42 protein-coding genes, 1 tRNA gene and 1 pseudogene (1 of these 44 running past the window's edge) are annotated in these 52,917 nt (G+C 37.8%); 18 read left to right on the top strand and 26 right to left on the bottom strand.

Annotated features, from left to right (window positions below; all coding sequences use genetic code 11):
* Positions 1-233 precede the first annotated feature (233 nt).
* Positions 234-794, top strand: a complete 561-nt coding sequence (gene mrpI, locus M997_RS05825) for a phase variation DNA invertase MrpI (RefSeq protein WP_064719169.1) — start codon at positions 234-236, stop codon at positions 792-794.
* A 435-nt stretch (positions 795-1,229) separates the two neighbouring features.
* Here the strand turns inward: mrpI and M997_RS05820 are convergent, their stop codons facing one another.
* Together M997_RS05820 and M997_RS05815 are read right to left on the bottom strand one after the other, a co-directional pair.
* A complete protein-coding gene (locus M997_RS05820; RefSeq protein ID WP_064719168.1) occupies positions 1,230-2,453 on the bottom strand; it encodes an RtcB family protein in 1,224 nt (407 codons plus the stop codon).
* Positions 2,450-3,589: a slipin family protein gene (locus M997_RS05815; RefSeq protein ID WP_109406125.1), complete on the bottom strand. Its 1,140-nt coding sequence runs from the start codon at positions 3,587-3,589 to the stop codon at positions 2,450-2,452. The genes M997_RS05820 and M997_RS05815 overlap by 4 nt, the downstream gene beginning before the upstream one ends.
* 562 nt (positions 3,590-4,151) lie before the next feature.
* Here M997_RS05815 and rtcR point away from each other — a divergent pair.
* Both rtcR and rnz read left to right on the top strand, forming a co-directional pair.
* On the top strand, positions 4,152-5,744 hold the full coding sequence (gene rtcR, locus M997_RS05810; RefSeq protein ID WP_064719166.1) for an RNA repair transcriptional activator RtcR: 1,593 nt from the start codon (positions 4,152-4,154) through the stop codon (positions 5,742-5,744).
* A 9-nt stretch (positions 5,745-5,753) separates the two neighbouring features.
* Positions 5,754-6,671 (top strand): ribonuclease Z, encoded by a 918-nt coding sequence (gene rnz / locus M997_RS05805; RefSeq protein WP_064719165.1) that lies wholly within the window; start codon positions 5,754-5,756, stop codon positions 6,669-6,671.
* 98 nt (positions 6,672-6,769) lie between these two features.
* Here the strand turns inward: rnz and M997_RS05800 are convergent, their stop codons facing one another.
* Positions 6,770-7,450, bottom strand: a complete 681-nt coding sequence (locus M997_RS05800) for a DUF421 domain-containing protein (RefSeq protein ID WP_064719164.1) — start codon at positions 7,448-7,450, stop codon at positions 6,770-6,772.
* 273 nt (positions 7,451-7,723) lie between these two features.
* Between M997_RS05800 and M997_RS05795 the strand changes: the two genes are divergently transcribed.
* Together M997_RS05795 and betT are read left to right on the top strand one after the other, a co-directional pair.
* Complete coding sequence (locus M997_RS05795; protein ID WP_064719163.1) at positions 7,724-8,359, top strand: hypothetical protein; 636 nt, start codon at positions 7,724-7,726, stop codon at positions 8,357-8,359.
* Positions 8,360-8,730: 371 nt separating this feature from the next.
* On the top strand, positions 8,731-10,734 hold the full coding sequence (betT, locus tag M997_RS05790; protein ID WP_064719162.1) for a choline BCCT transporter BetT: 2,004 nt from the start codon (positions 8,731-8,733) through the stop codon (positions 10,732-10,734).
* Between the two features lie 72 nt (positions 10,735-10,806).
* Here the strand turns inward: betT and hpaR are convergent, their stop codons facing one another.
* Positions 10,807-11,244 (bottom strand): homoprotocatechuate degradation operon regulator HpaR, encoded by a 438-nt coding sequence (gene hpaR, locus M997_RS05785; RefSeq protein WP_064719161.1) that lies wholly within the window; start codon positions 11,242-11,244, stop codon positions 10,807-10,809.
* Between the two features lie 581 nt (positions 11,245-11,825).
* Here hpaR and hpaC point away from each other — a divergent pair.
* From hpaC to M997_RS05770, 3 genes are all read left to right on the top strand, one after another.
* Positions 11,826-12,344, top strand: a complete 519-nt coding sequence (gene hpaC / locus M997_RS05780; RefSeq protein WP_064719160.1) for a 4-hydroxyphenylacetate 3-monooxygenase, reductase component — start codon at positions 11,826-11,828, stop codon at positions 12,342-12,344.
* 605 nt (positions 12,345-12,949) lie between these two features.
* A complete protein-coding gene (gene dtpB, locus M997_RS05775; protein WP_064719159.1) occupies positions 12,950-14,428 on the top strand; it encodes a dipeptide/tripeptide permease DtpB in 1,479 nt (492 codons plus the stop codon).
* 279 nt (positions 14,429-14,707) lie between these two features.
* Positions 14,708-14,920 (top strand): TM2 domain-containing protein, encoded by a 213-nt coding sequence (locus tag M997_RS05770; protein ID WP_064719158.1) that lies wholly within the window; start codon positions 14,708-14,710, stop codon positions 14,918-14,920.
* 77 nt (positions 14,921-14,997) lie between these two features.
* Here the strand turns inward: M997_RS05770 and fbaA are convergent, their stop codons facing one another.
* From fbaA to dnaQ, 10 genes are all read right to left on the bottom strand, one after another.
* Complete coding sequence (gene fbaA / locus M997_RS05765) at positions 14,998-16,077, bottom strand: class II fructose-bisphosphate aldolase (protein WP_064719157.1); 1,080 nt, start codon at positions 16,075-16,077, stop codon at positions 14,998-15,000.
* A 66-nt stretch (positions 16,078-16,143) separates the two neighbouring features.
* A complete protein-coding gene (gene pgk / locus M997_RS05760) occupies positions 16,144-17,307 on the bottom strand; it encodes a phosphoglycerate kinase (protein ID WP_064719156.1) in 1,164 nt (387 codons plus the stop codon).
* A gap of 117 nt (positions 17,308-17,424) precedes the next feature.
* Entirely contained in the window at positions 17,425-18,444 is a 1,020-nt protein-coding gene (gene epd / locus M997_RS05755; RefSeq protein WP_064719155.1) for an erythrose-4-phosphate dehydrogenase, read from the bottom strand.
* Between the two features lie 258 nt (positions 18,445-18,702).
* Positions 18,703-20,697 carry a transketolase gene (gene tkt, locus M997_RS05750; protein ID WP_064719154.1) on the bottom strand — a complete coding sequence of 665 codons (1,995 nt, stop codon included), beginning with the start codon at positions 20,695-20,697 and terminating at the stop codon, positions 18,703-18,705.
* Positions 20,698-21,266: 569 nt separating this feature from the next.
* The gene (locus M997_RS05745; protein ID WP_156510808.1) at positions 21,267-21,719 is read right to left on the bottom strand and encodes a hypothetical protein; all 453 of its coding nucleotides are present in this window, start codon (positions 21,717-21,719) and stop codon (positions 21,267-21,269) included.
* 166 nt (positions 21,720-21,885) lie between these two features.
* Positions 21,886-22,434: a hypothetical protein gene (locus tag M997_RS05740; RefSeq protein ID WP_064719152.1), complete on the bottom strand. Its 549-nt coding sequence runs from the start codon at positions 22,432-22,434 to the stop codon at positions 21,886-21,888.
* Between the two features lie 23 nt (positions 22,435-22,457).
* On the bottom strand, positions 22,458-22,787 hold the full coding sequence (locus tag M997_RS05735; RefSeq protein ID WP_064719151.1) for a hypothetical protein: 330 nt from the start codon (positions 22,785-22,787) through the stop codon (positions 22,458-22,460).
* Positions 22,788-22,790: 3 nt separating this feature from the next.
* Positions 22,791-23,177, bottom strand: a complete 387-nt coding sequence (locus M997_RS05730; protein WP_064719150.1) for an immunity 22 family protein — start codon at positions 23,175-23,177, stop codon at positions 22,791-22,793.
* A 176-nt stretch (positions 23,178-23,353) separates the two neighbouring features.
* Positions 23,354-23,430, bottom strand: a tRNA-Asp gene (locus M997_RS05725).
* A gap of 123 nt (positions 23,431-23,553) precedes the next feature.
* Positions 23,554-24,306: a DNA polymerase III subunit epsilon gene (gene dnaQ / locus M997_RS05720; protein WP_064719149.1), complete on the bottom strand. Its 753-nt coding sequence runs from the start codon at positions 24,304-24,306 to the stop codon at positions 23,554-23,556.
* 64 nt (positions 24,307-24,370) lie between these two features.
* Between dnaQ and rnhA the strand changes: the two genes are divergently transcribed.
* Positions 24,371-24,856 (top strand): ribonuclease HI, encoded by a 486-nt coding sequence (gene rnhA, locus M997_RS05715; protein WP_064719148.1) that lies wholly within the window; start codon positions 24,371-24,373, stop codon positions 24,854-24,856.
* A 17-nt stretch (positions 24,857-24,873) separates the two neighbouring features.
* Here the strand turns inward: rnhA and M997_RS05710 are convergent, their stop codons facing one another.
* Positions 24,874-25,587, bottom strand: coding sequence for a class I SAM-dependent methyltransferase (locus tag M997_RS05710; RefSeq protein ID WP_064719147.1), 714 nt, complete (start codon positions 25,585-25,587; stop codon positions 24,874-24,876).
* Between the two features lie 37 nt (positions 25,588-25,624).
* Here M997_RS05710 and gloB point away from each other — a divergent pair, with 37 nt between their 5' ends.
* Complete coding sequence (gene gloB, locus M997_RS05705) at positions 25,625-26,380, top strand: hydroxyacylglutathione hydrolase (protein ID WP_064719146.1); 756 nt, start codon at positions 25,625-25,627, stop codon at positions 26,378-26,380.
* 75 nt (positions 26,381-26,455) lie between these two features.
* Entirely contained in the window at positions 26,456-27,787 is a 1,332-nt protein-coding gene (gene mltD, locus M997_RS05700) for a murein transglycosylase D (RefSeq protein ID WP_064719145.1), read from the top strand.
* 236 nt (positions 27,788-28,023) lie between these two features.
* Here mltD and M997_RS05695 read toward each other — a convergent pair whose 3' ends face one another.
* From M997_RS05695 to mazG, 4 genes are all read right to left on the bottom strand, one after another.
* On the bottom strand, positions 28,024-29,406 hold the full coding sequence (locus M997_RS05695) for an SLC13 family permease (protein ID WP_064719144.1): 1,383 nt from the start codon (positions 29,404-29,406) through the stop codon (positions 28,024-28,026).
* A gap of 331 nt (positions 29,407-29,737) precedes the next feature.
* Complete coding sequence (gene eno, locus M997_RS05690) at positions 29,738-31,039, bottom strand: phosphopyruvate hydratase (RefSeq protein WP_064719143.1); 1,302 nt, start codon at positions 31,037-31,039, stop codon at positions 29,738-29,740.
* Between the two features lie 62 nt (positions 31,040-31,101).
* Positions 31,102-32,739, bottom strand: a complete 1,638-nt coding sequence (gene pyrG, locus M997_RS05685; protein WP_064719142.1) for a glutamine hydrolyzing CTP synthase — start codon at positions 32,737-32,739, stop codon at positions 31,102-31,104.
* A 510-nt stretch (positions 32,740-33,249) separates the two neighbouring features.
* On the bottom strand, positions 33,250-34,047 hold the full coding sequence (gene mazG / locus M997_RS05680; RefSeq protein WP_064719141.1) for a nucleoside triphosphate pyrophosphohydrolase: 798 nt from the start codon (positions 34,045-34,047) through the stop codon (positions 33,250-33,252).
* 244 nt (positions 34,048-34,291) lie between these two features.
* Here mazG and M997_RS05675 point away from each other — a divergent pair, with 244 nt between their 5' ends.
* On the top strand, positions 34,292-35,566 hold the full coding sequence (locus tag M997_RS05675; RefSeq protein ID WP_064719140.1) for a colicin-like pore-forming protein: 1,275 nt from the start codon (positions 34,292-34,294) through the stop codon (positions 35,564-35,566).
* A gap of 23 nt (positions 35,567-35,589) precedes the next feature.
* On the opposite strand, the gene M997_RS05670 is transcribed toward M997_RS05675, so the two are convergent.
* From M997_RS05670 to dgt, 4 genes are all read right to left on the bottom strand, one after another.
* Positions 35,590-35,928: a colicin E1 family microcin immunity protein gene (locus tag M997_RS05670; protein WP_082918392.1), complete on the bottom strand. Its 339-nt coding sequence runs from the start codon at positions 35,926-35,928 to the stop codon at positions 35,590-35,592.
* 149 nt (positions 35,929-36,077) lie between these two features.
* Positions 36,078-38,315 carry a GTP diphosphokinase gene (gene relA, locus M997_RS05665; RefSeq protein WP_064719139.1) on the bottom strand — a complete coding sequence of 746 codons (2,238 nt, stop codon included), beginning with the start codon at positions 38,313-38,315 and terminating at the stop codon, positions 36,078-36,080.
* A 55-nt stretch (positions 38,316-38,370) separates the two neighbouring features.
* Positions 38,371-39,696 carry a 23S rRNA (uracil(1939)-C(5))-methyltransferase RlmD gene (gene rlmD / locus M997_RS05660; protein ID WP_064719174.1) on the bottom strand — a complete coding sequence of 442 codons (1,326 nt, stop codon included), beginning with the start codon at positions 39,694-39,696 and terminating at the stop codon, positions 38,371-38,373.
* Between the two features lie 401 nt (positions 39,697-40,097).
* Positions 40,098-41,606, bottom strand: coding sequence for a dGTPase (gene dgt, locus M997_RS05655; RefSeq protein ID WP_064719138.1), 1,509 nt, complete (start codon positions 41,604-41,606; stop codon positions 40,098-40,100).
* 116 nt (positions 41,607-41,722) lie between these two features.
* Between dgt and mtnN the strand changes: the two genes are divergently transcribed.
* Together mtnN and btuF are read left to right on the top strand one after the other, a co-directional pair.
* The gene (gene mtnN, locus M997_RS05650) at positions 41,723-42,418 is read left to right on the top strand and encodes a 5'-methylthioadenosine/S-adenosylhomocysteine nucleosidase (RefSeq protein WP_064719137.1); all 696 of its coding nucleotides are present in this window, start codon (positions 41,723-41,725) and stop codon (positions 42,416-42,418) included.
* 112 nt (positions 42,419-42,530) lie between these two features.
* A complete protein-coding gene (btuF, locus tag M997_RS05645; RefSeq protein WP_064719136.1) occupies positions 42,531-43,358 on the top strand; it encodes a vitamin B12 ABC transporter substrate-binding protein BtuF in 828 nt (275 codons plus the stop codon).
* A gap of 235 nt (positions 43,359-43,593) precedes the next feature.
* Here the strand turns inward: btuF and erpA are convergent, their stop codons facing one another.
* Positions 43,594-43,938, bottom strand: a complete 345-nt coding sequence (gene erpA, locus M997_RS05640; protein WP_064719135.1) for an iron-sulfur cluster insertion protein ErpA — start codon at positions 43,936-43,938, stop codon at positions 43,594-43,596.
* Between the two features lie 272 nt (positions 43,939-44,210).
* Here erpA and hemL point away from each other — a divergent pair, with 272 nt between their 5' ends.
* On the top strand, positions 44,211-45,497 hold the full coding sequence (hemL, locus tag M997_RS05635) for a glutamate-1-semialdehyde 2,1-aminomutase (protein ID WP_064719134.1): 1,287 nt from the start codon (positions 44,211-44,213) through the stop codon (positions 45,495-45,497).
* A 157-nt stretch (positions 45,498-45,654) separates the two neighbouring features.
* Here the strand turns inward: hemL and mrcB are convergent.
* Positions 45,655-47,973 (bottom strand): annotated as a pseudogene (mrcB, locus tag M997_RS05630) (bifunctional glycosyl transferase/transpeptidase); the annotation flags it as partial.
* Positions 47,974-48,089: 116 nt separating this feature from the next.
* Complete coding sequence (hrpB, locus tag M997_RS05625; RefSeq protein WP_082918391.1) at positions 48,090-50,519, bottom strand: ATP-dependent helicase HrpB; 2,430 nt, start codon at positions 50,517-50,519, stop codon at positions 48,090-48,092.
* 85 nt (positions 50,520-50,604) lie between these two features.
* On the opposite strand from hrpB, the gene sfsA reads away from it, so the two are divergent.
* The 3 genes from sfsA to gluQRS all read left to right on the top strand — a co-directional run.
* Complete coding sequence (sfsA, locus tag M997_RS05620; protein WP_064719131.1) at positions 50,605-51,315, top strand: DNA/RNA nuclease SfsA; 711 nt, start codon at positions 50,605-50,607, stop codon at positions 51,313-51,315.
* 207 nt (positions 51,316-51,522) lie between these two features.
* On the top strand, positions 51,523-51,978 hold the full coding sequence (gene dksA / locus M997_RS05615; protein WP_023580786.1) for an RNA polymerase-binding protein DksA: 456 nt from the start codon (positions 51,523-51,525) through the stop codon (positions 51,976-51,978).
* Between the two features lie 57 nt (positions 51,979-52,035).
* A protein-coding gene (gene gluQRS, locus M997_RS05610; protein ID WP_064719130.1) for a tRNA glutamyl-Q(34) synthetase GluQRS crosses the window boundary here: on the top strand, positions 52,036-52,917 show its 5' portion. It continues 33 nt past the right edge of the window; 882 of the gene's 915 nt are visible here — the first part of the coding sequence; the start codon lies at positions 52,036-52,038; its stop codon lies off the right edge, out of view.

The following is a 52,917-nucleotide window of genomic DNA, read 5'->3' as shown; positions in this document are numbered from 1 at the left end:
CTGTTTATTTCTCTAAATACGAGTAATCTTTCCTAGATACCTGCGCTTCATAGGCCTATTCGGCCATTCCCGTTTTCTAAAAACAAATAAACTTTCAATAAACTTGTTTAAAATTAACAAGTAAAATGGCAAGTATAAAAAAAACACAACTCTTTATTGATGCATATTACTTGTTATAGTGATGCATCAAATGACTTTTAATCACTGTTATCTCATTGAAAAGGTTACGAAAAATGAAGCAACGCAAATTTCTTACTCGTTTTGAGATCAATTCAATTTTGAAGCAAGCCAAAGAAGGTAGGTATCCAGAAAGAGATTACTGCATGTTTTTAATGTGTTTTTTACACGGATTTAGGGTCAGTGAGTTATGCCGTTTAACATTAAGTGATATTGATTTAGAAAGCCGAATTATCTACGTCAGACGCTTAAAAGGTGGGCTATCAACAACACAGCCGATAATTGAAGAAGAGTATGAAGCGTTAGTTAACTGGTTGAAAAAAAGGGAAACATGGAGAGAATCAGATTCAGAATGGGTTTTTTTATCTCAAAAAACAGGACCTATTTCTCGTCAGCAAGTCTATGGTTTACTTAGACGTTTAGGTAAAGAAGCTAATGTATCCATTATTCCACACCCCCACATGCTACGCCACGCCTGCGGCTATGCACTCGCTGATTTAGGTAGAGATACCCGTCTAATTCAAGACTATTTAGGTCATCGTAATATTTCACATACTGTTATCTATACTGCAAGTAATTCAAAACGATTCTTTAATATCTGGGAAACAAGAACTTAACAAAAAGGATTTAATTAGTACATTATTAAATAATTAATATAGGAAATATAATAGCCTGTTATTTTACAATAAGAATAAAGGTAATTTTGCAATAATTAAGTAAATTAGGAATTGTTTTATAAAAAAATAAATAATGAGTATTTTAGATATTAATAATTTATTAATGGTACTTTCGAAATAAAGATATTAATTAATTAAATGCTCTTTTTTCGATTATCTTTATTAAATAGACTTAAGTTGATATTAAAAGATTATTCATTAAAAATATTTAATATTGGGTGTTTAATTTTCAATCAATCTAAAAGGGTGCTATCGACAATAATTTACTAATCATTTCACTTTTATCATTTGTTTCTGGTGCACACGCTATCATATGACACTATCCCCTACATTATAGTTCGGGGATAGTTATGAATCACCTCTGTTATCAATCAGTTATCCTTTAACACAGACGACCTGACGCAATGTATGAACAATTTCGACTAATGACGATTGCGCTTTCATTACTGCATCGATATCTTTATATGCCATCGGGATTTCATCAATAACATCCTCGTCTTTACGACATTCCACATGCGCAGTTGCTCTAATTTGGTCTTCAATACTGAACGCTTTTTTAGCCGCTGTTCGGCTCATCACGCGTCCTGCACCGTGGCTACAAGAACAAAAGCTTTCCGCATTTCCTTTTCCTCGAACAATGAAGCTTTTCGCCCCCATAGAACCAGGAATGATCCCCATTTCCCCTTTTTGTGCCGATACAGCACCTTTTCGGGTAACAAGAACTTCTTCGCCAAAGTGCTTTTCTTTTTGTACATAGTTATGGTGACAATTTACTGCCTGTTGTTGTGTCGAAAATGGTTTACTGATTTGCGATGATAATGCCGCTAACACACGTTCCATCATGATCTCACGGTTATGGCGAGCAAAATCTTGAGCCCATTCAACAGCTTCAATGTAATCGTCATAAAACAACGTTCCCTCCTTTAAGTAAGCAAGGTTTCTATCTGGTAGGTTAGCAAGGTGCTCTCTCATGTCTTCTTGCGCCATTTGAATAAACAGTGTTCCTATCGCATTACCGACACCACGAGATCCGCTATGTAGCATCACCCAAACGTTATCAACTTCATCAAGACATAACTCAATAAAATGATTTCCGGTTCCTAATGTGCCAAGGTGATGATAGTTATTCGTTTTCAATAAACGAGGATATTTATCCGTCAATACCTTAAAACGCCCTTCTAATTGCTGCCAGTGCAGGTCAACAATTTCTGGCGGCTGATACCAAGCACCACGGTCATTTCCTGAACGAGAGCTTGTTCTTCCATGAGGTACCGCTTTTTCTATTGCCGTTCTTATCGCAAATAAGTTATCGGGTAAATCATTAGCATGTAACGATGTGCGTACTGCAATCATTCCACAACCAATATCAACCCCAACAGCTGCGGGAATTATCGCCCCTTTTGTTGGTATCACACTGCCTATTGTTGAGCCTTTTCCTAAGTGAACATCTGGCATAACAGCCATATGTTTAAAGATAAAAGGCATTTTAGCCGTATTAATCAATTGGTTTAGTGCATCTTTTTCAACAGGAACACCGTTGGTCCACATCTTAATGTCAGCTGTATCTACTGATTGTACTAATTGGTAATCCTGTTTCATTCTTGTGCTCCTTTGATTTGCACCAATCCATTTAATACTTGGTCTAAACCACCATAAACAGAAATTCTATCAATTCTTTCGGCGATACGTTCTACGGTTTCTAACTCTTTTAGACGCAATGCCACGGGGTTATTTTCCATCACTTTTGCCGTATTTAATAATGAGCGCGTCGCAGATGTCTCTTCTCTTCGACGGATAACGTTAGCTTGTGCTGATTTTTCAGCTTCGACAACCTGCGCTAAAATTGTTTTCATCTCACCGGGTAAAACAATGTCTTTTACTCCTAAAGAGGCAACTTCAATGCCGTATCCGGCGGTAACTTGATCAACCTTTTCGCTCACTAAACTATCAATGAGTGATTTATTTTCTAATAACTCATCAAGCGTTCGTGTTCCAACTGCTTCACGTAAAGCGAACTGCAACTCTTTATATAAGAACTCAATAGGTGAACTTAATTGCTGATAAGCAAGTAATACGTCGCTATAACGCCAGTTCGCTGATAAGTTGATACGCAAGGTCACTTTATCTTTGGTTAAAATTTCTTGCCCACTTACATCCAAAGTTTGCAGTCGCATATCAACCACTTCGACTTCAACTTTGTGTTGATAGCGCCAATACCCTTTTAATCCCGGAGCTAACAAAGTTTGAGTTTCGCCATCAATGCGAATAATACCGGCATGCCATGCAGGAACATCAACATTCAACACCCCATCGCTTCCTTTTATTACCTGATTACGTAATTTTGGTTGTTGTAATTTTTTTAACAAGGTCGCTGGCACTTCTAACGCTGTGGCTGACAATATTTCGAGCGAACGCTCAGCATAACGCCAATATAAACGGCGAGTTCCTGGTGCTAAAATCTCTTTAAGAATGCCATTCTCATATAAAAGACCTATCTGTTCATCAGATAACACAATGTCAAAACCATATTCTTCAACCCACTGAGGATAATATTGGCGTAAAAATTCTGCTTTTTCGCTTTCTAATGCACCGCCATTTAAGGCAAAGACTTCAGCACTTAGCTGACGCTTTAAATCAATAAATTTATGCTCGCCTGCTGTCAGCACTTTTATGTATTCATCTTTTTTCTTTAAAAGTGCTAATTGACCCTGCTTGACTGTTATTGTTGTTTTTATCATTTTCTCTTTTCTCTTCTTTTATGTTCGTTTTAATTGCGTACTGATATTGTGTGCTTACTTTTCCGCGAGCCTTCATTGCGAAACTGAAGGGAAAAGAAGAAAGGAACGATGATCTGTTTGTCTCTTCTTCTGCCAACAATCCAGCTCAGATGCTGGCGGATAAGTAAGGTGGCTAATACATCCGCCACAACAATTTATTATTTACATTTGGAGGTGTAATTGGTTTCAGTGTCAGGAATCGAACCCGAGAACAACCGACTTCACTGATCAGAGTCTTATTTTTAAAGGAACACATTTAGATAACACCTTTCGCTGTTCTTTATGTGCCTACCAGATCCAGAATCTGTTTTCAGACGATAAGAATATTGCCAATATCGTGCCAACTTTTTAAATTCAGTAAAAAATAATTTTAATTACTTGATTTATAAATTAAAAATAAAAAAAGAAAAATAAGTTACATTTCTAAGTTAGATAAAAAAATCATAGGATATTATCTTTTTATCTAGTAGATTATAAATATAGATAAATACGGATAAATAAAATAAGCTTGGATAACGCAATGAAACGAAAAGTAGTGATTGGCATTTTGGGAACAACATTAGATAGAAGAGGAAAAAGCCACAAAAGATGGAATTTATGGCGACCAACCGTATCTATTTGCCAGCAAGAGGCATTTCCAGTTAGTAAACTTGTGATGATCCACCAACCAAATGATTCAACACTCGCCTCACGCATAACTGAAGATATTAGTGTTGTCTCACCTCAAACGCAGGTTTTACCTTATGAAATTGATATTTGTGATCCTTGGGATTTAGAAGAAGTCTACAGCCACTTTCTTGACTTTGCTGTTAACTACCCTTTTGATACTGAAAATGAAGAATATTATGTCCATATCACAACCGGTACTCATATTGCTCAGATCTGTTGGTTTTTGCTAGCAGAGGCTCATTATTTACCAGCAAAATTATTGCAAACCTCACCATCAACAAAAATTAAAGATGAAAGTGATGAGCAAAAAAGCCAATCCGCAATAGGCAGCTACGCTGTTATCGATCTTGATTTAAACCAATATGCTAAGTTAACTAGCCGTTTTGAGCACTATCATATAGAGACGTTATCTTTTCTAAAGTCAGGTATTGCAACACGCAGTGAACGTTTTAATACACTAATAGAGCAAATTGAACGAGTTGCTTTGCGCTCTTTTGCACCTATTTTGCTCACAGGTCCTACTGGTGCAGGGAAATCTTTTCTCGCACAACGAATTTACCAACTACGCCAATCTCGCCATTTTGTAAAAGGGCGTTTTATTGCCGTTAACTGTGCAACTTTGCGTGGTGATAATGCGATGTCCACTCTATTTGGCCATGTAAAAGGTGCATTTACGGGGGCATTACAATCCCGCCAAGGATTATTAAGAGAAGCTGATCAAGGTATTTTATTTCTTGATGAAATTGCAGAGCTTGGTTTAGACGAACAGGCAATGCTGCTTAAAGCAATAGAAGAAAAATCATTTTATCCCTATGGATCAGATATTGAAGTACAAAGCGATTTTCAACTTATTGCAGGCACACACCGCAATATGGATAAGCAAATCGAACAAGGGCTTTTTCGTGAAGATCTTTATGCACGAATAAACATGTGGTCATTTCAATTACCTAGTCTCGCAGAACGAAAAGAAGATATTGAGCCTAATATCGAATATGAACTGCAAAATTTTGCTCAGCTTTATCAAAAATCGGTTCGTTTTAATCGAGATGCAAAATTACACTATATTCAATTTGCCACTTCAGAGCAGGCGATATGGCGTGGAAATTTTAGAGAACTCAGTGCCAGTATAACCAGAATGGCAACCTTAGCCGAAAATGGCCGAATCACACAGACATTAGTTGATGAAGAGATCTATCGCTTAAAACAGAATTGGGGAATCACTTCTTCTACTTTATTTGAAAAATCAGATCTTGATCTTTTTGATCTAAGCCAGCTTAATACAGTCATTAATATTTGCCAGCGATCTTCGACACTTTCTGAAGCGGGCCGAAAACTTTTTGCAGTATCAAGACAAAATAAAAAACAACCCAACGATGCAGATCGTTTACGTAAGTATCTTGCTAAATTTGATTTAAGTTGGGAACAAATTCAAAACGGAGAATAATATCTTAATATGGAGCTAACTTTTCTTGGCACCAATGCTGGCGTTCCGTCAAAAGAACGTAACGTCACCAGTATGGTGCTTGATTTGCAAAACAAACAAAAAAGTATGTGGATGTTTGATTGTGGTGAAGCAACTCAACATCAAATTTTGCATACCCGTGTTAAATTACCGCGTTTAAATAAAATTTTTATTACTCATTTACATGGTGATCATATTTTTGGTTTACCAGGGTTACTTTGCAGTCGCTCAATGGGAGGAACTGAAACTCTGTTAACGGTTTATGGTCCAACAGGAATTAAAGCATTTATAGAAACATCGCTCACTTTAAGTCACTCTTATCTCACCTACCCAATCAATATTATTGAAATAGATCAAGCGGGTTTTCTTTTTGAAGAAGAAGGAATGAGAGTGAGTTGTGAAGCACTTTCTCATCCCGTACCTTGTTTCGGTTTTCGTTTAGAAGAAAAAAACAGTTTAGGCAAATTAGATGCAGAAAAACTGAAAGCTGAAAATATTCCGACTGGCCCTTGGCTACAGGATTTAAAGCAAGGGAAAATAATTACATTGCCTGATGGTAGAATAGTGGATGGTAAAAATTACATTGGCCCTGAAATTAAAGGTCGTTGTATTGCAATATTTGGTGATACTCAGCCAACACCCTCGGCATTAACGTTGGCAAAAAATACCGATGTAATGGTTCATGAAACAACGTTCAAACATGAAATGGCAGAGCAAGCGAATAGTCGTGGCCATTCAACAACAGTACAAGCAGCGGAGTTAGCAAAAACAGCAAATACCAAGAGGCTGATTATAACGCATATAAGTAGCCGCTATTTACCTGAAGACACGCCAGAACTTCTTACGGAATGCCAATCGGTATTTGATAATACCGAGCTCGCTTCTGATTTTGCTGTTTTTAAATTGTAATTAATTTTTTCTTCTATATAAGCAATAAGCAATCTAATGCCGTTTATATAGAAGAAGCTCAAGTAAACCGAATTAAAAGATACAATTCAACAAAGAGGTTATTCTGTTTTTTGTTGTAACCTTTTGGTTCGCTTTATCTTTCCGTCTTGTAAAATAAAATTTACTTTTCCATCCCAAAACTCAGCCAAAAAAACATCTTCTGGTTTTTCAATATGTTGCCTTGCCATCTCTTCTTTTAACCATGTTTCATCTTTATCTATTTGCTCTAATTCGGAAGTTCGGATCCCACCATCTTTCATTACTATTAAAGATGGCATTTGAGCACCATCACACACTACCGTTATTTGTCCATCGGGTTCAATTTGTGCATAGTTAACTTCCTGAAAAGAATGAATTCCCTGAGCATGAAGCCGCGAAGTAATATTAAGAATATCAATTTTATTCTTTTTCTCATTAATATTTTCCATAATAAACTCTCCCTTTTTAATAATCGGAATAGGATTACCTATTGCCACAGCTCGGAAGAAACTAAAGGTTTTACTAATATAATTGAGAAAAGAGATAAAACAGACACCAATAAGAAAAACAGTAATGTATTGATATAACGGAATTGCATCAGTATAAATAACACCGCCCATAATCCCACCCAAGACAAAATTACCAATAAAATCAATAGGTGTTAGCTGTGAAAGCTGTGTTTTTCCTGATAAATTCATATGGGCTAAAATAATAGTAAACCCGATAATAAACTTAATAATAACTAAAAAGTAATACTCCATGAGATGCTCACTTTTAAGAAAATTCTATTTATGATTATAAAACAAAAAAATATTTACTGATAAAAAATCCTAAAAAATCATTACCTTCTTTATTCAATTTGACTATGAATAAACACTAAATATACTTAGCCTTGTTGATTTTAAGAGTATAGCTATACTTATTATTATCATTTTACGATAGCCTCTTAATATTAACTCAATGGTTTCTCGTATTTTACTTGTATCAAACGAGATATCACCTAATTGTTTTGGATACATATTCTGGAGAGAAAAATGAACAAAAAATTACTGGCTTCTTTAATTCTAGCAGGTCTTGTTACCATTACAGCAGGTTGTGATGATTCATCTAAAAAGGTTGATGAGGGTATTGATAAAGCAAAAGAAACAGCCACCCAAGTTAGCGAAACTGCGCAAGATAAAGCTAGTGAGCTGACTGAGCAAGCAAAAGACAAGGCTGCTGACTTAAAACAAGATGCCTCAGCTAAAGCAGATGAATTAACAGAACAGGCTCAAGAGCTGAAAGATAAAGCTCAACAAAAAGCAGAAGAATTAAAAACTCAGGCTGATGAAAAAACAGATGCATTAAAAGAAAGTATCTCCCAAAAAACCGATGAGCTAAAAGATTCAGCATCAGCAAAAGCTGATGAAATTAAACAAAGCTTATCTGCTGAAAGCAATAAGTTATCTGAAAAAGCGGCTGACTTAAAACAAGATGCAAGCACTACAGCTGAAAATTTATCTCAAGATGCAGATAAAAAAGCAGACCAACTAAAAGAAGATGCAGCAAAAACAAGTGATGAGTTAAAACAACAAGCTCAAGATACTGAAAAGAAAGCATTAGATAAAGCTGACCAACTTACCGATCAAGCGAAACAAAAGATTGATGATCTAAAAGCTGAAAATAAATAATCTTAATTTCAGAAATTTTGATGTTACAAAAGCCAGTTACTAGTAACTGGCTTTTTTTGTGCAAAAAAACAGCTAGGGTTGATCGATTAAGCAAAAAATGTAACCATGTTCTCCTTTTTTCAACAGGAGAAACCTATTAAAGTGTAAAAACACTTATCATCATAAATAAGTAATAAGTTGATTTAATTGAATTATTCTTCATCTTGCGGAAAAAATAATTTATTTCCGTTCTTTTATAAAACTTCGATCTTATCTGATGTTTTATTCAAATTTTCTTATGAACTTTTCTTTTTCTGATGTTCTATGTAAAAAATCAGAAAAGAGGTAACGAAAAGTCTCTTTCTAAGAAAAATAACAAAAATAGGTTAGTTATGAGTCAACAAAACGATGTAATACCGACAAAAGTTAGGATGAAAATTAATCCTCCCGTTTTTTATACATCAGCAATATTAATTCTACTCATTGTTGGATTTTCAGCACTTTTTCCCGATCTAGCTAATGATAAGCTAGGTCATCTTCAGGAAAATCTCTTCACTAACGCAAGTTGGTTTTACATTCTTGCCGTTGCATTGATTTTGCTGAGTGTGACTTATTTGGGGCTTTCTCGTTTTGGCGAAATAAAACTGGGTCCAGATCATGCTCGTCCCCATTTTAGTTATTTTGCTTGGTTTGCTATGCTATTTTCAGCGGGTATGGGAATTGGCTTAATGTTTTTTGGTGTTGCAGAACCTGTAATGCACTACCTTATGCCGCCAACAGGCGAAGCCCAAACGATAGAAGCAGCGAAAGAAGCAATGCGCTTAACCTTCTTCCATTGGGGGTTACATGCTTGGGCCATTTACGCCATTGTTGCACTCATTCTTGCTTTCTTTAGTTACCGTCATGGTTTGCCATTAACATTACGCTCTGCACTTTACCCAATTATTGGTGATCGTATCTATGGTCCAATTGGCCATGCAGTCGATATTTTTGCTGTTATGGGAACCGTATTTGGGGTAGCTACATCTCTTGGTTTTGGTGTTTTACAGGTTAATGCTGGCTTAAATCATCTTTTTGATATTCCTATTAGCCCAACCGTTCAAGTCATATTAATCGTGGTGATCACAGGCCTTGCAACTATCTCCGTAGTATCTGGATTAGAAAAAGGTATTCGTTTTTTATCTGAATTAAACCTTGGTTTAGCTGTTTTACTTCTTTTATTAGTGATTATTTTAGGGCCGACTGTATTAATTTTAAAATCATTTGTAGAAAATACAGGTGGTTACCTTTCTGAAATTGTCAGTAAAACATTTAATTTGTATGCCTATGAACCAAAATCAAGTGACTGGCTAGGGGGTTGGACACTGCTTTATTGGGGATGGTGGCTTTCATGGTCTCCTTTTGTTGGTATGTTTATCGCTCGTATTTCTCGTGGCCGCACTATTCGTGAATTTGTTATCGGCGTTCTATTTGTACCCGCAGGCTTTACCTTACTTTGGATGACTGTTTTTGGAAATACCGCCATTCATTTAATTAAAGATAAAGGTGCTGAGGCGCTTGCTAACGTTGTTCAGCAAGATGTGTCATTAGCGTTGTTTGAGTTCTTAAATTATTTTCCATTCTCATCAGTATTGTCATTTTTTGCCATGTTGATGGTGATTGTATTTTTTGTCACATCCGCCGATTCTGGAGCAATGGTTGTTGATACCTTAGCATCAGGAGGCGATAGCGAAACGCCCGTATGGCAACGCATTTTCTGGGCCGCTTTAATGGGAATTTCAGCAATTACACTATTGTTAGCCGGTGGATTAACTGCATTACAAACCGTGACTATCGCTAGCGCATTACCTTTTTCTGTGGTTTTGCTAGCATCTATTTATGGATTGATAAAAGCATTGCGTGTTGATGTACATAAACGTGATAGCCAACAACTTGCAACTATTGCGCCACCAGCCAGTCGTAACCCTATTCCGTGGCAGCGCCGTTTAAGAAATATTGCTTATTTTCCAAAACGTTCTCATGTAAAACGTTTTATGGATGAAGTGGTTTATCCTTCAATGGAAATGGTCTCTGCTGAATTAAGTAAGCAAGGTATTCAATGTCATATTGAAAATAACGATGAAAGTCGCATTGGGTTTGAAGTCGATTTAGGTGATGATATGAACTTCTTCTATGAAGTACGCTTACGATTTTACACCCAACCTGCATTTGCTTTAACCGGTTTAACCGATGAAGAAAAAGATGAAGAGCATAAATATTATCGTGCTGAAATTCATTTAAAAGAAGGTGGACAAGATTATGATGTGATGGGCTGGACAAAAGAACAGATTATTCATGATATTCTTGATCAGTATGAAAAGCATATTCACTTTTTGCATGTGTTAGGTAAACAATAAACCCACATAAAATAGAAAAAAGAAAAGAGGCTATGATAAAACATCGCCTCTTTTTATTTGGTTAAGATAAAACTATTTTTCTGATATATCGGTGTTTTCTGCATTAAGTGCAATAAGTTCTTTTAATAGCCCAGATAAGCTCTGTAGCTTTTCAGTAGAGAATTTTTGCTCTAATAATTGATAACCTTCATCAATTTTAGGCTGAATTTTGTCATATAAATTTTGCCCATTGACAGAAAGAGACACAAACAGCTTACGTTGGTCACTGACCGGTTTTAGTCGACAAATAAGCTCATCTCTTTCCATTCTAATCAAAATCCCCGTGAGACTAGGACGCAAAATACAGGCTTTTTGCGCTAATTCATGAAAATCGATAGAACGCTTATCAGCAAGTACTCGAATAATCCGCCATTGCTGTTCTGTTAAATTATGCTCTTTAAGAACAGGTCGAAAAAATCCCATCGCAGATTCCCGAGCTTGTAATAGCGCGATAGTTAATGATTCATGCATAATCAAGAAGCTCTTTATAAGTGTTATAGGTGAAATGATGAAAAATCACTTAATATAGACAGTGAGAATGTACCGCTATTTATGATTTACAGAATGAACTATATTCTAAGGATAGACTATTTGTTACAATTATTCATATTAACAAATAAATAAACTTGACTCAATTTTTGCAATTTTTCATTTATCTCGCAATTGATTGCTCTTCTATCTCTTAACATAAAAATAGTGAAATCAGTGAGCTCCTCACAGCAGCAGCTTGGCAATTAGTGTGATACATCTTATTAGACATAAGATTTAGCTATTCCCCGCTCAATAAATTATGAATAATCAGCTTTAGCGATAAGGTTGTCTCACCTTTTTTTGAGAAAAAGTTAACAGGTTGTAACAAAGAAAGATTGCTATCTTGGTTCATGCGCGGTAGCGTTACGGCTTTAAACTAACGCAACAAAGAAACCGCCGTAAACACTGCAACTTTGTTTAGCGTTCGTAGTTAGAGAATCGTCCTTTGGTCTGTTCTCTAATTAGTGATTATTTTTAGTGAAGACGCCGACAGACGAGAAGTCTGGCAGTAGGAGTAAAAAATGTCTGATGTGAAACAGGCTAACCCACTTTTTCGAGATGCTATGGCAAACTTAGGTGCCGCCGTTAATATCGTTGCCACAAATGGCGATGCAGGATGCTGTGGTTTAACAGCCACTGCGGTATGTTCAGTAACGGATAATCCACCGACGGTTATGATTTGCATCAACAGTAAAAGCCAAATGAACACCGTATTTCAAGAAAATGGCAAATTAAGCATCAATATTTTAAATCACGAGCAAGAAGAGATGGCTTGTCATTTTGCCGGAATGACCGGACTAACAATGGCAGATCGTTTTACTCAACCAGGATGGCAACATGGGCAATTACAACAGCCTGTATTAGAAAATGCACTTGCCTGTCTTGAAGGTGATATTTATGATGTGCGACAAGTTGGCACTCATTTTGTTTATATGGCAGAAATAAAAAATATCTCGGTTCGCGAAGATGGGCATGGCCTTATCTATTTCAAGCGTCGCTTTCATTCGGTCAAAAATGAACTAGTTCCGATAGCTGTTTAGTTTTATTTTACTCTTTTCTTGAGACAAAAAAACGCACCTTAATAAGGGCGTTTTTTTTGTTATTTAATCATAATTCATTTCAGAACAAACAAATATTTATTTAAAATAAGTGAATAATTATATTTTCAGTATTTTGGATACAATGTCTTGGTATTTATTAATTAGTTATTAACATCTGTTTGTTATAAGAGAATATACTTTTATTATAACGAAATATTTCTTTCTATAATCAATGAGTCATATTAAAAAAAGTTTTTATTCTATTTTTTATTGTTTATTCTTATCTTGTTTCATTCGATGAAAATATAGTCAATAAATTATCTCAATGGCGATGATTTATACTAAATATCAACTAAATTACCTTTATTGAAAATAAATTAATGAATATTTTTTTCAATCTGGTATTAATCTTACCCACAGTGTGATCAACCTTTGAGAAGTCATTCTATCAATATATTAGTCTACTCGACTTGCTGATTACCTTCTTAAATTTGCAAACATCACTCTCTAGACGGTAGATAATGTTACTAGTGTGTAACATTCGCCGTAAATTCGAGTAAATAACATCGTTGTGAAGATAAATAATAATTAGGGGCATTACAGATATGGATAAACCCGCTCAAGTCGGTTTATTACAACAACCTAAACCATTCTTTATGATTTTCTTTGTAGAATTATGGGAACGTTTTGGTTACTACGGCGTACAAGGTATTCTCGCTGTTTATTTCGTTAATAAACTTGGGTTCTCACAAGAACAAGCCTTTATTACTTTTGGTGCCTTCTCTGCACTAGTTTATGGGTTAATTTCAATTGGTGGGTATGTTGGTGACCACTTATTAGGAACAAAACGTACTATTGTTTTAGGTGCAATAGTTCTTGCTATCGGTTATTTCATGACCGGTATGTCAATTATGTATCCTAACCTTATTTTCTATGCGTTAGGAACTATCGCTGTAGGTAACGGTTTATTTAAAGCGAACCCAGCAAGCTTACTGGCGAAATGCTATCAACCAAAAGATCCACGCCTTGACGGTGCATTTACCTTATTCTATATGTCAATTAACGTGGGTTCTCTGATCTCATTATCTATTGCGCCAGTACTTGCAGAGCGTTATGGATATGCACTGACCTATAATATCTGTGGTATTGGCTTAATCATTGCTCTATTGGTTTATATTTTCTGCCGCAAAATGGTAAGAAATATTGGCTCAGAGCCAGACCATTTACCCCTTAATTTCAACAAACTACTCTTAGTTATTATTGGTAGTGTAGCAATGGTATTTGTTTGTGCATGGTTAATGCATAACGTGATGATTGCTAATATTGTTTTAGTCAGCCTGTCTATTATTGTTGTCTTTATTTATTTCCGTGAAGCATTTAAACAAAAAGACAGAGTTGCTCGTAATAAAATGTATGTTGCATTTGTTCTGATGCTTGAAGCGGTTATTTTCTATATTCTTTATGCTCAAATGCCAACATCATTAAACTTCTTTGCTATTCATAACGTTCATCACACGTTATTAGGCTTTGATATTAACCCGGTTAGCTTCCAAGCACTCAATCCATTCTGGATTATTGTTGCCAGCCCTATTTTAGCTATCGCATATAGCCGCTTAGGCGCGAAAGGTAAAGACTTCTCAATGCCAGCGAAGTTTACCGCAGGTATGCTTCTATGTTCATTAGGGTTCCTTACAGCAGCAGCATCAGGTATGTGGTTTGCTGATGCTAATGGTTTAACTTCACCTTGGTTTATTGTTCTGGTTTATTTATTCCAAAGCTTAGGTGAGTTGATGATCAGCGCCTTAGGTTTAGCTATGGTTGCAGCGTTTGTACCACAATACATGATGGGCTTTATTCTTGGTATGTGGTTCTTAACTCAAGCAACAGCTTATTTGCTGGGGGGGTATGTAGCAACATTCACCGCAGCACCAGAAGGTATTACTGATCCATTGCAAACATTGCCTATTTATACAGATGTATTTGGTAAGATAGGTATAGCAACCTTAATTGTAGGTCTAATTATGTGGGTAACCGTCCCTTTATTAAACCGTATGATGAAAGAAGATATCAAAGTTACTGGTTAATGTTTTAATACTAAAATCAGTTAGCATAATAAAGCGTCTTCTAAGGCGCTTTTATTTTATCTATTGATTGGCAGCTTTGCCTTAGCGCAATATGATTTGTTACCAGCTATCCATATAGATACGTATTTATCTCAAATTGATTTTTATAATGTTCTTTTTCTTTTATCTTCTTTTATTCTGTTTTATAAGTACTATCCTTAATGCAAATATTTAAATTTTTATGGTTAATATAATAATAACCATCTACTTTAAACAATATTTCAGATAGGAGAAATTCTGATGAATGATAAGAATAAGCTATCCGCAGCATTATTAGCTATTTTTCTCGGTGGATTAGGGATACATAAATTCTATCTTCGCAAAGTAGGAATGGGCGTTTTATATCTCTTATTTTGTTGGACGGGTATTCCTGCAATTATTGGTTTTATTGAAGGTATTTATTATCTCTGTATTTCAGATCAAACCTTTAATGACAAATATAATCGTTATTAAATAGCGTTAAAATAAATTGAATGCATAAAAAAACCCGCTATTTGCGGGTTTTTATTTCATCATAAAGAATGGGTCAATTACAGTACATCAACTGAGTTCAGTTCTTTAAATGCTTGTTCTAAACGAACAACCATTGAAGTTTGAGCCTGACGTAACCAGTTACGTGGATCGTAGTATTTCTTGTTAGGTTTATCAGCACCTTCTGGGTTACCTAGCTGGGCTTGCAGATAGCCTTCGTTCTTTTTATAGAACTGTAAGATACCATCCCAAGTTGCCCACTGAGTATCAGTATCGATATTCATTTTAACAACACCGTAGCCTACCGCTTCTTTGATTTCTTCTGCTGAAGAACCAGAACCACCGTGGAATACGAAGTCTAAGCTGTTGTGTGGCAGGTTAAATTTCTCTGAAACGTAGTCTTGTGAATTACGCAGAATTTTTGGTGTTAATTGCACGTTACCTGGTTTATAAACACCGTGAACGTTACCAAATGATGCCGCGATAGTGAATCGTGGGCTAACTGCATTCAGTTTTTCGTATGCGTAAGCAACGTCTTCTGGTTGAGTATATAGCGCAGAGCTATCCATACCTGTGTTATCAACGCCGTCTTCTTCACCACCAGTACAGCCTAACTCGATTTCTAACGTCATATCGATTTTAGCCATACGCGCTAAATATTTAGCACAGATTTCGATGTTTTCTTCTAATGATTCTTCTGATAAGTCAATCATATGAGAGGAGAACAGTGGTTTTCCTGTTTTTGCGTAGTGTTTTTCACCTGCATCTAACAGACCATCAATCCATGGTAATAATTTTTTCGCACAATGGTCAGTATGTAGAATAACTGGAACACCATAGTATTCAGCCATTTGGTGAACATGATGAGCACCAGAAATTGCACCTAAAATTGCAGCTTGCTGAGGTACATCTGATTTAAGACCTTTACCTGCGATAAATGCAGCACCACCGTTAGAGAACTGTACAATAACAGGAGAACGAACTTTCGCAGCAGCTTCTAACACAGCGTTGATTGAATCAGTACCTACGCAGTTAACCGCTGGCAGAGCAAATTTGTTTTCTTTTGCTACTGCAAACACTTTTTGTACATCATCACCAGTGATGACACCCGGTTTTACGAAATCAAAAACTTTAGACATGTAATAAGATCCTATAATTGGAACAGGTAGAAAAAAGTCCTTCTACCTGTATGAGCAATGACTTAATTACTGTTTAGCACGTTCTTCCAGCATTGCAACAGCAGGGAGTTTTTTGCCTTCAACGAACTCTAAGAAAGCACCACCACCGGTTGAAATGTAAGAGATTTTGTCTGCAATATCAAATAAATCAATCGCAGCCAGTGTATCGCCACCACCTGCAATAGAGAATGCTTCACTATTTGCGATAGCGTTAGCAATAATTTCTGTACCTTTACGGAAATTAGGGAATTCAAATACGCCAACAGGGCCATTCCATAAAATGGTTTTCGCATTTTTCAGAATTTCAGCCAGACGTTCTGCTGTTTCATCACCGATATCCAGCACTTGTTCATCATCTTTGATGTCGCTTGCTGATTTCAATGTTGCTGGCGCTGTTTCTGAGAACTCAGTAGCAACACGAACATCCGTTGGTACTGGAATATCACATTTTTCCATCAGTTTTTTTGCATCATCAACCAGATCAGCTTCATATAATGAACGACCTACTGGGTGACCTTCTGCTGCGATAAACGTATTAGCGATACCACCACCAACAATTAATTGGTCAGCAATTTTAGATAAAGAATCTAAAACAGTCAGTTTAGTTGATACTTTAGAACCACCAACAATAGCAACCATTGGGCGAGCAGGTTTATCTAATGCTTTACCTAATGCTTCTAGCTCTGCTGATAATAGAGGGCCTGCACAAGCAACATCTGCAAATTTAGCTACGCCATGAGTTGATGCTTGAGCACGGTGAGCGGTACCGAATGCATCCATTACGAATACATCACACAGTGCAGCGTATTGTTTAGATAAGGTTTCGTCGTCTTTCTTTTCGCCTTTATTGAAGCGAACGTTTTCTAACACAACTAATTCACCAGTATTTACTTCAACGCCATTTAAATAGTCTTTAGCTAAGCTAACTGGTGCAGTTAATTTGTCTTTCAGATAGTCAACAACTGGTTTTAAAGAGAATTCTTCGTTGTACTCACCTTCAGTAGGACGTCCTAAGTGAGAAGTTACCATTACTTTAGCGCCTTGTTTTAAAGCTGCTTCAATGGTTGGTAATGAAGCACGGATACGTGCATCGGAAGTCACTTTACCATCTTTAACTGGAACGTTCAGGTCAGCACGGATAAGAACTCGTTTACCGGCCAGGTCTAAATCGGTCATCTTAATTACAGACATGATGAATCCTCTCATTGATTCTCTAAAATTTAGTAATCTTCTGTTCAATGCCTTGTATTTTAACAATAAAGCATCATTACTTTCTTGTTTTTACGTGGCATCGTTATTAATACATGATTATTTAAAACCAGTAGCAGCCATTGCTAGCGTTGTATCAAGCATTCTGTTAGCAAAGCCCCATTCATTATCACACCAGACTAAAGTTTTAATCAGATGCTGCCCACTCACCCTAGTTTGAGTGCCATCAACAATAGCACTGTGGGGGTCGTGGTTAAAATCAGTTGAGACTAATGGCAATTCTGTGTAATCCACTATACCACGAAATGCCTCTGTTGCTGATTTTTGAATTAAACGATTGACATCTAACACATTTACGGCAGTTTTTACCGTGACACTTAAATCAATTGCCGTCACATTAATTGTAGGAACTCGTACGGAAATTGCCTCAAAATGATCTTTAAATTTTGGGAAAATTCGTGTTATCCCCGCCGCTAGTTTAGTATCAACAGGAATAATTGATTGCCCAGCTGCCCGTGTTCGGCGTAAATCTTTATGGTATGCATCAATTACAGGTTGATCGTTCATTGCTGCATGTATTGTAGTAACTGTTCCTGATTCTATATTAAATGCATCATCCATCAATTTAATGATTGGGATAATACAATTTGTGGTACAAGAAGCATTAGAGACTATTCGGTGTTCTTTTTTTAATTCATGTTGGTTAACACCAAATACAACCGTTGCGTCTAAATCGGTGGTGCCTGGATGAGAAAAAAGGACCTTTTTTGCACCTTGTGCGATATGAGATTCACCATCAGCGCGAGAGCCATATACCCCACTACAATCTAATACCACATCAATACCTAACTCACCCCAAGGTAACTCACTAATTTCTGCATGATGAAATAGTCTAATAGTATCATCACCTACTTGCAGCAAGTCGTTATTAATACGTATATCCCAAGCAAAACGACCATGGCTAGAGTCATACTTGAGTAAATGCCCAATTCCTTGTGCATCAGCCAGTTCATTTATCGCAACAACCGTAATTTCAGCACGTTTACCTGATTCATAAAGAGCTCTTAATACATTACGTCCAATGCGACCAAATCCATTAATAGCAACTCTGATAGCCATGTGACTCCTTTGATAACTCGTGATTATGCAACCACCTAGAATAATAGAGCAAGATACTAATCAGCAGTGATAAATCAACTAAATCTAAAATTTGTGGAGTCACCGACATTTCAGCCTCAACTGAAACGGTTCAGCTTCTAGGTAATCAGATTACGAGAAATGAGAGAGGATCGCAATAGCAAACAAAGATGGAAGGATAAAAAAAGAACACATCCGAGAAATTCTTCCTCAAAATGTGCTCTCGTTAACACTTATTGATTATTTAAGTAAAGATTTTGCCTGTGTAACCACATTTTCCACAGTAAAACCAAACTCAGCAAACAGTTCGTTTGCTGGTGCTGACTCACCGAAACTACGCATTCCGATAATTGCACCATCAAGGCCAACATATTTGAACCAGTAATCAGCAATACCTGCTTCGATAGCTACACGCGCTTTAACTGCTGCTGGTAATACTGCTTCACGGTAATCTGCATCTTGTTTATCAAACGCATCTGTTGCTGGCATAGAAACAACACGAACATTACGACCTTCAGCCGTCAATTGTTCGTAAGCGCTAACTGCCAATTCAACTTCAGAACCGGTTGCAATGAAAATTAATTCTGGTGTACCAGCACAATCTTTCAGGATGTAACCACCCTTCTCGATATTGGCTAGTTGTTCAGCAGTACGTGGCTGTTGTGCAAGATTTTGGCGAGAGAAAATAAGCGCTGTTGGACCATCTTTACGATCAATTGCGTATTTCCATGCAACAGCAGACTCAACTTGGTCACATGGACGCCATGTGCTTACGTTTGGAGTTACACGTAGGCTTGCCATTTGCTCAACAGGTTGGTGAGTTGGGCCATCTTCACCCAGACCAATAGAATCGTGAGTATAAACAAAGATGCTGCGGATTTTCATCAGCGCTGCCATACGTACAGCGTTACGAGCATATTCCATAAACATCAGGAATGTTGCACCGTAAGGAACAAAACCGCCATGTAATGCGATACCGTTCATGATTGCAGACATACCGAATTCACGAACACCATAATGGATATAGTTACCCGCTTTATCTTCGTTCAGTGCTTTAGAACCAGACCACATAGTTAGGTTACTTGGCGCTAAGTCCGCAGAACCCCCCATAAATTCTGGCAATACTTTACCGAAGGCTTCTAATGCATTTTGAGAAGCTTTACGGCTAGCAATGTTTGATGGGTTTTGTTGCAGATTTTCAATAAATGCTTTGGATTCTGTTTCCCAGTTTGCTGGTAACTCACCAGACACACGACGTTTAAATTCAGCCGCTAACTCAGGGAATTTGGCAGCATAAGCAGCGAATTTAACATCCCACTCAGCTTCTTTAGCTTGACCTGCTTGTTTTGCATCCCATTCGTTGTAAATTTCTTGTGGAATTTCGAATGCACCGTATTCCCAACCTAACGCTTTACGGGTTTCTGCAATTTCTGCATCACCTAATGGAGAACCGTGTGAGTCAGCAGTACCTGCTTTATGAGGAGAACCAAAACCAATAGTCGTTTTGCAGATTAACAGTGAAGGTTTATCAGTAACCTGTTTTGCTGTTTCGATAGCAGCTTTAATGCTTGCTGCATCATGACCATCGATACCGCTAATTACATGCCAGCCATAAGCCTCAAAACGCTCTGCTGTATTATCAGTAAACCAACCATGCACTTGGCCATCAATAGAAATGCCATTGTCATCATAAAATGTAATCAGTTTACCCAATTGTAATGTTCCCGCTAAAGAACATACTTCATGAGAGATACCTTCCATCATACAACCATCACCCATAAAGGCGTAGGTGAAGTGATCGACAATATCGTGACCAGGACGGTTAAATTGAGCCGCTAATGTACGTTCTGCTATCGCAAAACCCACTGCGTTTGCAATACCCTGACCTAAAGGACCCGTTGTAGTTTCAACACCTGGGGTATAACCATATTCTGGGTGGCCTGGTGTTTTAGAGTGTAATTGACGGAAGTTTTTCAGATCATCCAAAGAAACCTGATAACCAGACAGATGTAATAAGCTGTAAATCAGCATTGATGCGTGGCCATTAGATAATACAAAGCGGTCACGATCAGCCCAGTTAGGGTTAGATGGATTATGATTTAAAAAATCACGCCATAATACTTCTGCAATATCAGCCATGCCCATAGGCGCACCAGGGTGTCCTGATTTAGCTTTTTGCACTGCATCCATACTTAAAAAACGGATCGCATTAGCAAGGGTTTTACGAGTGGTCATTTTCTACTCCAAGTCGGATAAAAAGCATCTAGATAGCTGATTCTCTCAATGCGGGCAAAAAACCGCAATATAAAAAATCCACAAAGGTGGCTATCGTAATCAGCTAAAATCAATAATTCTTTGATTTACACTGCATTTTTTACGATTAAAGCGGAAAATAACATTACACCACCGCATTGTTGCGCAACAAAATTAGAGGAAGGCAATTATTTGCGCAATTGAGAAGTGTGCTATTAGACCTTAGCTTGATATCACTAATCAAGATAAAATTTCATTGCTGTTTTATCCATCAAATCAAATAAATATCTTATTTGTTCCAATTATATACAGATAGAACGCCGCACTTAATATCGAATAGCAGAATAAACAGAAATAAAAAGAGGGAAAAGCTAGTTTTATTACACCAATGGATCTAATAACCTAATAAAAATTATCTGATTACATGTATGCTAATTGTATGTATGCAAAAAATATAATGCTGTAGCCACAATTGAGTAACAGTTATGTTATTAATCATCGCTAAAAATAGAGGTAATAAAAATATCAGCATTACAAATAAAAATAAAAATTTAAATCACAACGAGCTTTTCTTGTGACACACCAACAACCCAATGCCCTTTAAAATAAAGCTCAACAATCTCTTGCCACTGCATCCCAAGGTTAAAGTGAACTTCTGTTAAATACTGCCTAAAGGCATAACACAATGCATTTTTGGCAGCTAAGTTAAAATCATGAGCTTTATACTTAAACCTTTCATCTGGCATTACTTTAATTTGCTGTGTAATCATTTTTGTGATTTTCAAGCGCTGTTCTATCAAAACTTTAGGATTAATTTGCTTGTGATAAAAAGGATCCTCTTGAGTCAGAGAAGTCGGCAACCAAATAAAATTTAATGAAGAAAAAAGTAAGCTTTCAAGACTTGCAAATTGAATAAGATTATTATCATCTAAATCTGCTTTCCCCAGATTAGAGAAAAAAACAGTATTCTGTATCTTCTGTTGGGTATCTTCAAAAATTGTCATCATTAATCGGCTCAATAAATTTACTCTGGGCCATTCCATTTTAATTAATTTTTTAAATGTTCAAGCACTAACTGAAATAATCGCTTAATATTTTTTTATAGCTCTTTATATATTTCAATCATAACCAATTTATAATTTTTATTATATAATTATATGGTTATGATATTCATGTGGCTGGTGTAAAATCGATATGAAATTTATTTAACAAACAAAAATCAACAAATTTTTTAGAAGCAACTAATCTCGTTTTAAATTGTTTATCTCTGGCAAGATAGAAATCACCTTGATTATCTTTTTTATAAATAGCTTTTGATAGTATTGGGCTACCATCTGATAACACACTAAAATCAGATTTTTCAATATCAATAAGGTCTAAATATTTATTAATAAAGCACATATAAAAAGTATGCTCTTGCCCTTCGCAATTCACCACGCATTCATATGAATAAATTTCATTAATAACTTCTTTTTTTAATGCCTCTATTACTCTTTTAGAAAAAACAGGAATACCAATATTTAAAGGTAAATAATCTGCAAAACGCAAATTATTTAATGTAATTTCTTCTTGTGCCTCACCGTAAGGCTTTGTGTATTTAAGAAATTTATTGCCACCTTCATTGAGTATAAAATATGAAAATAACCTACCTTTTGTATCTTTTACATCAACAAGAGCACCTTGAGTATTTTTAATAAAATCGAATTGATAGAACATCATCATTTTTCCTTAGTGAGGCGGATTTAAAACCACCGTGCCATAGGAGAATTCTCTTTCAGATTTTTATCAATCAATTCTAATGTAATGATATTTTGTTCAATAACTGGAGACATTATCTCATCTAATATCTCACAATCTATATGACACCCTGTATGGTGAAATAACAGAGTAAATGCATCATCAATTAGTGACTGTTCATGATGCTTTTTCATTTCCAGAATAAATTGAACAATTTTTTGTTTTATTTCTTTGTTTTTTCTATATTCATCATCTTCAGTAACAAATCCCTGAAAATAGAAACTCTCTAATTCTTCGGATAATAGATTTAAACGTACACGAAATTCCGTATTCATAAGTTAATCTCCATTAAATAAACCAATATACTTCAGATTGTTATAACTTTTATTTTCACTTATTGATAACTCAGGATCTTGATACCAAAATATCGCATTCGCACTTTCTATGCCTAACGTCTCACACTTTGCCTTTACTAAAGATAATTCCCTTTCATCCACTGCTGCCTCTAGTAATATCTCATCAAGCGTTACATTATTTTGATAACGAGGAATAACACCAATAAAATCATGATCATACCAAGTTATACCCAAATCCTGACAAAACTCACAAATTTTATAGTTGGGATCATCAATTCCCGCCTCTAAATAATCTAATTCAAAATAATCTAAGTATTCTGCATCAGAAGCAAAATTACTTCCTATCCATAAATGTACTTTATTTTCCATATTTAATTACTCTGTAAATGAAATTGAGCGTGATGTTTATTAGAGATGATAAATCTTAAAATACTGATATCAAATATCTTATGCAATAGATGATTTTTTCAGAAAAACAGAAAAGAATGAATTTAACGAGATGAGAAACGCAAAAACCCCAGCATTTATGCTGGGGTTTAGAATGTTGGCGGAACGGACGGGACTCGAACCCGCGACCCCCTGCGTGACAGGCAGGTATTCTAACCAACTGAACTACCGCTCCGCGTATCCTTTCGGACGAGGTGAATATTACGAATCTCTTACCTTGTCGTCAACTGTTTTTCTAACAAAATGATGCATTTGGACAGTTTTTGAGCTTGAGTTTTGTTTTATGCTTTTTTTATGCTCAAGCCGTGCCATCTTCAGGGGTTGGACGCCATAAACAATGGCCACCTTTCTTCACCACTAAGTCTAATCGTGACTCATGTTCAATTAATTCTTCTGCCGTAGCTTTAATCACTCTTAAACCCGCTTCAGGACGAACGATGCGCTGTATTTCATTACGTTCTTGTTCATCATGCGATTCACCTTCCATAGAGAACGTTAACGCAGTCTGCCCCCCGGTCATTGCTAAATAGACATCAGAAAGTATCTCAGCATCCAATAACGCGCCATGAAGCGTACGTTTGGAGTTGTCGATTAAATATCTATCACATAAAGCATCAAGGTTATTTCGTTTACCTGGAAATAATTTTCTAGCCAGAGCAAGGCTGTCAGTAATCTGGCAAAAAGTTTCGGTCGGAGGAATATCGCGATTAAGTTTTCTAAACTCATAGTCCATAAAACCGATATCAAACGATGCGTTATGAATAATCAGCTCTGCACCACGAATATATTCTAAAAATTCATCTGCAATATCAGCAAATGAAGGCATATCCTCAAGAAATTCATCGCTAATACCATGAACTTCAAAAGCTTCAGGATCAACAAGCCTTTCAGGTTTAACATAAACGTGGAAATTTCGCCCTGTTAAACGACGATTGATGACCTCTACGGCACCAATTTCGATGATATTATGGCCTTCGTAATGAACGCCCAGCTTGTTCATACCGGTTGTTTCGGTATCAAGTACAATTTGTCGTGTGATTGGAGTGCTCATAATCCGTTTTTATGTCAGACTTAAGGTTAGTTTTCGCAATAATTAAAAAGGATAAGTCGCCTTTATGCATAAGCAGGTAGAAATATTCACCGATGGTTCATGTTTAGGCAACCCAGGTCCCGGTGGTTATGGTGCTATTTTACGTTACCAACAACATGAAAAAACCCTAAGTGAAGGTTTTTTTATGACCACCAACAACCGAATGGAACTTCTTGCTGCTATCGTAGCATTAGAAGCATTAAAATTCCCTTGTAAAATTACACTGACAACAGACAGCCAGTATGTAAGGCAAGGTATTACTCAATGGATCCACAGCTGGAAAAAACGTCAATGGCGTAAAGCAGACAAAAGCCCAGTATTGAATGTCGATTTATGGAAACGACTCGATACTGCTATCACACCTCATGAGATTGAATGGCGTTGGGTTAAAGGCCATGCGGGTCATGATGAGAATGAGCGTTGTGATGTATTAGCTAAAGAAGCCGCGGCTGCTCCCACTAAAGAAGATGCTGGCTATATCGCAAGCCAACAAGATAAAGCAACAGAATAATACAACGAGTAATTATATTATTCAGATCGATTACGAGTTGCCCCTAAGACTCTTCCTTTTACACTCAACCGAGGTAATGCAAATTTCATGGTGGTGGGTGTTAAAGGAAAGGTTCTTTTACGAGCAATAATTAAATTTAGACATCCGCCGGTATGATAGCGGCTACCATCACGTTTTATTGGTCGTGAAAATGGCATAATCTGGAAATTCTGCTGAGTCATCACTTCATAATTAAGAAGGCTTAGCCAGTCGATTTGACGTCGTAATGAAAACATCCGACAACAATAAGGCTGTTTCTGCCTTAAAAAAGGAGTGCATTTGCCCAGCCCAACTAGGCTTATGGGGTTAAAGCTGGTTAAAATTACCCAACCATCATCAACTAAAACACGGTCAGCTTCTCGCAATAACCAATGTGGATCTGCACTATAGTCCAAAACATGAGCCATAAGACAAACATCTATCGATTTATTCTCAAATGGCAAATAATTTAGTGATGCAATAACATCAGCATTTGTGGCATTAGTGCTTACATTAACTTGATGTGAAACAGTACTTAACGTGGTATCAACTTCAGCACTTAGCTGACCTAGTTTTAGCATATGAAAACCATACATTTTAGGCCACCAATGCTGTAAACGTAGTTCTATTGCCATACGGTAGTATTCACCCCAAGGAATATTACGCCAAGAATCAGGCATAACCATTGGTTTTACCGAACGTGCTGCTTTCATCGTTGAACCCTTTATATTTATAAGTAAGGTAACTTATATGGAGCTTATCAGAATTCCTGCTTTATCCGATAACTACATTTGGCTATTAAGTAATGAAAATAGTGAATGTGTGATTGTTGATCCTTCACAAGCAAAGCCCGTTATTGAGATGCTCACTCAACGTTCACTGTCTCCTGTCGCTATTTTATTAACTCACCATCATGATGATCATGTGGGTGGTGTTGCAGATTTAGTGACAAAATACCCGAGTATTACGGTCTTTGGCCCAAAAGAAACGCAAGATAAAGGGGCGACCCACATTATTCATGATCAAGAAAAAATTATTATTGATTCGTTTTGTTTTCATGTCATTAGTACACCGGGTCATACATTAGGTCATGTTTCTTATTATTCTGAACCTTATTTATTTTGTGGTGATACACTTTTCTCTGGTGGCTGTGGTCGTTTATTTGAAGGTACAGCACAGCAGATGTTTAGTTCTTTGCAAAAACTCAGTGCATTACCTGATAACACATTAATTTGCTGTGCTCATGAATACACCCTTTCTAATATGGCCTTTGCACACCATATCATGCCAGAAAATGCACTTATTACCGATTATTTTCGCCAAGTTAGTGAAATGCGTAAGAATTTGCAACCAACTGTGCCAATAACACTGAAAAGTGAAAAGAACATTAATCTTTTTCTGAAATCTGACGATATTGATTTACAAGGGATTTTAGGCATAACCACCAATACTTACGCGCCAATTAAGACATTTACAAAATTAAGAGAATTAAAAGACAACTTTTAATTGCTAAGTGTTGTTTTATTTTAGCGCACTCAGTATTATCTGGTTCAAAAAACATACAGGATGAATTTTTCTATTATGAAGACAAAAGCGATTTTGTTCTCAATATTGCTATTAGCAGGCTGTCAGCAATCAGAGAACATTAAACCCAATTTGTCTGCGATAACGCCAACACCGAAAGGATCTTCAACTTCCTATCAACCACAAATTGATGTTAAAACTAATTTATGGGGTTATGTAGTAAGTGAATTAAAGATGGATATCCCTGAAAATGAAAGGATCTCGCAGCAAGAAATTTATTTTTTAAATAACCCAAAACATATACAGGCCGTTGCCTCTCGCGCAGAACCTTATATGTATTGGATTATTGAAGAAATAAAAAAACGTGATTTACCTATGGAGTTGGCACTCGTTCCCGTTGTAGAAAGTGCGTTTAATCCTCATGTTACCTCTTCTGCTAAAGCAGCTGGCTTGTGGCAATTTGTTCCTATTACTGGCAACTACTATGGATTAGCCCAAAATCAATGGTATGACGGTCGCCGTGATGTTGCCGCATCAACCAATGCAGCGCTTGATTTGCTTGAAAGGCTTTATGTCATGTTTGATAACGACTGGGCACTTGCGCTTGCCGCTTATAATGCGGGCGAAGGCCGTGTTATGCAGGCAATAAAAGCCAATATAAGCAAAGAATTGCCAACAGATTACTGGTCGCTTTCTTTACCTAAGGAAACCATGAATTATGTGCCTAAAATTCTTGCTCTAAGTAAAGTTATTCGTGAAAACGAAGAAAATATTACGTTTCCCAAAAGCAACTATCGCGATAGAGCATTGGCGACCATTGATGTTGGCGAACAAATTACCTTAGGTAAAGTTGCCGAATTAAGTCAGCTACCAATAAACACAGTAAAAGATTATAACCCTGGTTATAAAAGAGGAATTACGGCACCGAATGGACCACATGTCATTATGTTGCCAAGAAATAAGCTTGATCAATTTCGTAATGCCTTTGAAGACGAAGCTGTGCTTGAGACCATCCGTTTAGCTGTGGCTAAAGCTAACCAGTCGATTAAGCAAGAAGGTATTTATAAAGTTCGTTCTGGCGACTCTTTTTATGCCATTGCTAGCCGCTACAATATGAGTATAAAAGAGTTACAGCGTATTAATGGCTTAGGAGCCAAAAGCACCTTGCTGGTAGGTCAAACATTAAAAATTCACAATGCTAATAGCACCCGCCATGCAACTATAAGCAAACCGAATAAACCATCACCAAGTTACTATAAAGTGCGTCAAGGTGACTCTTATTACAGCATTGCACGTCGTCATGGTATTAACCTTAAGCAGTTAATGAGCTGGAACTCTGATATTAAAATGTTAAAACCAGGGACTCAGTTAACGCTCTATATTAAATAGTGAGCATAATTTTCTGCGCTTCTTAGTGCTGATTTAAAAGCCATCTATCTGCTTAATGCCTTAATGGTTGTGCATAGATGGCTTTTTTGTTGCTCTCTATTTATTACTCTTTTGATTTTTTCATACTAAAAATTGTCATTTTTTAAATATCTATCGACATAAAAATCGCAATAAAAAAACGCCTGATATTACTATCAAGCGCCTTTTCTAGCCTTTTACTTGGTTATATTAATAAGTTATAACCAGAAGAACCAAGCAAAGAGAGAAATAATTAAGATACAGACAAGGTTAAGCACCCCACCCACTCTGACCATTTCTATCTGTTTTATATATCCAGAACCAAAGACTATCGCATTTGGTGGTGTTGCAACAGGTAACATAAAGGCACAAGAAGCACCGATACCAATAATCATGGTTAATGCCATAACAGGCATTCCTAATGCTTGAGCGACCGTTGCAAAGATTGGTACTAATAATGCCGCACTGGCTGTATTACTGGTGAATTCTGTTAACACAATAATAAAGGTTGTTACTGCCAGAATAATCACAAACCAATGGCTATTACCAAAGGTATCTTTCATAAAGTCAGCCATAACGAGGCTTGCACCAGAAGACTGTAAAATTGCGCTTAGTGTTAAACCACCACCAAACAGCATCAATACGCCCCACTCTGTGTTTTCTTGGATTTGACTCCAGCTAGCAACACCCGTTACACCGATAACAATTGCCGCACTCACTGCAATGACAGTATCAAGATCTTTTACTCCACCGAAAGCACTACTGATAAAAGAGCTGAAAATCCAGCAAAAAACAGTCACTAAGAAGATAATCATGGTAATAACGCGTTTTTTATTCCACTCTAATACTTCTAATTTCAAATCAAATTTGTGCTTTAAGTTGGGACGTAACATCAAATACATCACGATAAACATGACGGGTAACAGCACTAACATAATTGGAACGCCGTACTTCATCCATGTAATAAAATCTAAATTGAGTTGAGCCGCAGCAATGGCATTAGGGGGGCTACCAACCAATGTACCCAAACCACCAATACTAGCACTATAAGCGACGCCCAGTAGAACAAAAACAAAGGTATTGCGCTCTGAGCGAATATCCAAGTTAGATAAAATACCCAATACTAGTGGCAGCATCATTGCTGCGGTTGCAGTATTACTTATCCACATCGAGAGCAGTGCGGTAACGCCAAATAACAACAACACAGCGACTGATAATTTACCTTTCGCAATCATCAATAAACGGTTAGCAATTAAGCGATCAAGCCCCTGTATATGTAATGCTGTAGCTAATGCAAATCCACCAAAAAATAAGAAAATAATAGGATTCGCAAATGATTTTAATGATTCATTTGTATTCATTAGCCCCATAACAACAGCTAGTATAGGGATGAATAATGCCGTAATTGTTACGTGAACAGCTTCTGTCAGCCATAGCACACCAACAAATACCATTAATGCTAAACCAGCATTAGCTTTAGGATCATAAGGTAAAAACTCTAACAACAAGAGTAATATGACAATATCAATTGCCAGAATAATTAACCCTCGTTTGTTTATCGGGCTTGATTTCGCCGATGGGGCTAAATTGGACGCGTCCATGATTAATACTCCACATTAGCTGATATGAACATTAGGTTCATTAAGCCATAATTGTTAACAAAATAGGTTATATGTGAAATATAAAAACATTTCACGCCATTGAAAATGCGCAAAACCAATAATTGGGATCTCATCCACGACAATTAATCGATTTATTAATAAAAGAGTAATAATTGAACACTATTTTCACTTACCCATCACACTTTTCGACGACAGTTAATGAGGAATATTTCTTTTTTTATTATGAAATACGCAAAAAACAGACAAAAAAATGGGTGAACACAAGGTCCACCCATTAATAATTAATTAGAGAAATTAATCAAAGGAGCAATTATGCTTGACCTTTAACTTCTTTCAGACCATTGAAAGGCGCTTTGCTACCTAATGCTTCTTCAATGCGGATAAGTTGGTTGTACTTAGCAACACGGTCAGAACGGCTCATAGAACCTGTTTTGATTTGACCTGCTGCTGTACCTACTGCTAAATCAGCAATAGTTGCATCTTCTGTTTCGCCTGAACGGTGAGAGATAACAGCAGTATAACCTGCATCTTTCGCCATTTTGATCGCTGCCAGAGTTTCTGTCAGTGAACCGATTTGGTTGAATTTGATCAGGATTGAGTTAGCAATGCCTTTATCAATACCTTCTTTCAGGATCTTGGTGTTAGTTACAAACAGGTCGTCACCAACCAGTTGGATTTTGTCGCCAAGAACTTTAGTTTGGTATGCAAAACCATCCCAGTCTGATTCGTTTAAACCATCTTCGATAGAAACGATAGGATATTGCTTAGTCAGTTCTTCTAAGTAATGAGTGAACTCTTGTGAAGTGAAGGTTTTACCTTCGCCTTTCAGCTCGTAGTTACCTGTTTCATTGTTGTAGAACTCAGAAGCTGCACAGTCCATAGCCAGAGTAACGTCTTTACCTAAAACGTAACCTGCTTTTTCAACTGCTTCTTTGATCGCAGCTAATGCAGCAGCATTAGATTCTAAGTTAGGTGCATAACCACCTTCATCACCAACTGCAGTGTTCATACCTTTAGATTTCAGAACTTTCGCTAAATGATGGAAAATTTCTGAACCCATACGAACGGCTTCTTTCAGAGAAGGTGCGCCTACTGGTTGGATCATGAATTCTTGGATATCAACGTTGTTATCTGCATGCTCGCCACCATTGATGATGTTCATCATTGGCAGAGGCATAGAATATTGACCGTGAGTACCATTCAGATCAGAAATGTGCTCGTACAAAGGCATACCTTTCGCTGCAGCGGCTGCTTTTGCGTTTGCTAAAGAAACCGCTAGGATTGCGTTTGCACCAAAGTTGGATTTGTTTTCAGTACCGTCTAAATCGATCATAATTTTATCGATATTAGCTTGGTCTTTTGCATCCTGACCGATCAACGCTTTAGCGATTGGACCGTTAACAGCAGAAACTGCTTTCAGAACACCTTTACCTAGGAAGCGAGATTTGTCGCCATCACGTAATTCTAAAGCTTCACGAGAACCTGTTGATGCGCCTGATGGTGCAGCCGCCATACCAACGAAACCACCTTCTAAGTGAACTTCCGCTTCAACTGTTGGGTTGCCACGAGAATCGATAATTTCACGACCAAGTACTTTAACGATTTTGGACATTCGGTTTTCCTCTGTACAAGTTAAATTTCCGAGAAAAGATACCCTATCTCTTCTCATATATTCTATTTTAGCAAGCCTCTTTGGTTATCAAAGGCTGCTTTCACAAAGCCAGCAAATAACGGATGGCCGTCACGTGGCGTTGAGGTAAACTCAGGGTGGAATTGACAAGCGACAAACCAAGGATGATTTGGGTTTTCAATAATTTCCACCAGTTTGTTATCTACTGAACGCCCCGCGATGCGTAAACCCGCATCTTCGATACGTTTTAACAGCAGATTATTCACTTCATAACGATGACGATGACGCTCTGTAATGGTGTTTCTGCCATAAAGTGTACGCACTAAGCTGTCACCACTTAAATGGCAAGGTTGAGCACCAAGGCGCATCGTACCGCCTAAATCACTTGAATCTGAGCGGACTTCCAGATTACCGTTTTCATCACGCCATTCTGTAATCAGCGCAATAACAGGGTATTTGCAGTCTGGTGCAAATTCTGTTGAGTTCGCGTCTTCCATATTTGCAACATTACGTGCAAATTCAATCATTGCGACCTGCATACCTAAGCAAATACCTAAGTAAGGGATTTTATTTTCGCGAGCATATTGAGCAGCCATAATTTTGCCCTCAACACCACGCTCACCAAAACCACCAGGTACTAAGATTGCATCTAACCCTTTGAGCATTTCAATGCCACGAGTTTCAACATCTTGCGCATCAATTAGTTTAATATTTACAGCTACACGGCTTTTGAATCCACCATGTTTTAGTGCTTCAATCACTGATTTATAGGCGTCTGGTAATTCAACATATTTACCCACCATACCAATGGTGACTTCACCTTCAGGATTCGCTTCTTCAAAAATAACTTGTTCCCATTCTGCAAGATTTGCGACAGGACAATCTAAGCTGAATCGTTTACAGATATAATCATCTAATCCCTGCGATTTCAAGAGAGAAGGGATTTTATAAATGGAATCGACATCTTTTAATGAGATAACCGCTTTTTCTGGCACATTACAAAACAGTGCGATTTTTGCACGTTCGTTAGCCGGAATAACGCGGTCTGAGCGGCAAATCAGCGCATCTGGCTGAATACCAATAGAAAGTAATTCTTTTACTGAGTGCTGAGTAGGTTTAGTTTTTACTTCACCGGAAGCCGCTAAATAAGGCACCAACGTTAAATGTAGGTAGAACGTATGTTCACGACCTACTTCCGCGGCCATTTGGCGAATAGCTTCTAAGAATGGTAAAGATTCGATATCACCAACTGTTCCGCCGACTTCGACTAAAACCACATCATGGCCTTCACCGCCGCGGATAATACGTTCTTTAATTTCATTAGTGATGTGAGGGATAACTTGAATTGTGGCACCTAGGTAGTCACCACGACGCTCTTTGCGTAATACTTCAGAGTACACGCGCCCTGTCGTAAAGTTATTACGACGCGTCATTTTAGTGCGAATAAAGCGCTCATAGTGCCCTAAGTCGAGATCCGTTTCAGCTCCATCGTCAGTGACGAAGACTTCCCCGTGCTGAATTGGGCTCATTGTACCTGGATCGACATTAATGTACGGATCCAACTTCATCATGGTGACATTGAGTCCACGGGCTTCGAGTATAGCCGCCAAAGAGGCTGCGGCAATGCCTTTACCCAGAGAGGATACGACCCCGCCGGTCACAAAAATATAATTCGTTTTCATGCTGAACCTGAAAGTTTAGGTGTATTAGGATGATGGATATAACTGGACGGGAACACAGTATACCCGAACCTTATTTTCGCTACAAACATTCTTAGTAGTATAAAGTTCTTTTTCATCACGCCACTTATCCGTTTAAACACGAAAAAACAGTAAAAATTCAATAAACTAAACCCATGAAAATATTTCTCAGCTATTTTAGCTTAATCCTTTCAGCTAAGATATCACTTTTGCTGAATAGATGCTTTATTTTTTTCATAGTATTAAGTGTAGCAGGTTTATAGCGAGATCTTTTGTTTCGGATCATGTGTTTAATTTTTTTGATGCAAGTCACATATTTTATGTAAACTAATGCAATATAAAAATATTACCTTATACAAAAACAAAAAACGAAATTACATTTTATAATTTCGTTTTTTATAACTTTTTATAACCACAAGTTTAAAAAGGCGTTTTATCACAAGAAATTTACCGCATTTAATGTCACATCGAGGCAAATTTGCGTGTCAGAACTCACTCAATTTGTTGTTCTTTAGCTTGCTGCCAACTGATCTCCATCTCTTCCAACGTCGCATTTTCTATGCCTCTCCCTTGCTCTGCTAAATTTTTTTCAACAAAACGAAAGCGTTGTTCAAACTTACGGCAAGCTCGGTTTAATGCTTGCTCTGGTTTTTGTTTTAAATGACGAGCTAAATTAACCACAGAAAAAAGTAAATCACCTAACTCATCTTCTATACGAGATTCATCACGAGGATTATTTTTCACCTCAGCCATTACCTCATCAATTTCTTCATAAACTTTACCTAATACAGGCTCTAATTCACTCCAATCAAAACCTACAGTAGCACAACGCTTTTGAATTTTTTCTGCTTTCATTAATGCGGGTAACGTAGCAGGAATATCATCTAACAATGAAAATTGAGCTTTGGCTTCACGCTCTTGAGCTTTGAGCTTTTCCCAACGATGTTTTTCTGGGACTAAATTATTGCCACTTTCAGATGCAAAAATATGAGGATGGCGACGTTCTAATTTATTGCTAATGGCTTCGCAGACATCATTAAAATCAAATAAACTTTGCTCTTGTGCCATTCGTGAATAAAAAACGACTTGATAAAGTAAATCGCCTAACTCTTCTTTTAAATCAGCAAAATCTTTACGTATAATGGCATCTAATACTTCATAGGTTTCTTCTAATGTATAAGGTGCAATAGTGTCAAAAGTCTGCACTTTATCCCATTCACATCCAGTATTAGGATCACGTAGCTGCGTCATTATTTCTAATAAACGAAAAATTTCACGATTTTCTGACATCACATTGCCTTTTAAATAAGTGTTAGCTTTATTCTGTTTAACCCATTTTTAGATAAAAAAATGCCGAGAACAGTTGTCTCGGTATCTTATCATTTCAAGCTTAAGATCTTAAAAATAACTTTTGTGAAAGAATAATGACATTTTAAATAGAACCATGAAGTTGTTATTTACAAATATACTCCTCGCTATAAACCCACTTTTCAACTCCGCATAAATACGTCATTTTTATCAAAGGATTAATAAAATGAGTGAAAATATAATTCAATTTAGTTCATTAACTGTAACGCCACATAACAGTTATATTCCTGAATATGCGTTTAATAATAACTTCTCATTTAATCAAGCAACAAATATAATTTGCAATACTTTTATGCAGGATAAAAATCAAGAATGCCCTGTTTGCGGAAAGAAAAATTGCCCTGAGTTTAAAAATGAATGTAAATCTTACTTAAAACAGAAAACCGAATTAGCATTAAAAAAAGCATTAAGAATGCAACCCTATGGCCGTGCTTTAATGCATAGATCAAACGAGTTTAATGAAAGTTCTCCATTGCTATTATTAAATATGGAAGAAAATAATATTCCATTAAATAATGAAAATATAGGTCGTATATTTGAAGCAGACCTGAATCTAAGTAGAATGTTTTACCAAAAAATGAACTATATAAATGGTTTTCTTTTTGATATTCATTTTAGTCCTCATCCAGACCCTATGTTACAAAATATAGGTGAAAAATTTGGGGAATATTCCCGCTGGTTACCCTCAGTACGATTAGCTTTACATGCCTTATATGCAGATAACGGTGCAGATAATATAAATAATTTTCCAGAGATGCAAAAACACATTAGAGAGCAAGATTTTAAGTCTGCATGTCAGGATTTTCATAATAAAATGACGTTTACACATCGCAATTTCCAAATTGCCGATATTTTAGCGCAGCAAGCAAATAAAAAAGAACAAATAGATAATGATTTTAATCAGTTACATGATTCAATAAAGTTTACGGCTGATTTTTATAAAGAAGTGTTTAATGCTTATGGTGATAAAGCAAGAAAATTAGCGGAGTCTTTAGCACAACAAGCCAGAGGAAAAACCATCCGTAACGTTGATGATGCACTAAAAGCTTACGAAAAATACAAAGCGGATATCAATAGAAGAATTAATGCCAAAGATCGTAAAGCTATTGCAACTGCATTGGAATCGATCAAACTCGATGATATAGCTCAAAAATTAAAAAATTTTAGTAAAGGTATGTTTTTTGTGAGTAAAGCTCTTGACGTCAAAGATCTATCGATAGAGTTAATAAAAGCAACAGAAACAGATAATTGGCGTCCATTTTTTGTTAAAGCAGAGACTATATTTGTAGGAATGGCGGCTACATCTGTAGCAGGATTTACATTTAGTGTACTTCTAGGTGGTCCCATAGGGATATTCGGATATGGATTGCTTATAGCAAGCATTGGAGCATTGATTGATAACGACTTAATTGAAAAAGCCAATAATTTGATTGGTATTTAATTAATACTTTAAAGGTTGTTTATTTAGAGGAACAACCTTTTCACTAACACAAATAATATAAAAATTATTGTAATTGGTATAGATAATAAAAACACGATGAAACTATATAAAGCTAAACCACCAGCTTTACCAGCTGTATCTAAAAATAGTCCTCGATTCCAAAATTCTCTAGTAGTAAATTGAAGAAAAAAATATTCAATTCCCCATTTAGCCAACGGATATAATCCAATACCAGAAATACTAATTAACAATATTAGACTTTCATACTTCAACTCATACTCTAAGCAAGAGTATAAAAATAGAGCGCCAATAAACCATCCCCAACACATATTCTTAATATAATATTGTTTAGTTATCTTCATATTTATCTACGAGATCTCTTTTATTTAAAACCATATTTATTTTAAATAAACCCTAGCAATTAAATTACTAACTAAATATACAGATTTTCTGATTTTTAGATAAAAAAATACCGAGAACAGTTGTCTCGGCATCTTATCATTTTAATGTTTTAGTGAGAAAAGCGTTTCGCTTCTATCACATCAGGTAATTGATTTAGCTTAGCAAGAATACGACCTAATACTTGAAGATTATAAATCTCAATATTCATATCGATAGTTGCCAGCTGTTGTTTCACATCACTACGACTGCTTACACCAAGTACGTTAACTTTTTCATTTGCTAAAATCGTGGTGATATCACGTAATAACCCACTACGGTCATTCGCTACAACACGTACCACCAGCGAATAACCACTGGAGTAATTTTCACCCCATACCGCATCAACAATACGCTCAGGGGCATGAGAAAGTAATTCAGCTAATTGTTCGCAATCTGAGCGGTGAATTGAAATACCTCGGCCTTTAGTAATAAAACCAGTAATATTATCGCCAGGAATAGGTTGGCAACAACGCGCAATATGGTGCATTAAATTACCGACACCCTCAACAACAATACTGCCCCCAGAGCCTGTGGTTCTTGGCGCTGGTACTTTATTTTCTAAAGAGCGAAGTGCTTCTTTATCTTCATCTTCTGCTGTTGCTTTATTCAATCTACTTTGAATAAAGTTTACTAATTGATTAATGCGAATATCACCAATACCAATACCCGCTAAAACTTCATCAACACTATGAACGTTATAACGCGCAATCAGCAGTTTTTCTGCTTCTTTCATATTGATATCAAGATGAGCCAATTCATTGTCTAGAATTTGGCGTCCAGCGAGAATATTTTTATCTCTATCTTGTTTACGGAACCAATTATGAATTTTTGCACGGCCACGGCTTGTCGTCACATAACCCAAGTTTGGATTCAGCCAATCACGACTTGGATTAGGATGCTTTTGCGTAATAACTTCAATTTGATCGCCCATTTGTAATTGATAACTAAATGGAACAATCCGACCACCTATTTTGGCACCAATACAGCGATGACCAACATCACTATGAATATGATAAGCAAAATCAAGCGGTGTTGAGCCCGCAGGTAAATCGATAACATCACCTTTTGGCGTAAACACATACACACGATCATCAAAGACCTGGCTACGAACTTCATCGAGCATTTCGCCTGAATCCGCCATCTCTTCTTGCCATGCAATCAGTTTACGTAACCAAGCAATGCGATTTTCATAACTTCCTGTGCCACCTTTCGTTGCAGCACCTGTTGCACCTTCTTTATATTTCCAGTGAGCCGCAACGCCTAATTCTGCATCTTCATGCATTTGGCGAGTACGTATCTGAATTTCTAAGGTTTTACCTTCAGGGCCTAATACCACCGTATGAATCGATTGGTAACCATTAGGTTTAGGGTTGGCAACATAGTCATCAAATTCATCAGGTAAATGACGATAATGCGTATGCACAATGCCTAATGCGGCATAACAGTCTTGTAATCGTTCAACCACAATCCGCACGGCTCTCACATCAAACAATTCATCAAATGCGAGATTCTTTTTCTTCATTTTGCGCCAAATACTATAGATGTGTTTGGGACGTCCATAGATATCAACTTCAATATTTTCTTGCTTCATATAGCCACGAACCGTACTGACAAAATTATCAATATACTGCTCACGATCAATACGGCGCTCATGAAGTAATTTGGCTATTTTTTTATATTCATCAGGATGAAGATAACGGAAACAAAAATCTTCTAATTCCCATTTTAACTGCCCAATACCCAATCGATTGGCTAAGGGGGCATAAATATTAAAACACTCTTTAGCCGCGAGAACGCGTTCATCTTCTGTGGCATCTTTTACTTCACGTAAATGGGCGATACGTTCAGAAATCTTGATAACCACACAACGAAAATCTTCTACCATCGATAACAGCATGCGACGAACATTATCGACTTGTACCGAACTCATCTCATTAGTATGAGCGGCTTTGAGTTGACGTATTGCGTCCATTTCCATAACACCGCGGACTAAACTCCAAATCGCGTCACCAAAATGTTCAGTAATAATGTCCTGATCAATAAGATTTACTTCGGCAAGAGGGAAAAGAAGCGCAGCCCTCATACTGTCTTTATCCATGCTCAGTGTCGAAAGAAGCTCAACCATTTCAACACCACGCCATAGCAGCAATTGAGCATCTTCATGCCCCTGAACTGTGCGATGACAATATTCCCAGGTTTGCATGATTTCACTACCTGCGTTGGCATGGGTTAAATTCAAACTATCTACCCATTTATCAACGGCAAACTCTCCCGCAGGAGTTAAGTGAGCACTTCTAACTGCAACCATATTCTCTCCCTACCCGATATAAATCTTATTTGCGACTTATTTGCTAACGAGGCGTTTACTTACGACTAAATAGCGCCATAGATTCCAGATGTCCTGTTTGTGGAAACATATCCAACATTTTTAAACTCGTTAGCTGGTATCCTGAATCTAATAATACCTTACTATCTCTAGCTAACGTGGTCGGATTACAGGAGACATAAACGATTTTTTCTGCGGATAACCTCACAATATGTGACATTACCTGTGCAGCGCCTGCTCTTGCTGGATCTAATAACACCTTGTTAAATCCTTCTTTTGCCCACGGCATCGTTGAAAAATCGCCAGACAAATCGGCATGCCAAAAATGGGCATTATTTAATTGGTTAAGTTCTGCATTTTTCTTCGCCATTGCGACTAATTCGGGAACGCCTTCAATACCAACAACTTCACTCACCCGTTTCGCAATAGGTAACGTGAAATTGCCCATTCCACAAAATAAATCTAGTACACGATCTGTTGGCGATAATGCTAACCACTCCATAGCTTGCGTCACCATTTTAGGATTTATTTCATCATTAACTTGAATAAAATCGGTTGGTGCAAATTGCAAACTTAGACCTTCTATTTGATAGAAGGGTTCCCATTGCGTTGTTGTTAATCGTGCTATCTCGTCGTTATTACCTGCAAGATAAATCGTGACTTGATTATATTGAGAGAATGCTCGCAAACTCTGTTTATCATCGTCAGACAATGGCGACAAATGGCGTAAAATAATCAACGGTCCATTATCAGCAAGCACCATTTCGACATGCCCTAAATCACGCACAGCAGATAACTGTGTAAGGCAGTTCCATAATGGAGATAACAAATCGTTTAATTGTGGCTTTAACACAGGGCACTCTTTTATCATCACCAAATCATTAGAGCGTTCTTGGCGAAACCCCATCACCAGACCGTGTTCAGAATGATAACGTAAACCCAGCCTTGCCCTGCGCCGATAACCATACTCTTCACCGGCGATAACAGGTTCTGCGCTAATCACCACATTGGTTTCACGTTTAATTAAGTGAGACAACACACTCGCTTTGGTTGTACGTTGTAGTGCAATAGGCACATGTTGTTGTTGGCAACCGCCACAACGTTCATAGTAACGACAATGAGGCGCTATTCGCTGTGAGCTAGTGGTTAAGCGTTTGACTACTTCACCTTTAGCAAATTGACGTTTTTCTTCAGTTAAGCGAATTTTTGCAGTTTCATCAGGTAATAATCCTTTAATAAAAATTGTTTTGCCCTCTGCATGAGCAATACCTTGACCATTAGCATCCAATGCACTGGCGGTCACTTCCAGAGTTGTAGCCTGTTTCTTCACAGAGCGTTTTTTTGGGGAATAAAACTGCACCATAGTATTAAAGTTATGTAGTAATTGCGGATTAATGGCGAAATAACATAGCTTGAGAATACACTGTACTTTTACGACTTGTTTACAGGCATAACATGAATGACTATGCATTTCAGAATAAAACATGGTGAGAGTATAACATCGAACAAGTTATTTACTTAACTGATATAAGCAATATTTTTGTTAAAATGAAAAATACTTAAACGATAACAAGCTGTATCACTCGCTTTATGAATTTTATATTGTTCTATAACTAACAAATATTATATATAACTTTTACCTTTACTATATTTACAATTAATAACATATATTTTCTGTTATTTTAATAACATATTATTATTTCTAATAAAAATCTAAAATTTATCGTTAATCAATAAGATAGATATTTCTTTGTTGATTAGATATTAATCACAAACCATTAATTTTCTATATTCTTCATATGCATAATGATCAGTCATTCCACTGATATAATCTTGTATTAATCGTGTTCGATAATAAAATTCTAAAATTTTTCCTTGTTCAGAGTTTATATCATCTAACTTATCCAGAGCTTCGTTATAAGCGAGTTTATGCTTTACAGATAGCTTATGATATAAACGCGTCTCAATAACATATTGAGGATGCTCATTATATTTATGCAGTCTTAAGAAGTCATCCGTCGATAATAAAAGCAATGGATTATAAATATTTAATAACCCACTGATAACACGATAACCTTTCATTTCAAGCTCTTCGACTTCAGGATGGCTAAATACCCACTTTTGAGCAACGCGCTTTAAGGTTGCTAATAATCGGTGCTCTGCACTATCGTCTTCAAGTAGTGCATAATTAAAACGCCCCTCATACACTTGAGGTAAGTTTTCTATAAATCGATAAGCGGTATAAGGTACTAATTTTCCTGTAATATAAACACGTAAATACATAAAAAACTGATCTTGCATACTGCGTCTTGCTTCATTTTGATCAACTTTTTTATGAGCACGATTTACCGTGATATCAAACAAATCGCCTTCAGCAACATCGCCATTTTCACGCCATGCATTGCGTAATAATTGCACCAGCCTATTTATATCAAAAATGCCTTTTTCTACTGCATCATCCAAATCAGCAATGCAGTAAGAGATATCATCAGCAGCTTCCATAATATAAGTCAGCGGAAAGCGACAAAACTCACCCATATTGAGTTTTTGTCTCATCTCATTGACGAACGCCATCTCAGACCAATAATAGCCCGGTTTTTTCATCAAATAGTTATATTCAGCGGGTATTTCGCCTTGCCAATGAGCGGGACGCGTATATTTTAAAACACAGCCGATTTGCGCATAAGTGAGGTTCAGTTTCAGCAGATGATGCGCCATTCTAATCGCTTGCGCATTGCCCTCAAAATGACATAAATCTTGACGCAGTGTCTGTCTTAATTTATTGAGCTCAGTTTTTGCTGAATATCGCATAGGAAGAAAAGGACAATTATCGAATTCAGCTGTTGCCTCTGGAGATAACACATTGCGAAACCAATGTTTAATTGCCGCTTCACCAAAATGGCCAAAAGGCGGATTTCCAATATCATGCATCAAACACGCCATTTCAATTAGGCTTTCGACGCTATCAATTCGCTCACTCAGCCCGTACTCTTCAAGCTTATTTTGCTTCTTTAACTCACTCATAATTTGCTTTGCAATATAGCGGCCAATCTGCTGGACTTCTAAAGAGTGAGTAAGACGGCTACGAACAGCAGAATTTTGTTCTAATGGAAAAACCTGTGTCTTTTGTTGTAATCGACGAATGGCCGCAGAGTTAATAATACGCCCACGATCACTTTCAAACTGACGAGAAACTTGCATTTCATCATTAATATCAATATCGCTGCTATTATATTTGCGTTGATAATTTAGCTTCAGTTTAAAATCGATCATTTCTATCCTCTCGCTATTACGATGAAACGAATGCGTGTTATATCCCGTATTTCCGATAGATGCTAAACTCTATATAAAATTCTATTTATTATTAACCTACAAGGGAGTATGACACAATGAGAGTTGGTGTAATAGGTGCTATGGAACAAGAAGTCACACTTCTGCGTGAACAAATTGAAAACTGCGAAACATTATCTCGTGGTGGTTGTGAGATTTACACAGGCAAAATTAATGGCGTTGATGTTGCGCTATTAAAATCAGGTATTGGTAAAGTCGCCGCAGCAATTGGTACGACTCTGTTGCTAGAACATTTTCACCCTGATGTAGTTATTAATACGGGTTCAGCGGGTGGCTTAGATTCTAAATTAAACGTGGGTGATATCGTTATTTCAACAGAAGTGCGTTACCACGATGCCGATGTGACTGCTTTTGGTTATGAACCGGGCCAAATGGCGCAATGTCCTCCAGCTTTTATTGCAGATCCTAAACTCGTCGAAATTGCCGAAGAATGTATTAAAACATTAAAATTAAATGCCGTTCGTGGATTAATTTGTAGTGGTGATGCTTTTATTAACGGTGCTGAACCTTTAGCGCGTATTCGTCGCACATTCCCTGATGTCGCCGCTGTTGAAATGGAATCTACGGCGATAGGCCATGTTTGTCACCAATTTAATACGCCATTTGTGGTAGTCCGCGCTATTTCCGATGTGGCAGATAAAGAGTCACATTTAAGCTTTGATGAGTTTTTAGCTGTTGCTGCACGCCAATCAAGCTTAATGGTAACGACTATGCTTGATAAATTAAAAGACTAATTAAATCGATAAAGCCTAAAAATTATTTTATCTATGATAACCCGTCTTTATTTTTTACTTGTTATAAGATAAAAAATAGGCGGGTATTTCTTAAGATAAATGAGAAAAGATAATGCGTTTATTCACCACTATTTTGCTGCTGTTATCTGGCTTTTTTCCTATGGCGAACATTCTCGCTATTGAGCCAGCGAAACGTATTATTACGCTTTCACCTTCAGCCACCGAAATGGCTTATGCCGCAGGTATGGGTGAGAATATAGTGGGTGTTAGTGCTTATTCAGATTATCCTGAAGCGGCAAAAAATATTGAACAAGTTGCCAACTGGCAAGGTATTAATATTGAGCGCATTTTACTATTAAAACCAGATTTGGTGATTGCATGGCAAGGTGGTAATCCACAACGTCCATTAGATCAATTAAAAGAACTCGGTATTCCCATTATTTATTCTGATCCAAAAACTCTCGAAGATATTACCGATGATCTCACTAAACTGGCTGCTTATAGTCATCATCCAGATGTTGCATTAAATAATGCAGAAAAATTGCGTCAGCAATACCAAAGATTACAACAAAAATACCAATTAAATAATTCAGCCCAACAAAAGAAAAAAGTATTTATTCAATTTGGTACCCACCCCTTATTTACCACATCAAATCACACACTTCAAAGTCATATTACCGAGCTTTGTGGTGGCGAAAATATCTTTGCAAATAGCGTTGTACCTTGGCCTCAAGTTAGTCGTGAACAAGTAATTATCAAGCAACCTGATCTGATTATTTTTAGCGGAAAGCCTAATCAAATAACAGCTATTCAGCAATTTTGGCAGCCACAACTTAATATTCCCGTGATAGCTATTGATGAAGACAGTTTTAGTCGTCCTGCACCACGTATTATTAATGCAGCACAGCAAATCTGCGAAGCCATCGCCAATAATGAATGAGTGAGTGATTTATCAAATAAGTTAAGAAAGGTGTTTTGAAGTAGACTTTGGTTTTACCTTAAGAAAACACTTTTGACTTTGACTTTAAAATCTCACCGATGAAAGTCGTGAGCGAGCAGTGCAACAAGGCAGGCAGCGTGCAGTAAGCGGAGATACATAAGTATGTGAGCATTACGAGCACTGCTCTAACGCCGTGGCACTACTGCACAGCCACGACGCTAAATACGATAAAGGATCAGATACTGAAAGAAGAGCCGCAGCCACATGTACTCTTGGCATTAGGATTCGTCACAATAAAACGAGAACCCTCTAGCCCTTCGGTATAATCCACACAGCCGCCGACTAAATATTGCAGACTCATTGGGTCAACCACCAGCGCAACACCTTGTTTTTCAATGGTCATATCGCCGTCATTCATGGCGTCATCGAAAGTAAAGCCATACTGGAACCCGCTACAACCGCCACCCGTAATATAAACGCGTAAACGCAGATTCGGATTTTCTTCATCTGCAATCAAATCTTTTACTTTATTTGCAGCCGCGTCAGTAAATTGTAACGGCAGAGCCATATCATCACTCATTGTTCACTCCAGACTGGGATCCCAGTAAAAAACAGTCAGCAAAAAATTTTCTTCCTGCTGATATAATGTGATGATTATCTAATACCTGCTCATAACCTTCAAGTTTGTTGTGGACAAAATACACTTTTTGCTACCTATCACTTTTTATGGTTAATATCACATAAGCAATAACAGTGATAAATCAAAATCTTGTTGTCGTGTATTTGGCTTCATCTGCGCTGTGCTTTAGAATACGCCTTAATCTTACGCTCACCCATCATTAGGAGTCTGACATGAGCAAGTCTGAAACGCTGTATAACCTCGCACAACAAGTGATACCTGGCGGAGTCAACTCTCCTGTAAGGGCATTTAACGGTGTAGGTGGAACACCTCTGTTTATTGAACGTGCTGATGGTGCGTATATTTACGATGCTGATGGACAAGCTTACCTCGACTACGTAGGTTCATGGGGCCCTATGGTGCTGGGTCACAATCACCCCGCTATTCGTGATGCAGTAACAGAAGCTGTACAAAAAGGGTTAAGCTTTGGTGCACCGACAGCCGCTGAAGTAGAAATGGCTAATTTGGTTACTGAACTGGTTCCTTCAATGGATATGGTTCGCATGGTGAACTCAGGCACAGAAGCGACCATGAGCGCCATTCGCCTTGCTCGTGGTTATACGGGGCGCGATAAAATTATTAAATTTGAAGGCTGTTATCATGGCCATGCAGATTGCTTATTAGTGAAAGCGGGTTCTGGTGCTTTAACCATGGGGCAACCTAACTCACCGGGTGTTCCTGCTGATTTTGTTAAACATACATTAACCTGCACTTACAACGACCTTTCTTCTGTACGTCAAGCCTTTGAAAATTATCCTGAAGAAGTCGCTTGTATCATTGTTGAACCCGTTGCTGGCAACATGAACTGCGTGCCACCCAAAGCTGACTTTTTGCCGGGTTTACGCGCATTATGTGACGAGTTTGGTGCACTACTCATTATTGATGAAGTAATGACAGGTTTTCGTGTTGCCTTAGGCGGAGCACAAGATTATTACGATGTTGATCCAGATTTAACCTGTTTAGGTAAAATTATTGGTGGTGGAATGCCGGTGGGTGCATTTGGTGGACATTTAGAAGTAATGTCGAAACTGGCACCAATTGGTCCTGTTTACCAAGCAGGAACACTATCAGGTAACCCTATCGCGATGGCGGCAGGTTTAGCCTGTTTAAATGAAGTATCACAGCCAGGTGTTCATGAAACCTTAGATGAACTCACAACAATGTTAGCTGAAGGCTTAGTCGAAAAAGCACAACAAGCCAGTATTCCAATGGTGGTAAACCATGTGGGCGGTATGTTTGGTCTATTCTTCACTGACGCCAAAGAAGTCACTTGCTACCAAGATGTCATGAATTGCGATGTTGAGCGCTTTAAGCAATTCTTCCATTTAATGTTAGAGCAAAAAGTTTACCTTGCGCCTTCTGCTTTTGAAGCGGGCTTTATGTCTATTGCACATACCAAAGAAGATATTCAACGTACAATTGATGCGGCAGAGTATGCTTTTACTCAGATGAAAAACTAATGATCTGTTAGCTTTTTATAAAAAATATTCTTTTATATTGCCGTTCATAATTGAACGGCATTTTTATCACTTTGCTGCTAATTAATCGCAAAAAGTATCAAATAAAAACGGCACTCTAAAAAGCGCCGTCTTCATTTAATAATGTGAAAATTGTTACTTATTCAGAAAACAAATCTTGTAGCCATTTAGGTGCGCCATCTTCATTTGTTTCTTGATTAACTGAAGGGCATAACCCATCTGGGTTGGCTGTCCACACAGGTAAAGTGCGCACACCTCCTCCCAAGCAAGTAAATGCCCCTTCCGCATTAATAGACATCTCAGCAATATCATCAGGCACTGGTGGGTTCAGTTTTAATGGCGCTTGGTTATTTAAATAATTGCGATAAAGTAATAAAGCCCCTGTAGCACCCGTTAAATTAGTTGGCCCATTGTTATCACGCCCCATCCATGCAATCGTCACTTCTTTTCCATCAATACCTGCAAACCAGCTATCACGAAGATCATTCGTTGTCCCTGTTTTACCTGCAAGATTATAATTACCAAATTTAGGCTTTAAAGTACGTTGCGCAGTTCCTGAATTAACCACTTGCTGCATACCAAACAACGTCATATAAGCAGCTTGAGGGGAAACCGTAGTTTCTGCTTGCGGATAACTTTGATACAACACGGTACCATCTTGTTTTATCACAGAACGCAACGATGACAGCTTAGCGCGATTCCCTAAGCTACCAATAGTTTGGAACGTTTGAGCCACTTCCATTGGCGTTAAATTTAACGCTCCTAATAACATTGCCGGTACTTTTTCCAGATTTTCAGCCGGAGCGCCTAAGTTAATCCAAGTTTTAATCACTTGGTCTAATCCTAGTTCTAAACCTAAATTAACGGTTGGGATATTACGCGATGTTGCTAACGCATCCACCAGCATTAATCGGCCTTTATAACCACGGTCATAGTTACGAGGCTGCCAAGGCTTACCCCCGGGAATAGGAATAGAAATAGGTTCATCCGCTAACCATGTATTTAAACGAAAACGCTCAGGCTCACTTAATGCAGTAAGGTAAGTCGCTGGTTTTGCAAGCGAACCAATAGAACGGCGAGCTGAAAGTGCACGGTTAAAGCCAGCAAATTGTGGCTGAGAGCCCCCCACTAATGCTCTAACTTCACCGCTTAAACGGTCTACGACGACCATCGCACCTTCAAGATCATCAATCTTGCGTGTTTTACGAATATCAGCAACCCCCACTTCAACTGCTTTTTCAGCCGCATCTTGCGATACGGGATCTAACGTGGTGAAGATCTTGGTTCCTGATAAATCTTTAACTTTATCACCTAAATTAGCTTGTAACTCTTGGCGAACTAACTGCATAAATGCAGGTTGTGGAGTAAGTGCTTCACTACGTGATTTAACACCTAAAGGACGCGCACTTAGCACATCATAAAGCTCTTGGTCGATAATTTCTTGAGTCAATAATAGCTTCAATACCACATTACGACGTTCTAACGCAGCTTTAGGATTACGCCACGGATTATAAGCAGAAGCCCCTTTTACCATTCCGACTAATAACGCTTGTTGGTCAAGACTTAATTCATCAACAGGACGGCCAAAATAATAGAGACTGGCTAAAGGGAAACCACGGATCTGTTCATCACCACTTTGCCCTAAAAAAACCTCGTTAAGATACAGCTCTAGAATGCGATCTTTGCTATAACTCGCATCCATAATAATCGCCATATAAGCTTCATTGAGCTTTCTTTTTAAGGTTCTCTCATTAGTTAAAAATAAGTTTTTAACTAACTGTTGCGTTAATGTACTTCCGCCTTGAACTGCCTTACCCGCCGTAAAGTTAGCTAAAACAGCACGACCGATAGAATAAAAACTAATGCCGTCATGTTCATAAAAACGACGGTCTTCAGTCGCAATTAATGTATCAACCAATAATTGAGGGAATTTATCTCTGCTTAAGAATAAGCGTTGTTCACCGTTTGCCGATTGCATCATGGTAATCAGTTTAGGATCAAGACGGAAAAAACCGAACTGACGCTGATTACTCATATTGGTGATACTGGCTAACGAATTTTGCTCAAAGGTAAGTTTAGCGAGAATTTGCTCTTCACGACCATCAGGAAAATCAAAAGGCCGGCGTAACATTTCTATCGTATTATTTCTTACGATAAATTCACCAGGGCGCGTGATTTTATTGACATGACGATATTGCATACCTTCAAGCAAACTCACCATTTCGCTCAGGCTATAATTCATGCCGGGTTCTAAATTTACCGTTCGCCCATAGACGGCTGCGGGTAACTCCCAAACATTGCCATCTAAACGCTCTTTAATTTGCGAATGTAGATAAACGCCATAAATACCCATTAAAACTGCAATAACTATCGCAATTTTAACTAATAACCAAAACCAAGAACGACCGCTTCTTGATTGCTTGACGGGTTTTTTCTTTCTACTCATGCATTGTATCTCTCATTGAAATCCCTTTATCACACCCTAGGATAAAGAAGCCTAATATTGTCGCTATTTTTCTAAGCAATCCCACAGGAAAGCTCTCAATTTAACTCTATTCTACTCATAAAATAGCGCTAACTAAATTTTTTCACTCGTCGAATTGGTGCTGTGCTTTCTGGCGAATCAGGCCACAAATGCTTTGGATAACGCCCTTTCATCTCTTTTTGTACTTCTTTATAACTACCGGCCCAAAAGGTTGCTAAATCTTGTGTTTTTTGAATAGGTCGATGAGCTGGAGAAAGCAATTCCATTACCACCGGCAATTTTCCATTAGCAACAATCGGGCTTTGTTTTTCGCCATAAACCTCTTGAATACGAATAGCAATAACGGGAGGTAACTCTAAATCATATTTAATGGCGACTTTTGTCTGTGTTGGCGCTAAATAATGCGTTGGAAATAAACTTTGTAGCAGCTGATTTTCATGCCATGTAAGCTGCTCTTTTATTAGCTTATTAATATCAAACTGTTGTAAAGCTTTTAAAGAGCAAATATTTCCTAATTCAGGTAATAGCCATTGTTCTAATGTTTCTAATAATACCGTTTCATTTAATGATGGCAATGATGCCTCAGGACACCATTGCTGTGCTAATGCAAGACGAATAAACCATTGCTCAGTCTCTTCACTCAATGCCAGTGCATTTAACCCGTTATCTCTTAACCAATTTAATAACGCTTGCTGCATTTGCTGTTTATCTGGTTTTTCTAACTGAGACTGACTTATCGTTAATCGTCCTAATTGGCGTTGTTGCCACGCAATAAGTACGCCGCGTTTTTCGTCCCATTCGATGGTGGTATTATTTTTAACGAATTCAGGAAAGGTAGTTGATATCTCATCAATATCAATAGGTAAGGCCAATAAAATCCGCACATCAGCATAATGTGAATTTTGTAGCAGCAAAGGCGCTAAAATCCACGGTGCATTACTCATTACTTGAGTTTCATCCATTATCGCACCTTGCCCATTTGCTAAACGAAAACGTCCTTTATTATCGCGATTCTTAGCTACCCTATCAAAGAAACCGACCGCCAATAAGCTCGCTAATAACTCTGGACGAAATGTCCCTGTTCTATTTTGCGAAAGTTGTTTTTCTCGCTGAACCCAAAATGAATTATTTTGTTGTGCTATCCACTCTAGATTAATTTCGCGTCCTCTTGGTGGCTCTTCTAACACCGCGCACAAACGTGCTGCGGTGACATAATGATCGTCACTTTGCTCTCGTGCGAAATCTAATATTGCGGCCAAACGAGGTTCTATTCCCCATTGCGCCATCCGCAAACCACGAGGCGTTAATCCCCCCAATGAATTTATTGCACCTAAATGTTGTAATACATTTTTTGCTGCATTTAATGGCGAAATGGAAGGGGTATCTAACCAAGTAAGCTGATTAATATCACGACATCCCCACTGCAACACAGAAATCCACAATGATGATAAATCGCTGCTTAATATTTCAGGTATTTGATGTGTTGCTGCTCGTTGTGCCTGCTCTTGGCTCATTAGGTGCCAGCAAATACCTGCTTCAAGCCGACCAGCACGCCCTGCACGTTGCACTTGTGAAGATTGACTAATTCGCTGGCGTAATAAGCTCGTCACTCCTGTTTTAAAATCAAACTGAGCCCGTTTCTCTATACCGCTGTCTACCACTAAGCGAATACCTTCTATCGTAAGGCTCGTCTCAGCAATATTGGTAGCTAATACAATTTTGCGAGAACCTTTTTTTGTGGGTTCTATCGCTTGTTGCTGTTGTGCCAATGAAAGTGCGCCATAAAGTGGAAATATCAATACATCGTTAGCCACTTTTTCTTTTAATATTTCTGCGGTACGCACTATTTCAGCACTACCCGGCAAAAAAATAAGCATAGAGCCTGTTTCTTGAGCCAATAAGCGCAGCGCCATTGTTGCAACTTCTTGCTCAAAAGGCTGATGCGGATTAATAGGGTAATAGTTGCGTTCTACGGGATAACTGCGTCCTTGCGAACTTATTATTGGCGCATCCGGTAAAACGGCGGTTAATTTTTGATTATCTAACGTCGCAGACATAATCAAAATACGCAAATCATCACGTAGCCCTGCTTGAACATCTAACAATAACGCCAGCGCTAAATCGGCTTGTAAACTACGTTCATGAAATTCATCCAAAATCACCAAGCTAATACCTGTTAACTCAGGATCTTGTTGTAACATTCGCGCCAAAACGCCTTCAGTAACAACTTCAAGGCGCGTCTGCTTGCTTACTTTACTTTCCGCTCTCATTCGGTAACCAATTGTCGCACCAACAGGTTCATTTAGCTGATTGGCTAAACGATAAGCAATACTTTTAGCTGCAATACGTCTTGGCTCTAATAAAATTATTTTGCCATCAAACCCGCCCTTCTCAAGCAAATAGAGAGGAAGTGCTGTTGACTTACCTGCACCTGTTGGCGCATGAAGTAATACTTGGGGGGATTGTTTTAACGCAGCAACAATATTTTCGGTTACATCAAAAATGGGCAGCAAATGCACACACACTCCATTACTCATTAACTTTCTCGGCGGCTCATTGTAGCATTAGCGCTCTTTTAAAGGACGTATTTTCACCGGAGTCGTCATGAAATTTGAACAACCGCTACAATCCGCCACTTTACTAAAACGATATAAGCGTTTTTTAGCAGACGCCGTTACCCCTAATGGTGAAGAATTCACGCTCCATTGCGCCAACACAGGAGCAATGACGGGATGTGCAACCCCTGGTGATACAATTTGGTACTCAACTTCATCAAATGCAAAAAGAAAATATCCTCATAGTTGGGAATTAACACAAACCCAAGTCGGGGATTGGATCTGCGTTAATACCTTAAGAGCAAACAGTATTATCACTGACGCGATAGCAGCAGGTGACATTCCAGAATTATCTGAGTATGACGAGATAAAACGCGAAGTGAAGTACGGCAGTGAAAACAGTCGTATTGATATTTTACTTAAATCAAATCATAAGGTTGACTGCTATATTGAAGTAAAATCAGTAACGTTATTAGAGGCGGGTAGAGGCTATTTTCCTGATGCTCGAACAGAACGTGGTCAGAAACACTTGAGAGAGTTGACCACTATCGCAAAATTGGGCTTAAGGGCTGTCTTATTCTACGCAGTTCCCCATACTGGCATTACGGAAGTTGCTGTTGCTAAAGAGATTGACCCCAACTATGCTTCATTGCTTGAACAAGCTCGTGATGCTGGGGTTGAAATTTTATGTTATCGCATCAATATTAGTGAATACGATTTAACAATTGGGATGCAATTACCTTTTATTTCAAATGGTTAATTGATTTTAGTGATATTTCTAGTGGTATATGTTAAGTAATTTTTAACTAAAATGGCCTTTTTACTTGCGTGCCTTCACACCATGAGAAAACTTATTAAAGGAATAATTGCTATCCTCTCGGGCATCTGCTATTTATAGCGCCCTATTTTTTCTCCTTCCTATTTTTGGTGGGAGATTATTCAGAAATGCGTATGTAGGAGAAGCATTATGCAAGAAGGGCAAAAGCGTAAAACATCGTCCATGAGCATTCTCGCTATTGCTGGCGTTGAGCCATATCAAGAAAAAGCGGGCGAAGAGTACATGAACGAAGCCCAATTAGCGCATTTTAAGCTAATACTTGAATCTTGGCGCAATCAGCTCAGGGATGAAGTCAACCGCACCGTTACTCATATGCAAGATGAGGCGGCAAACTTCCCCGATCCCGTTGACCGTGCTGCACAAGAAGAAGAATTCAGTCTTGAGCTGCGTAACCGTGATCGTGAACGTAAACTCATTAAGAAAATTGAGAAAACACTGAAAAAAGTCGAAGATGATGACTTTGGCTTTTGTGAATCTTGTGGGGTTGAAATCGGTATTCGCCGTTTAGAAGCACGCCCAACAGCCGATTTATGTATCGATTGTAAAACGTTAGCTGAAATCCGTGAAAAGCAGATGGCTGGCTAATCGATGAGTCAACGCCTCAGTGCAAATATGTGCTGAGGCGCTTATCTGAATCTTTAGATGAAAGAGATTACAGACTATATTGGGCGCTTTGCGCCATCACCAACGGGCTATCTCCATTTTGGCTCTTTGGTTACTGCACTTGGCAGCTATCTCCAAGCTCGCGCACATCATGGGCGTTGGCTTCTTCGTATCGATGATATTGACCCTCAACGAGAACCTTCTGGCGCTATTTCTGCAATAATTCATACATTAGAACATTTTGGCCTATTGTGGGATGGTGACATCGTATTTCAATCACAACGCCATGAAGCATATCGAGAAGTATTGTCCATGTTATGGCAACAAGGGGTTTGCTATCATTGTCATTGTAGCCGTCATCGGTTACATGATTTAGGGGGGGTTTATGATAATCATTGCCGCCATCGATATGATTTAACCGATAACCTATTTAGTGCGTTTAAAGCAAATAAGGCATGGCGATTGATTCAACAGCATCCTATTTATCATTTTGAGGATGAAGTTCAGGGAACTTATTACCTTAAAAACCCCTCTCTCGCATTAGAAGACATGATTATTCACAGAAAAGATAACTTATTTGCGTATAATCTAGTGACAGTAATTGATGACCATTATCAAGGTGTAACAGAAGTCGTAAGAGGTGCAGACCTACTTGACCCCACGTTGCGACAAATTAGCTTACATAAACAGCTTAATTTACCTGTTCCTCGTTATGCTCATTTACCCTTAGCAATAAATCATGCTGGAAATAAATTATCGAAGCAAAATCATGCTCATGCATTACCTAACACGGATCCGAGAGTGGTGATTATTGATGCATTACATTTTTTAAATCAACCAGTTATAACAGGTTGGCAAGATTATTCGTTATCCGAATTATTAGAGATTGCGACAGCCCAGTGGTCACTTTCTGAGGTAACT

The organism is Proteus hauseri ATCC 700826 (genome assembly GCF_001654965.1).
Taxonomy (GTDB): domain Bacteria; phylum Pseudomonadota; class Gammaproteobacteria; order Enterobacterales; family Enterobacteriaceae; genus Proteus; species Proteus hauseri.
This window is presented reverse-complemented; position numbering and strand designations above follow the sequence as displayed.

What these genes read in the sequence shown, in the direction of transcription:
- epd (WP_064719155.1), bottom strand. Translation starts at nt 18,444, where the DNA reads ATGGCTATCAGAGTTGCTATTAATGGATTTGGTCGCATTGGACGTAAT.
- dtpB (WP_064719159.1), top strand. Translation starts at nt 12,950, where the DNA reads ATGGATAAACCCGCTCAAGTCGGTTTATTACAACAACCTAAACCATTC.
- M997_RS05820 (WP_064719168.1), bottom strand. Translation starts at nt 2,453, where the DNA reads ATGAAACAGGATTACCAATTAGTACAATCAGTAGATACAGCTGACATT.
- dgt (WP_064719138.1), bottom strand. Translation starts at nt 41,606, where the DNA reads ATGATCGATTTTAAACTGAAGCTAAATTATCAACGCAAATATAATAGC.
- M997_RS05795 (WP_064719163.1), top strand. Translation starts at nt 7,724, where the DNA reads ATGAACAAAAAATTACTGGCTTCTTTAATTCTAGCAGGTCTTGTTACC.
- gloB (WP_064719146.1), top strand. Translation starts at nt 25,625, where the DNA reads ATGGAGCTTATCAGAATTCCTGCTTTATCCGATAACTACATTTGGCTA.
- rnz (WP_064719165.1), top strand. Translation starts at nt 5,754, where the DNA reads ATGGAGCTAACTTTTCTTGGCACCAATGCTGGCGTTCCGTCAAAAGAA.
- erpA (WP_064719135.1), bottom strand. Translation starts at nt 43,938, where the DNA reads ATGAGTGATGATATGGCTCTGCCGTTACAATTTACTGACGCGGCTGCA.
- dnaQ (WP_064719149.1), bottom strand. Translation starts at nt 24,306, where the DNA reads ATGAGCACTCCAATCACACGACAAATTGTACTTGATACCGAAACAACC.
- M997_RS05675 (WP_064719140.1), top strand. Translation starts at nt 34,292, where the DNA reads ATGAGTGAAAATATAATTCAATTTAGTTCATTAACTGTAACGCCACAT.
- pgk (WP_064719156.1), bottom strand. Translation starts at nt 17,307, where the DNA reads ATGTCTGTAATTAAGATGACCGATTTAGACCTGGCCGGTAAACGAGTT.
- relA (WP_064719139.1), bottom strand. Translation starts at nt 38,315, where the DNA reads ATGGTTGCAGTTAGAAGTGCTCACTTAACTCCTGCGGGAGAGTTTGCC.
- btuF (WP_064719136.1), top strand. Translation starts at nt 42,531, where the DNA reads ATGCGTTTATTCACCACTATTTTGCTGCTGTTATCTGGCTTTTTTCCT.
- M997_RS05740 (WP_064719152.1), bottom strand. Translation starts at nt 22,434, where the DNA reads ATGATGTTCTATCAATTCGATTTTATTAAAAATACTCAAGGTGCTCTT.
- M997_RS05695 (WP_064719144.1), bottom strand. Translation starts at nt 29,406, where the DNA reads ATGGACGCGTCCAATTTAGCCCCATCGGCGAAATCAAGCCCGATAAAC.
- M997_RS05800 (WP_064719164.1), bottom strand. Translation starts at nt 7,450, where the DNA reads ATGGAGTATTACTTTTTAGTTATTATTAAGTTTATTATCGGGTTTACT.
- mazG (WP_064719141.1), bottom strand. Translation starts at nt 34,047, where the DNA reads ATGTCAGAAAATCGTGAAATTTTTCGTTTATTAGAAATAATGACGCAG.
- mrpI (WP_064719169.1), top strand. Translation starts at nt 234, where the DNA reads ATGAAGCAACGCAAATTTCTTACTCGTTTTGAGATCAATTCAATTTTG.
- rtcR (WP_064719166.1), top strand. Translation starts at nt 4,152, where the DNA reads ATGAAACGAAAAGTAGTGATTGGCATTTTGGGAACAACATTAGATAGA.
- sfsA (WP_064719131.1), top strand. Translation starts at nt 50,605, where the DNA reads ATGAAATTTGAACAACCGCTACAATCCGCCACTTTACTAAAACGATAT.
- eno (WP_064719143.1), bottom strand. Translation starts at nt 31,039, where the DNA reads ATGTCCAAAATCGTTAAAGTACTTGGTCGTGAAATTATCGATTCTCGT.
- tkt (WP_064719154.1), bottom strand. Translation starts at nt 20,697, where the DNA reads ATGACCACTCGTAAAACCCTTGCTAATGCGATCCGTTTTTTAAGTATG.
- M997_RS05670 (WP_082918392.1), bottom strand. Translation starts at nt 35,928, where the DNA reads ATGAAGATAACTAAACAATATTATATTAAGAATATGTGTTGGGGATGG.
- M997_RS05770 (WP_064719158.1), top strand. Translation starts at nt 14,708, where the DNA reads ATGAATGATAAGAATAAGCTATCCGCAGCATTATTAGCTATTTTTCTC.
- fbaA (WP_064719157.1), bottom strand. Translation starts at nt 16,077, where the DNA reads ATGTCTAAAGTTTTTGATTTCGTAAAACCGGGTGTCATCACTGGTGAT.
- hemL (WP_064719134.1), top strand. Translation starts at nt 44,211, where the DNA reads ATGAGCAAGTCTGAAACGCTGTATAACCTCGCACAACAAGTGATACCT.
- mtnN (WP_064719137.1), top strand. Translation starts at nt 41,723, where the DNA reads ATGAGAGTTGGTGTAATAGGTGCTATGGAACAAGAAGTCACACTTCTG.
- M997_RS05735 (WP_064719151.1), bottom strand. Translation starts at nt 22,787, where the DNA reads ATGAATACGGAATTTCGTGTACGTTTAAATCTATTATCCGAAGAATTA.
- dksA (WP_023580786.1), top strand. Translation starts at nt 51,523, where the DNA reads ATGCAAGAAGGGCAAAAGCGTAAAACATCGTCCATGAGCATTCTCGCT.
- mltD (WP_064719145.1), top strand. Translation starts at nt 26,456, where the DNA reads ATGAAGACAAAAGCGATTTTGTTCTCAATATTGCTATTAGCAGGCTGT.
- hpaC (WP_064719160.1), top strand. Translation starts at nt 11,826, where the DNA reads ATGTCTGATGTGAAACAGGCTAACCCACTTTTTCGAGATGCTATGGCA.
- rlmD (WP_064719174.1), bottom strand. Translation starts at nt 39,696, where the DNA reads ATGGTGCAGTTTTATTCCCCAAAAAAACGCTCTGTGAAGAAACAGGCT.
- rnhA (WP_064719148.1), top strand. Translation starts at nt 24,371, where the DNA reads ATGCATAAGCAGGTAGAAATATTCACCGATGGTTCATGTTTAGGCAAC.
- M997_RS05710 (WP_064719147.1), bottom strand. Translation starts at nt 25,587, where the DNA reads ATGAAAGCAGCACGTTCGGTAAAACCAATGGTTATGCCTGATTCTTGG.
- hpaR (WP_064719161.1), bottom strand. Translation starts at nt 11,244, where the DNA reads ATGCATGAATCATTAACTATCGCGCTATTACAAGCTCGGGAATCTGCG.
- pyrG (WP_064719142.1), bottom strand. Translation starts at nt 32,739, where the DNA reads ATGAAAACGAATTATATTTTTGTGACCGGCGGGGTCGTATCCTCTCTG.
- M997_RS05730 (WP_064719150.1), bottom strand. Translation starts at nt 23,177, where the DNA reads ATGGAAAATAAAGTACATTTATGGATAGGAAGTAATTTTGCTTCTGAT.
- M997_RS05745 (WP_156510808.1), bottom strand. Translation starts at nt 21,719, where the DNA reads ATGACAATTTTTGAAGATACCCAACAGAAGATACAGAATACTGTTTTT.
- betT (WP_064719162.1), top strand. Translation starts at nt 8,731, where the DNA reads ATGAGTCAACAAAACGATGTAATACCGACAAAAGTTAGGATGAAAATT.